This is a genomic window from Acidovorax sp. NCPPB 3576 (assembly GCF_028473605.1).
Classification (GTDB): Bacteria; Pseudomonadota; Gammaproteobacteria; order Burkholderiales; family Burkholderiaceae_C; genus Paracidovorax.
Genome location: NZ_CP097267.1, coordinates 390,859 through 446,310 on the forward strand (window position 1 = coordinate 390,859; position 55,452 = coordinate 446,310).

Consider the following 55,452-nt stretch of genomic DNA (forward strand, 5'->3'; position numbering starts at 1 on the left):
TCACGCATCAACGATGCGGGCGGGCTGAAAGCCGCCAACGAAATGTTCGCTGGGCTGATCATGAAGGTTTCGAACCTGGTGGAGTGGCTGGGAAGGGCGCGGCTGCCGCCTTGGCTGGAGGACCAGTTCAAGGGTGGCCTCAATGGAGCGGTCTACCGGACATTCGCGTCCGCTCCTGCCTCATCTGTGAACACGGGAGGCGCGGAAGGCTCATGGGCACCCAGCACTGGCGGCGCCACGGGATCTTGGGGCGCTCCCGTCAGCACCTTGGATGAAGAGGCGAAGTCTGCTCTGGAGGCCACCAAGAGCTACAAGTCGGTGGCGTCCTCCATGGCGGAAGTGCGGGAGCAGGGCGATCGCCTGCGCACTGTCCTGACCAAGCTGAAAGAAGCGGGGAAGGGCACCAGTTCAGAAGCGCAAGAGCTGCAGTCACGTCTGGATGGCGTGAAGGAGCGGCTTGATGCGCTCAGCAAGAAGGCCAGCGCGGGGCAAATGGTTGGCCAATCCGAACTGGCCGGCATCCGCGCGAAGATCAAGGACGAGGAGTCCTACATTGCTCGCTTGAAGGAGCGAGGCACTGCGGCGGACAAGCTCACAGAGGGAGAGCGCCTTGCCGCCAAGATTCAAGAGGAGTTGAACGGTAAGCTGGATGTCCGCACCCGTGCCGTGAAGCAACTGGAACTGGTAGAGGCCAATAGGCTTGCTGTGGTCCAGAAGGTCCGCATCGAGGCGGAAAAGAGCGTCAAGAGCCAAGCCGATTCTGAGGCCGGCTTCCAAAAGTTCCTGGAGTCGATCTACAAGGGCGCCGAGGCCACCAACAAGCAGGCCGAAGCGCAAGAGGCAGCCAACGCCTCCTTCGGAAAATCGAAAATCGCCATTGCCGAGATGAACCTCGCGCAGATGGAGTTGGCTCGCTCGATGGAGCAGGACGCTGGCCCATGGACTGCGGAGCATTTGGCGGCGATGGACGCAGCGATCGATGCGCAAAAGCGCTGGGTGGCATCGCTCCAACAGGGTGACCTGAAGACGATCAACGCCCACACCGGCGAGATCCTGCGCAACGCCCAAGAACAGGCCAAGCTCTACGAGGATGAGGCGCAGTTGGTCGGCCTCACCGCCCTGGAGCGCGAGAAGATCGTGGCGCTACGGCTGGTTGAACTGAAGTACGCCAAGGAGTTGGACAAGATCAACAAGTCCACCCTGTCCGACGACGAAAAGCAGGCGCAGCGCGCCAAGCTGGAGCAGGCCAAGCGTATTGAGGGCGAGGCCGCGGTCTCGAAGGTGATCCGCGACGACTGGACGAAGACCACCGACGAGATCAACCGCAGCCTGACAGATGCGCTGCTGCGGGGCTTCGAGTCTGGCAAAGGGTTTGCGGAGAACTTGCGCGACACGCTCAAGAACATGTTCAACACCCTCGTGTTGCGCCCCATCATCAGCGCAGTCCTGGCGCCGGTGTCGGGCGTGGTCTCCGGGCTCACCAACGGGTTGACGGGTGGGGGTGGTAGTGCTGTCGGAACCGTGAGCAATGGCTACAGCCTCTACAACACGGGCTCCCAGCTGTACAACATCGGCTCGCAGTACATCGGCGGCACGATGTCTGGAGCCAACGCACTGGGAACCGTGTGGGGCAACGCCACTGGCACCGGCATCGACGGACTGCTGGCGACCAATGGCGCCTACGGCACGGCAGGCGGCGCGGGTGCCGTGCCATGGGGTGCGGGTGGTTCTTTCGTGGCGGTCGCAGCTTTGGTTTTGAACGCACTGGGTGCCTTCAGATCGGATAAGCAGGTCGGGGGCGGTCTGCGCGGCACGCTGGGCGCGGGTGACATCGAGTCCTACCAGCTGTGGCGCGAGGGCGGGACGCTCTTTGGCGGCCCCGACTACCGTCTGCGCAACCCTGCCCAAGAGCGCGATCTGCTTCAGTCGGAGCTCAAGAAGCTGCGGGACCAGGGGCAAGGTGCCACGGGTCAGGCTGTGGAGTACCAACAGCGCATCGATGAAATCGACCGCTTGTATGGAGAGCAGATCACGGCGCAGAAGGCTCAGAGCGACACATTGCAGAAGACCTTCGACGCGATGCGCTCCAGCGTGGGGGACATGGCTGACGCCCTGGGCATCAGCTCGGACGCCGTGCGCAAGTTCACTGTCACGCTGGGCAGTGACGTGCTCCACCCTGACACGGGCGGTGTGGGCCTGAAATTCGACGGGTTGAATGCAGAGCAGATATCCGCAAAGATCCAGACCGCGCTGGAGACTGCCAACAACGAGTTGGCGCAGCAGGTCATTGGCAGTTGGAAAACGGTGACGGAGACAGTCACGCGAACCAACACCGTACGTGCACCGATCACCGGTGATAACGAGATCGCTGGTGAATGGCAGGAGGTGACAGACACCATCACCCGCACGGTTTACGTCGCTAGCGAGTACGCCCGCGAGAACGAGAAGGCGATCGACACGCTGACCCGCCTCGCCGGGAGCATCACGACGGTCAATGGCATCTTCGAAATGCTCGGTGTTTCGCTGTACGACGCAAGTCTCGCCGGCGCCGACATGGCAAGCAAGCTGATCGACTCGTTCGGCGGTGCCGACAAGATGCGCGAAGCCACAGGGACCTACTTTCAGAACTTTTATTCGAAGGAGGAGCAGCGTGCAGCCATGCAGCGGCAACTGCAATCGCAGGCTGACGCTATTGACATCAAGCTGCCGGACATTGATGCCACCGACGCTCGCGCCCAATACCGGGCTCTGATCGATGCACAGGACCTCAACACCGATGCTGGTCGCAAGGCGTACGCCGTGCTGGTCCAACTGGCCGGTGCGTTTGCTGGCGTCACCGCCGCAGCGGACGACGGTGTGCGTGCGGCGCAAGAGGCGGCGCAGCGCCAGCAGAGCATTGCGGACAAGGGCCGGGACCTGGAGCAGCGGCTCTTGATCGCCCAGGGCAAGGACCGCCAGGCGCTGGACCTGCGCCGGCTGCAGGAGTACTACGCGTTGCTGGACCTCAATCCGGCCTTGGCCGCGATGGTGATCGAGATCTACAAGGCGGAGGATGCTGCCCAGGCGCTGGTCAAGGCGCAGGAGGCTCGCGAAACGGCTTACTCGCGGTTGCGCGACGCGGCCACGCTGGAGAGCGAGCGGATCAATGCGCAGATCGAGAACATCGATGCGCAGCGCACCGCCACCAACCTGCAGCGCGATATCGCGAACGAGTCGCTCTCGCTCATCACCGGTGTGTTTGAGCTGGTGCGTGGTCAGGCGCAGGATCTGTATGGCCAGGTGGAGTCCACAGCCAAGCTGCAGGCCGCACAAGGGTTCGCCTTCATCGATCAAGCGCTGGCCAACGCGAAGAGCACAGGTTACCTGCCGGAGCAGGCGCCGCTGCAGGAGGCCATCACTGCGGCCCGCGGTGGCCTGGATTCCCAGAGCTACAGCACCCAGTTTGAGAAGGACCGGGATGCGCTGGTGCTGGCCGGCAAGCTGTCACAGCTGGAGGCGATCAGCGGCAAGCAGAAAACGCTGGCGGAGCAGCAGGTCGAGGCGATGGACAACCAGCTGGCAGCGCTGGATGCCCAAACCAAGACGCTGAACGACCAGCTGCGCGCGCAGGACAAGGTGCTGGAGTACTGGCGCCGGCAGATCGACATCGCCAACGGAACCTTCGATGCCACCCTCACTGTGGCGCAGGCGGTGGACCGCGTGGCGTTGGCACTCGGGGCGAAGACCGCGGGGGTGAACACCAAGGCCCCGACGGAGGTCAACAGCGGCGGAGCGGTGTGGGGAGGCAGTGGAAGCACCGCGCCTGCCGCTACCGCCAAGTACAGCCGGGTGATGTCAGCGGGCACGGCCGGGGTCGGGTATGAGCCGATCATCGACCAGGCGCTGATTGCCCAGCTGGATGTCTTGGCGCCGCTGTACCACTCCTACGACGGATCTGGCGACCTGACCGGGCTGCTGACCGCGTTCAAGGGTGCGGGCGCAACGATGGATGACCTTTCCATCTTGAGCGGGTTTTTCCTGTCCGACTGGATCAAGGCCGGCGCCACGGTGGGTATTCCTGCTTTCGCGGTTGGGACCAACTACGTCCAGAGAGACATGCTGGCCCAGATTCACGAGGGCGAGGCCATCGTGCCCAAGGCGTTCAACCCCTGGGCCAGCGGCACGGCATGGGGGAGCGGTTTCGCTACCGCCGAGTTGGTCGCTGAGGTGCGCGCGCTGCGGGAAGAAAACCGGACCCAAGCGGGCGCGCTCCTGCGTTTGAATGCACGCGTGGCAAAGGTGCTGGACCGCTGGGACGGCGATGGCCTGCCGGCTGAGAGAGAAGAGGCGACTGCATGAGCATCCGAAATCTGAACGTGGTGCGGCCGCTGATCGTCACCGCAGCCATGCTGGTGAGCACCAACGTGGCCGAGGCCGACTATCCCGCGTGGTCCTCGGGCACCACCTACGCCGCCGGCGCCCGGGTGATCCACGTCGGCGCGCACAAGGTGTTCCAGAGCACGCAGGATGGCAACGTCGGCAAGGACCCGACGACCACGGCGGGCTTCTGGGTGGAGGTGGGCGCCACGAACCGCTGGAAGGTCTTCGACCGCTCGGTGAGTTCGCAGACCGCGCAGGCGTCCACCATCCAGTACCGGCTGCGGCCGGGCCAGGCGATCACATCTCTGTCCGCGCTCAATCTCATAGGGGCGACGAGCATGCGCGTGCGCGTGATCGATCCCACCTACGGGACGGTGTATGACAAGACGGTGGATCTCTCCCGCGTGCCTGTCTCGGTGGGATGGTGGGAGTGGTTCTTCGGGGAGCGCCGCGCGGCCACGCAGGCCGTTTTGATGGACATCCCCAGCTTCCCCGGCGCTGACGTGCTGATCGACTTCACTGGCAGTGCGCTGCTGGCGGTGGGCGTGTTGCTGCTGGGCCAGTTGCGCACTTTCGGGCTGGGGGTCAAGTCCGGCGCGCGGGTGGGCATCCAAGACTACAGCCGCAAGGAGCGCACGGAGTTCGGTGACGTGGTGGTGGTCGAGCGCGCGTTCGCAAAGCGCGCCAGCTTCTCGCTCCTGCTGACAGCGGCCGAAGTGGATGCATTCAACGCCTTCCTGGCCGAGGTGCGCGCCAAGCCATGCCTTTGGATCGGCTCCGGCCGCTACGAATCGACCACGGTCTACGGCTTCTACAAGTCCTTTGACATCGTGATTTCCTACTACGACTACGCAGACTCCGAACTGGAGCTGGAAGGGCTGACATGACCGCCATCGTTTCCCCGCCGATCATCGACGTGCTGCCTCCGGCGCCGCTGCCGACCGACACGCCAGCGGATTTCAACGCCAAGGGTTTTGCCACCGTCGCGGCACAGGTGGCCTTTGTGCCGCAGGCAAATGACCTGGGCGCCAACGCATACCAGAACGCCACGGCCGCAAACGAGCGGGCCGTGGCTGCGGATGTTTCGGCAGCCACGGCCACCGCACAGGCCGACCTGGCCATGGGCTACCGCAACACGGCGAACAATGCAGCGGGCACCGCCACCACTCAGGCCGGCCTGGCCAGCACCGCGCGCACGGGCGCAGAGACGGCGCGCACCGGCGCCGAGGCAGCGCGCGACGCGGCCGACTCGCAGGCGGGCCTCGCGGGCACGGCGCGCACCGGTGCCGAGACGGCCCGCACTGGCGCGGAAACAGCGCGAACCGGAGCCGAAGGAGCGCGGGACACTGCCCTGAGCCTGGCCGCTTTCGCCTTCGAGTCCACCAGCACCACCAGCCTGACGATCGGTCTGGGCGCGAAGGTCTTCGCGATCGAGGCGGGCAAGTCCTTTGCGGTCGGCCAGTACGTGTCGGCGGTCAGCACGGCGGACACCTCCATCTGGATGGCCGGGCCGGTGACTGCGCACGACCGCAGCACGGGTCAGATCACCCTGCAGGTCAACGCCACCATGGGCGCGGGCACGCTGGCCAGCTGGCGGCTTGTGCTGGCCGCCAACGGGGCGGCAGCGGGCGTGCAGACCATAGCCGCCGGCACTTACACGGACGCGGACCTCGCGCCGCTCAACAGCGTGACGGTCATCACCGGCGTCAACAGCGCCTATGCAACCACGCACCTGCCCGTGATCACAGCCAACTCTGCCAGCGCGGGCTGGGGCACGTCTTACGACTGGGTGGTAGAGACGCTGGGCTTCGGGGCAGGTGCCGGGCTCGATGCAACGCAGACAGCGGTGTGCAGCGTGGTGGGCAACGTGTTGGGCGCGGGCCTGCGCTTCGCACGCAAAAAGGTGGGGACGACGTGGGGCCGATGGAAGCCCACTGGAGCGTTGCCATCGTCCACGCTGACGGCGTCCGGCGGCGATATGTACGGCAATACGCAACTGGGCAATAACCGCGTTAATCATATTGCCACCTCCTTAAATGCTTCGGCTGGTGTTTGGTATTTTCCAGAGCTTCCCGAAGATGGTGATCGCACTTATTTCTACACAAACTCCCGGACCGATAACGCAATTTTTTATAAAGACAAAAACGTCATTGGAAATGGCGTGGTCTTGTCCACGTCGGCCGATAGCGTGAGGCTGAATAAGCCTTTCTCGAAGTTCGGCTTCGCCTATAACTTGTTTAATGACTCATGGATGATTGAATAATGGCCTCAGTAGATTACACAATGATGAAGGGTGAAGGGCTCATCCGAGTGCAGCGGGGGCTTTTTTACTCTGGCGCTACCACTGCTGCATCTGTGAATATCGGTCTGCCGATTGCAATTGCAGACACGAATCTTGCCTCGGTTCGCCTTCTGGGCGTCAGAGACGTCATGCAAGACAATCAAAATTATCCGTTTGGAAGGCTTTCCCTGGCGAACAGCACCACGTTGACGTTTACGCGGTCCGCGGCCCGCTCTTTTGCGGGGAACTCTAGTTTCTACGTGACATGGGAAGTCACCGAATTTTCTAACGTCAGAATTCAGAGAGGCGTTAGCACTGCTGAGTTCGGTATGGGCAATGCTGTTTGGACTGCAATCGCGTCCGTGGATGTTGCCAAATCAGAAGTGCATTGTTTGGGGGTCACTCCCAACACCGGAAATTTCAATTCAGGCTCGGGCTGCTACTTTCCCGCCCTGAATACCTCTCAGATTGGTTTCAATGCTGAGGGCTCAGGTGCCGGTGCAGCAGAAACCATCGGCTGGGAAGTCGTTACTTTCAATGGGGGTTAAATGTTCAACTATATTCATGTGAATTCCGAGACGAATTTTATTCAGTCCATTGTTCAGGTAAGCGAAGAGCTGAGCAATCCTGAATATATTCAAACCCGGGACTATAACGATTCAATCATCGGGCGGATTTTTATCAGCATCGATGAAAACGGCGTCCCTGTGCTGGCGCCGGTTGTTGTCGTGGACCCACAGGACAAACCAGAATTCTGGTGGATCGACGTGGGGGCATTTTTTGATCGCTTTGGGATTAACAAGTGGGCCATCCTGCAGAGCGATGACGCCGCCGTGAAGGCGCTCATTACCGATACCAGCGTGCGCAGGTACATCGACCTCAAGCGCGCCGATCTGCCCGGGGCGCTTCAAATTCTTGTGGCCAAAGGATTCGAGCTTGATGTGGATGCGATCTTGACCGCGCCGCCCACCGATGAAGAGCGCCATGTGAGGCTCTAGACGTCATGAGCCACTCGCCACCCCACAGCCCGCACCAGCGGGCTTTTTTTTCGCCCGAAGGAAAGCCATGACCACCACGACACCCCGCGGCATCCGCAACAACAACCCCGGCAACATCGACCGGACCGCCGAGCGCTGGCAGGGCATGGCCGCCGACCAGAGCGGCGATCCTCGCTTCGTCGTTTTCAGCGAGCCGAAATGGGGCCTGCGGGCCTTGGCCAAGGTGCTGCTGTCGTACCAGCGCAAGCACGGTCTGCGCACACCGGCCGCGATCATCGGCCGGTGGGCGCCGCCCAGCGAGAACAACACCGGCGCCTATGCGCGCCAGGTGGCCGCCGCCCTGGGCGTGGGCGTGGATGACCAGATCGACCTGCAGAACCCGGACACCCTGGCGCGCATCGTGCCCGCGATCGTGGCCCACGAAAACGGCCAGCAGCCGTACAGCGCCGACCTGATCGCCCAGGCCGTGCGCCTGGCGCTGGAGTGAGCCCATGGGTGACATCGTCGGGCTCATCACCGAACTGAAAGGCCCTCTCGGCGGCTTCATGGCCGTGCTGATGGGAGTGGGCGTGTACCTCTGGCGCGAGCGGGGCCAGCGCGCTGTGGGCGCCGCGAACGACGCGGCCAACATCAGCGCGATCGACCACTGGCGCGAGGTGGCTGGCCGCAGCGACAAAGCGCTCGAGGCGATGACCATCCGCGCCGACAAGTTCGCGGAGGAACGCAACGAGGCGCTGCAGATGGTGGGCGAGATGCGCGGGCAGCTGACCGAGATGACCCGGCAGCTCACGCACCAGGCCACCCTGCTTCAGCAGCAGGCCGAGAAGCTGGACCTGCAGGCGGCGGAAATGCACGCCCTGCGCGGCCAGGTCACATCCCTGAAGGACCAACTCAATGCCAAACACTGACTACTCGGCGCTTGAATGCGCCCCATCGGGGAGCCGGCGCGCGCGCTGGGTCTATGTGATGCACCAGGCCATCGTGATCGGCGGAATGCTGGGCGGCGGTATGAGCGTGGGTTACTTCGCTGGGGTGCAGACCACCCGCGAGGATGCCAACGCAGAGATCGAGCGATTGCAGGGCACGCACAAGCAGGCGTTGGAGGTCATCGCCGGCCGCCAGGCCAGCACCGCCGTCAAGCTGGCCGCCGTGGCGGACACCGCGGCCACGGCGGCAGAGACAGCCAAGGATGCCGCGGACACGGCGGCCACGGCGGCCACCACCGCAGGCAAGGCCGCCAAGGCGGCGGGCGTACCCGCTGCGGCGCTGGAGAACGACCGCAAGGCGATCAACACCACGATCACGCGGGCCAACCAGCGCATCAAGGAAGGAGGCGCACGATGACCCGTGCTGCATTATTGATAGCTGTCTGCGCAATGATTATGGGCTGCGCAGCCTCGCCCGCGCAGGCGCCTGCCGAGGATCGCGTGCTGGCCATCGCCGTGCCAGCTTGGGAGGCAGCCCCAGCGCGCACCGCGGAACCTGAGCCCCGTGCGTGCCCACCGCTGCCGGTGCTGCGCGCGGGGGCGTCACCCCTGGAGCGGCGCGTGCATACCCAGACCATCGTGCGCATGTACGCGGACTGCGCAGAGGCTCCGCCGGCAGAGTCTTCCGCATGCGAGTTGCTGTCGATCGCTTTCGACGAGGCCGAACTGGCGCCGGCCTGGTACGTGCGTGCTGGCTCGTTACTGGAGCGATGCGGGTATGCCAAGGCGGGTGCCAAGGCCGCACACCGCGCATGCTATGCCGAGCGTCGCAACGGCAGTGCCCGTGATTGCGAGGCCCTGCCATGACCCCGGGCCAGTACCTGCTGGCGGCCAGCGTCGCCGCCAATGCCGCCCTGGGCTGGGCCTACCTGGGCCAGCGCGACGAAACCACCGCAGCCCGCGGCGAGACCCAGGCTATGCAGCAGCAGCGCGACGGCATCCGCTCGGCGGCCAGCGCCTGCAGCGCGGGCGTTGAGGATCTGGCCCAGGCCGGAAAGCAGCGCGCCGCCGCCGCCGCCCCGGCTCGCCAGGCCGCTGCCGGCCGCGCCGCCGTGCACAACGCCAAGGCCGACGCGATCCTGTCCGCACCGGCCGCCGTGCCGGGTGATGCTTGCGCCAGCGCGCAGGCCCGGGTCGATGACTGGCTTAAGGGGAGGGCGCGGCCATGATGACCCTGGCTCAGCCGGTGCGGATGATCTCTGGCCGCTACGCCCCATGCGCGATCGAAGATGCCACCCATGTCACGCTCAACATTCCCGGCCCGGCGGGGCGCCTCACGTTGCCAGTGATGCTGAAAGGTCGGCGCGAAGGCACGGGGTGCTGGACATGGAATGGCAGCACTACGGCGCCGACTCTGCGCCCCAGTGTGCTCAACACCGGCCACGCCCACCGGTGCCACACCTGGATCACGGACGGGTGCGCGCAATACCTTGATGACAGCTCGCACGACCTGCGCGGGCGGACCGTGCCGCTTGGCGCGTTGGAGGATATGCCATGAAAACCGCTATTGCTTTGATAGCTTACTGCGCACTTGCTGCGGGGTGCGCAACCCAAAATCATGTGGAAGTTCAGCGGGTGAATGTACCGATCCCGGTGGCCTGCGAAGAGCCTGTGCCCGACCGGCCGTCCATGCCCACCGAGGCCCTGCGCATGGGCGCGACGGTGGACGACTTCGCGCGCGCCGCCATGCCGGAGATCGAGCGGCGAGAAGGGTATGAGGGGGAGTTGCTGACGGCGCTGGGCAACTGCCGGGCGCCCATCAAGCCCGCGTTGCCGAGCGAATAGCCCCGGCCTGGGCCACTCTTTCGTGGCCAGGTGGGGCGACGTAGGGCCTCGCTGCCGGCTATCAGCTGCCTTCCGCCTGCAGGTCGTGGGCAGCCGTGTGAGCTATCTGGCTTCGGGGATACTCATGCTGTTGTTGCCCTGCCGCTCCGTAAACCGTTGACCGCCCATGATCCTGACCCTGCAGATTCATAAAGAAGAGCCCGGCCGCTATGCGGCGCAAGTCCTGAACGGCCACGCAGAGGTGGCCACCTTCGACGCCTCGACGATTGGCGGGGCCATCCGCGAATGCGGCGCCGGCCCGCTGCCCGAGGTGTCCGCCTTCCATATCTGGTATGGACACGTCAGCATCGGGACCACATTAACCGCGACCATGCGGCACGACAGCGAGACGCTGGCCCAGCGTCTGATGACCTTGCACGGGCAACTCAAGAGTTAAATCTCATGGGAAACGCACCTCGCTAAAATCCGATCTGCGCACCCCAGCTTGACCGAAAAATTCCCACGGGCCAAGCGCTACGCCGCGCCACAGGGGCTTTGTGCAAAGGATTGAAAATCCTTGTGTCGGTGGTTCGATTCCGCCCCAGGCCACCAAACATCTCTCAAAGCCCATCCATAGCGATGGGCTTTTTTGTTTCTGCGCCGGCAAATGGCTTTCAGTGGGTGGTAACGCGTTGCTCTGCTCAAATCACTCTATCCAAGACTTATTGGAACGGGTGCCAAATAACGCAGTCCCTCCCGACGTCCGCATCCCACATCACCGCTTCGTATGGCGGCTGCTCTGTCTTGAATGCCCTCGCGCTGTGCTGGGCTCAGCGTGCCCAGCCGCTCTCGCTGAAATTCGAGCCGGGGCGCATTTTCCAGCCGGGCTTGATGACGAAGAAGGAATTCCCAATACAGAGTGGTGAACGGGCACGCCGCATCGCCCTGAAAAGCGGCGGGATCGTATTTGCACCCCGCGCAAGGCCCGCCCATGCGCTGGATGTACTTCCCGGTGGCGATGTAGGGCTTGCTGGCCATCAAACCTCCGTCGGCATATTGGCTCATGCCCAGCGTGTTGGGCAACTCCACCCATTCGACGGCGTCCACATAGACCGCCAGATACCACTCGTGCACGGCCTTGGGCTTGACCCCCAGCAGCATCGCGAAAAGGCCCGTCACCATCAGGCGCTGGATGTGGTGCGCATAGCCATGCGCCAGGGTCTGGCGGATGGTCTGGTGCAGGCATTCGAAGTCCGTGCCGCCGGTCCAGTACCAGGCGGGCAATTCGCCTGAGGCTTCCAGCGCGTTGCGTTCGACGTAGGCCGGCATCTGCGTCCAGTAGATGCCGCGAACATATTCGCGCCAGCCGAGGATCTGCCGGATAAAACCTTCCACGCTCGCCAGCGGTGCCCTGCCGGCCCGATAGGCCGCCTCGGCTGCGGCGACGACCTCGCGCGGGTTCAGCAGTTTGAGGTTGAGCGCAGCGGACAGGTGCGAGTGGTACAGCCAGGGCTCGCCCGGCCACATCGCATCCTGGTAAGGGCCGAACACGGGCAGCCGGTGGTCGATGAAATCTGCCAGCGCCTGCAATGCGTCCTGCCGGGTGACGGGCCACGCGAAGCTCTCCAGATCGCCGGGGTGGTCCGCAAACTGCTCCTGGACCCATCGCAGCGCATGGCGCGTCGTTTCGTCCGGTTCGAAGCGGCTTCGTTCCGGGACCATGCCCGGGCCATTGCGGCCGAAGGTTTGGCGATTGGCTTTGTCGTAATTCCATTGGCCGCCTTCGGGCTCGCCGTCGGCCATGAGCACGTTGTGGCGTTGCCGAAGTGTCCGGTAGAAATATTCGAGCCGCAAAGGCTTGCCTTGCAGATGCCGTGCATAGGCTGCGAATTCTTTGACGGTCGTGTAGAAGTGGCGGTCGGGCCGGACTTCCAACCCCAGCCCAGCCTCGGCTGCGGCGCAGGACAGCGCCGTCCATACCCGCCAGTCCCCGGGCGCCGTCATGACGAGCTGGTCGGGTCGCAGCGTACGAAGCGTGGATTGGAGTTCGCCCGCCAGCGTGTCGCTGCGGCCCGGGCCATACAGGCGCGTGTAGCGCAGCCTCCAGCCTTTGCCGCGGACTGCCTGCGCGAAGTGCCGCATGGCCGCAATGAACATCGCGATGCGCGGCTTGGAGGACCAGACGTGCGTGGACTCTTCCTTCACCTCGGCCATCCACACGCAGTCCTGGTCGGGATCGAAACCATCGAATGCCGAAGCCTCCAGATCGAGCTGATCGCCCAGCACGATGACGAGGGTGCGAACGGGCCTTTGGATCGGGTCTTCTTCGCTGAAGTCGGAGAGCGTCATGCGCGGCATATCCAACGCGGATCAATGGGTGGACGGGCCGTATCCGGGCCTTCGCCAGTCGCGCCAAAGCCAAGGCGCATTCATGCAGGATCGCCGTGGCATTGACGATGATTCGGACGCTTTAAAAGGCGTCCACGATTTCTTTCGGCGTCCAATTGCGAGCCAGCGCCAGCTCGTACCCTTGGCGCAAGCGCTTGCCGCTCGAACTCTTCGAAGGTCGACCGAGTGGGGGCGTGCGGTTCGGCTGTGGCGTCAGCTCTTCAAAAAGCCGATCAGCGCGGCATTGAACTCCTTCGCATGCGACAGATTGAAGCCATGGGGAGCGCCCGCGATGACCTTGAGCACGCTCCCGGGGATCGCCTTGTGCGTGCGCGCACCACTGACTTCCAGTGGCACGATGGAGTCTGCATCGCCGTGCAGGACGAGCGTCGGCACCTTCACGCTTTTCAGGTCTTCGCGGAAGTCGGTTTTGCCAAACGCCTCGATGCAGTCGAGGGTGCCTTTGGGCGATGCCATCGCGGCGATGTCGCGTGCGTATTGGCGCTGTTCCTCGCTGACTTTCAACTCGCCGTCCACGCTGAAGAAGTTGTGCGTGAAGTTCTCCAGGAATGCCATCCGGTCTTTTTTGACGCCTTCCTGGAATCGCGCAATCGTCGCGTCGTCGAGCCCACCCTCCGGGTTGTCGGCGCTTTGGTAGAGGTAGGGCGGAACGGCGCCGGCGAAGACCAGCTTGGCCACGCGCTGGCTGCCGTATTGGGCGATGTACCGCGCCAGTTCACCGCCGCCCATCGAGAAGCCGACCAGGGTGGCATCCGTCAAATCAAGGCCCGTCATCAGCGCATCCAGGTCCTTCGCGAAGGTGTCGTAGTCATAGCCATTCCAGGGTTGCGACGATGCGCCGAAGCCGCGGCGGTCATAGGCAATCACGCGGTAGCCTGCTTCGACCAGGGCGGGGATCTGGGCCTCCCATGAGCGTCCGCTCAGGGGCCAGCCATGGATGAGAACGACGGGGGCGCCCTGACCATAATCTTCATAGTGGATCTCGACAGGATGGCGGGCGCTGGATTCGGTTTGGAGCTTGGGCATTCGGCACAACCTTTGCAGTGAAAGACAGACACCCATTGGGTCCAGAATTTCAAACCAAGTCAATCGGACCCGTCCTACCTCATCCGCGGCTTGGCTGCGACATCACGTTGGCGACGTATCCTCGTAAACCTTGAATCCCGTGGCCTGCTGTTTGGCCGCGTACATGGCCAGGTCTGCGCAGTGCAGTACCTGCGCGGCCACGGTCGAGTTCTCGGGCGAGCGGGCGATGCCGATGCTGGCCCCGACGTTCACCCACTGGTCCGGGCGCACCTGAATCGGTTGCCGGATGGCGTTGACGATGGCCGCCGCGGCCTCCTGCACGCGCTGCAGGTCCTGGGTGCGCATCAGGATGGCGAATTCATCGCCTCCCAGGCGTGCCAGCGTGTCCGACGATCGCACGTGTTTCTTGGTGCGAAGCGCCACCTCTTTCAGAACGGCGTCCCCCGCCTCGTGGCCGTAGTTGTCGTTGATGGCCTTGAACTTGTCGAGATCCATCAGCAGGATGGCGTACCCGGTGTTCAGCGCCTGCTGGTTCTGCTCGGCGTTCTGCAGGTTGATCTCGAACAACCGGCGGTTGGCCAGGTGGGTCAGCGCATCGCGGTGCGCCACGTTCTCGAGCGGAACGACCACGCGGTTGGTGATGAGGTTGGTGGCCAGGATGGAGATGAAGGAGCTGAACAGGATGCTCGCCGCGAACAGGCCCTCCAGCCGCAGGAAGGGCGAGAAGACCGGCGCGAAAGGCTTGGCCACCACCGCGAGGACATTGGAGCCCTGGAGCCCGCCCAGGTTGATGACCTTGGCCCGGTACTGCGCGCCATCCGTGCCTTCCGCCGAAAAGTTATCGGAAGACTGCGCATGTTGGTGAATGCTCTTGTTCAGCACGATGCCAGGCAGGGTCGAGGTGTGGATGACGAAGTCGCCCTCGCTCTCCTGCGACAAAAACGCCATCTTCAACTGGGTCATTTTGGTGAACTGCTCCACCGCCATGGTGTTGACGCGATAGCCCAGGAAGATGTTCATGATGGGCATGGGCGCACTGATCGTGGCCTTGACCCAGTTATAGAGCACCGGGGTGTGCTCCCCCGCAGCCAGCGGGCCGATGCTGCGGCCGGTTTCACTGATCTCGGTCGCCAATGCTTCCAGCGTCGCGTCCAGGTCCATGTCGCGCTCGTTCAACAGCTGGGTTGCCGAGGCCCGCGCCACGATCTTGTGATTGAGGTCGGTGAGCACGATCAGTTCGGCCCCCGTGCGTGCCAGCTGGCTGGCCAGCGCCGACTCGATGGTGGCGCGGTTGCCGTTGGCGATCGTGTGCTGCAGCCCGTAGTCTTTGGTGACCAGCAGCGAGGTCTGCTGCCGGTTGTCTTTGCGGGTGGCGGCCGTGTACAGGAAGGTCTGAGCGCCGCCTTCCAGCGCGGAGTCCACGCTTTCCAGCGCGATGTTGCGGTTGGCGAAGTGCAGGAAGACGAACGCCACCACCTGGACGATGATCAGCGCCGGGACCAGCAGCATCAAGAGCTTTCTGGTGGAAGCGTTCGCCAGCGTCTTCTTCATGGATGAAAGCCCCCTCCTGAAAATGATGGAATGGAAGGCCGGCCGTCGTTGCGGTCACTGACCTTGGATTCTTGTCATGCGCCTGCTCTGCAGAGTCAGGCATGCGCCTTGTTCTTCGCGGTGCCTCTTCAGGACACTTCAACTCATGCCGTTGCGCGCGTGTGCCCAGCAAAGCGCTTCGGCCCCGCCGCCCGCTTGCTCGGGCAACATCCCCGCAATCGCTCCCAGCAAGCGGGTTTGGCTTGTGCGTAGCCAGTATAGGGTGGCGCTTCCCGGCTGGCGCATCGGTGCAGCGCGATCAACGCGATGGGCCACTCCCCTTTCCCGGCGATCCGAGCCGCGCGCCTTTCGCATAAAGTGGCTGCATGAGCGACTCCCACCCTTACACCCGTTCGCTGAATCTGTTGGGCGCCACCAATTTCCGCGACCTGGGGGGCTACCCGGGCGAGCAGGGCCGGCCCGTGCGCTGGCGCCGTTTGTTTCGCTCCGACCACCTGGCTGCGCTGACCCCGGAAGATGCGCAGACGCTGGCGGCGCTGGGCCTGGCGCGGGCCGTGGACTTCCGTGGCGAACACGAGCGCGCCACGCTGGCCTATGTGCTGCCCGACGTGGCTTACTACCCGCTGTCCATCGAGCCCACGGTGGTGCAGCGTGCCAAGGAAATGGCGCTGTCGGGCCACACGCTCACGCCAGAGATCGCGATGGAGTTGATGCGCGACACCTATCGCGCTTTCGTCGCGCACAACACCCGCGAATTCGCCACGCTGTTCGAACACCTGCTGGAAGACCACACGCCGCTGGTCTTCCATTGCACCGCCGGCAAGGACCGCACGGGCTTTGCGGCGGCGCTCATCCTGCTGGCGCTTGGCGTGCCGCGCGAGGTGGTCATGCAGGACTACCTGCTCACCAACGGGCTGTACCGCCGGCCCGCGCAGGTGAACGGGGCTGCGCCCGAAGCGGTGCTGAACGTGCTGTGGCGCGTGCAGCAGGATTTTCTCGAAGCGGCCCTGCAGGCCGTGGATGCGGACCATGGCGGCGTGCTGCAGTACCTGGAGCAGCGGCTGGGGGTGGGTCCCAGCGAACGCAAGCGTCTGGCGCAGTGGTATCTGGAGCCCTGATCGGCGCGTCGCCGGCAACCGCAGGTCCCAAGGGGCCCAGGCATGAAAAAGCCGGCAACGGGTGCCGGCTTTTTCGATGCCGCAGTGCCAGGCACTGCGGCCCATCGGCGGTTTAGGCCGTTGCGTCCTTGAGCTTCTTCAGCGCGCGGGTCTTGATCTTGACCGATGCGGGCTTGGCGGGGAACCAGCGCTCGGCACCCGTGAACGGGTCCTTGCCGAAGCGCTTTTTCTTGGCGGCCACTTGCTGCAGGCCGATCTTCATCAGGCCGGGCAGCGTGAATTCGCCGGAGCCCTTCTTGTGCACCGAAGCCAGGATGGCCGATTCCAGCGCTGCGAGCACGGCCTTGGCGGCCTTGGGCTCGACGCCGGCCTGCTGCGCCAGGTGGGCGATCAGCGAGGTCTTCGTGAACACTTCCTTCAGCGGCTTGAGCGCTGCGGGGGCTGCCTTGGCGGCGACCGGGGCCTTGGCCTTGGGGGCGGCGGCTTTCTTGGCGGGAGCTGCGGCCTTCTTCACGGGAGCGGCTTTCTTGGCCGGTGCTGCGACCTTCTTGGCCACGGGGGCTGCAGCCTTCTTGGCTGCGGGGGCCGCCTTCTTTGCAGGAGCGGTGGTTTTCTTTGCAGTTGCCATGGTGTTGGTATTTCTCGGAAAAAGTGGTGAACATTCCAGCATGCTGGTCGCCGGATTCTAGGGGGTTTGCATCCACGGGCGCGGGCCGCACGCGGATTGCGCGCTGCAAGCGGCATGGATGCTGGGTTTTCATGCCCCAAGGCGCGCGCAGAAAGCGGCGCCGGCCAGGTCGCTTTGCCGCGCGTGGCCATGCCCGCGGCGTTGGCCCCGCGGAGCAATCGCGTTAAGCTGTCCCATCCCCCACCGGCGCCATGCAGCGCATCGCAAAGGAATGGCCATGAGCGACACATCTCCCTTCGGCTTCGGCAAGTTCGTGCCGGGCTTCGATTTCCTCCAGAACCTCGCCAAAGGCGCATCGGGCGGCGTGCCGCAGATGCCCAGCCTCTCCAGTTGGGTGGCGCCCACGATCAGCGTGGAAGAGCTGGAAAAACGCATCGACGAGTTGAAGGCCGTGCAGTTCTGGCTGGAGCAGAACTCGCGCGCTTTAAGCGCCACGGTGCAGGCGCTGGAGGTGCAGAAGATGACCCTTGCCACGCTGAAAGGCATGAACGTGGCGATGGGCGATCTGGCCGGGGCCTTCGCGCCCAAGCCATCGCCCGCGGCGCCCGCCCCCGAGCCGGCCCGTGCCGCTCCCGCGCCACATCGTGAGTCCTATCGCGAGGCCCGTCGCGAGGCACCACCGGCCGAGCCACCCGCTCCCGAGGCCGCGGCCGAAGACGACGTGACCAGCGACAACGCGGCCACATCCACCGCCATTCCCGGCGTAGTGGACCCGATGCAATGGTGGGGCGCCCTGACCAGCCAGTTCCAGCAGATCGCGGCCAATGCGTTGGGCGATGCGTCCCACCAAGCTGCGGTGGAGGCCACGCGCGGCGCGGCGACCGAAGCCTTCAAGACGGCTACCGACATGGCCACGCAGTTGGCGGCGCAGGGTTTGCAGGGCGTGCAGGAGGCCACGCGCATGGCCGCGGCATCGCAAGGCGCGGATGCGCCGCCTGCCCGCGGCCGCAAGTCCGCCGCAGCCCCTGCCGCTTCGAAGCCCAAACGCACCCGTGCCGCCGCTGCGCCGCAAGAGGCACCCACCAAAAAACCGGCGCCCCGGCGCGCAGCCGCCCCTGCGGCAGCCAAGACCGCCGCGCCCCGAAAGCGCACAGGGAAGTGACCGCCTTTTTTTCTGACATGGCCGCCCGCGCAGCGGGCCGCCGCGACCTTTGCCATCGACCATGAAACTCTTTCCCAACGGCCACGCCACCCATCCCCAGTGGCGCATGGCAGCCGCGCTGGTGCTGGCGCAACTGCGCGCGCAGATGGCGCTGCCGCAGTACGCCAGCGCGCCCACCCTGGGGGTGCTCTACATCACCGACCACTACGCCAACGAGGCGCAGGCCCTGCTGGACTTCGTGTCGGCCGAGCTGCCCGAGGTGACCGACTGGAGCGGCACCGTGGGCGTGGGCGTGGCCGCCAACAATGCCGAGTACTTCGATGAACCGGCGCTGTCCGTCATGCTGCTGGACCTGCCACCCGACCAGTACCGCGTGTTCTCCGGCGTGGCGCCGCTGGCGCGCAATGCGGCCAGCGGGTTCGTCGCGCACACGGCGCTCGTGCACATGGACGGACGCACGCCCGACCTGGCCGAGCTGATCGATGAAATGGCCGACCGCACGGCCACCGGCTACCTGTTCGGCGGCCTGTCGGCCAGCCGCAGCGCGAGCGTGCAGTTCGCCGTGGGCGGCAACGGCAACATCGCGGGGCAGGGCGGCGCGCGGGGCGTGTTCGATGGCGGGCTGTCGGGCGTGGCCTTCGGCGAGGGCGTGAGCCTGCTGTCGCGCGTCACGCAGGGCTGCCAGCCGGTGGGGCCGCTTTGCACCATCACCGAGGCGCAGGACAACGTGGTGCTGGCGCTCGATGGCCAGCCGGCGCTGGATGCGCTGCTGGACACGCTGCACATTTCGCTCGACGGCGACCCGCAGCCCGCGCTGCGCGAGGTGCGGGCCACGCTCGCGGGCCTGGTGGATGCCGGCGTGCAGCCGCTCGGCCGGGCCGGGCATTTCGGCACGGACACCCGGGTGCGCCACATCGTGGGGCTCGATGCCACGCGCCGCGGCGTGGCCCTGGCCGACCAGGTGGAAGAGGGCATGCGCCTGGCGTTCTGCCAGCGCAACGTGGCGGCGGCACGCGCCGACCTGATGCGCATCTGCGCCGAGATCCGCGAGGAACTCACGCCCGAGGAAACCGAAACCCTGCCCGCGCCGGCACCTTCGGCCGACAGCGAGCGCCGCGCGCTCGCGCAGGCCCTGGGCGGCAGCGCCGACCGGCCGGCGCGCGCGCCGGTGCAGCGGCACATGGTGGGGGCGATCTACGTGAGCTGCTCCGGCCGCGGCGGCCCGCATTTCGGCGGGCCGAGCGCGGAGCTGCAGATCGTGCGCCATGCGTTGGGCGACGTGCCGCTGGTGGGGTTCTTCGCCGGCGGCGAGATCGCCCATCACCGGCTGTATGGCTACACCGGCGTGCTGACGGTCTTCACCAGCGAGCACGCGCCGGCCTGAGCCCGGGGCAGCGAAAGGCGCCGCGCGGCGTGCTCGCAGGCCGTGCGCCCCCTTCCCGGCCGGTCCAACGGGGTTTTGAGCCTTTTCGGCCTCACGCCCTAGAAAATCATGCGGTGGCAGCTATAAAAATAATAGCAAAAGCCGTCAAATTGCCGGCATGAGCGCGGGCGCGGCCGTGCGCGGCATGCCGGTGAAGGCGAAGTCCACTTCCGGCGCCAGCCCGCTCACGATGCGGGCGATGGAGCGGCCCGAGCCGCAGGCGTGCGTCCAGCCCAGCGTGCCGTGGCCCGTGTTGAGGAACAGGTTGCCGATCTTCGTCTTGCCGATCAGCGGCACGTTGCTGGGCGTGGCGGGGCGCAGCCCGGTCCAGAACTGGGCCTGGCGCGTGTCGCCCGCGCCGGGAAAGAGTTCTTCCACGCGGCGCACGATGGCCTCGCAGCGCACGGGGTTCAAGTCGCGCTGGTAGCCGTTGAGTTCTGCCGTGCCGGCGATTCGCAGGCGGTCGCCGCGCTCGCTGGTGTAGCGCGAGAAGACGAGCTTGTATTCATCGTCCGTCAGGCTCACCTCGTAGGCCGCCGAGGCATCGCGCACCGGCAGGGTGACCGAATAGCCCTTGGCCGGGTAGATGGGCAGGCGCAGGCCCAGTGGCTCGGCCAGCAGCGGGCTGAACGAGCCCATGGCCAGCACGTAGGCATCGCCCCGCACGCGTTCGAAGCGGCCTTCCGCGTTGGTGATCTCGGCATGGTCGATGGCGCCGCCTGCCGTGCGCAGCGCCGTGATGTGGCAGCCGGTACGGAACTGCACGCCCGCCGCCTGCGCCAGCCGGGCCAGCTCGCGCGTGAAGGTGTTGGCGTCGCCCGATTCGTCCTCGGCCGTGTAGGTGGCGCCGGCCAGTTGCGGGCGGATGTGGGCGAGTGCGGGCTCCAGCCGCACGGCCTCGTCGGCGCTGACCACGCGGCGCTCGCAGCCCAGGGCGCGCATCTGCTCGGCGGGGGCGAGCGCGGCATCGAACTCCCGGGCGCTCGTGTAGAAATGCAGGATGCCCTGCGTGCGCTGGTCGTACTGGATGCCCGTATCGCGGCGCAATTGCTGCAGCGTGTCGCGGCTGTAGGTGCCCAGGCGCACGATCTGCTCGATGTTGTGCCGCGTGCGCGCCGGCGTGCATTCGCGCAGGAACTGCAGGCCCCACAGCCACTGGCGCATGTCGGCGCGCAGGCGAAAGAGCAGGGGGGCGTCTTCGCGGCCCAGCCATTTCAGCACCTTGAACGGCGCGCCGGGATTGGCCCAGGGCTCGGCATGGCTCACCGAGATCTGCCCGCCGTTGGCGAAGCTGGTTTCCGCGCCGGGAACGCCCTGGCGGTCGGTGACGGTCACTTCGTGGCCGAGCTGCTGCAGGAAGTAGGCGGAGGTGGTGCCGAGCAGGCCGGCACCGAGAACGATCACGCGCATGATTCACAAGCCTTTTGGAAGGTTTGCACCAAGCAAATCGCCGGCGTGGCGCTATTGAATCGATAGCATGCAGCCGACGGCGATCTGCCGTGCTGCCGCTCCCCCTGTCCTTGGTACCTGAGAGATTCACCCTGCGCCAACACGGCGAGGGGCTTGCTCCTTCGGTGCGCCATGGCATGCATGGCGGCTCTCCAGACGGCTTTGATGGTGGTGCAGTACGGGACCTGAGCGTGTATGGGAGTTTGCGCCTTCGGTGGAGCGGCCCGGGGGCCGTTCGCTCTCCTGCGGGGTGCATCGTAGCAGCGAAGCCGCGCCGCGCAAACCCGGTGCGCGGTGAAGGGGGCCGTGCCGCAGCGGTCAGTCGATGCGGATCCGGGCGTCCTTCACCACCTGGGCCCACTTGGCGCGGTCGGCGTGGACGGTCTGGCGGAACTGCGCGGGCGTCTCGATGCGCACGGCGTTGCCCTGCGATTCGAAGCGCTCGCGCACGTCGGGCTGCTCCAGCACCTGGCGCAGGGCGGTGTTGAGTTGTTGCACCACGGCGGCGTCCGTTCCCTTGGGCGCGAAGAGGCCGAACCAGATCGAGCTGTCGAAGCCCTGCGTGCCCGGCAGGCCGCTGGAGGCAATGGTGGGCACCTCCTTGACGGCGGCCACGGGCTTGGCAGTGGTCACGCCCAGCAGGCGCACCTTGCCGGCCTTGTAGTGCGGCAGCACGGTCTGCACCTGGTTCATGATGCAGCAGGTCTCGCCGCGCACCACCGACGTGATGGCTTCGGGGCCGCCCTTGTAGGGCACGTGGACCATGTCCAGGCCCAGGCGCGCATTGAATTCGGCGAACGCCATGTGCGTGCCGGCGCCGTTGCCGGTGGAGGCGTAGTTGTATCGGCCCGGGTGGGCCTTCACCGCCGCGACGAACTCCTGGAGCGTCTTCACGTCGATGACGTTCGGGTTGATGGTGAGCACGTTCGACACGTCGATCAGCGGGCCCACGGGCACGAAGTCGTCCTCCACGTCGAAGGGCAGCTTGGGGTAGAGCGCGGCGTTGCTGCCGTGCGTGGCGGCGGTGCCGAAGGCCAGCGTGTAGCCGTCGGGCCTGGCGCGGGCCACGAACTCGCTGGCGATGTTGCCGGCGGCGCCCGATTTGTAGTCGATGACGATGGGCTGCCCGAGCTTCTGGCTCAGGGGCTCCTGCACCGCGCGGGCCACGACGTCGATGCCCGAGCCCGCCGGAAAGCCCAGGATCAGGGTGATCGGTTGCCGGGGCCAGCCGGCCGCTTCGGCGTGGGCGCCGAAGCTGAAGGTGGCGGCCGCGGCGCAGGCCAGGGCGGCGGCGATGCGGTGGATGGCTCGGTGAGTGATGGAAAAGAGGGGCGGCATGGCAGAGGGGCGCTGAACGCGGGGTGGGAACCGATGCGCCATTGTGGGCAGGCGTTCATGCGCCGCACGCCATATGCATATGGGCCGGGGGCGCGCCGCCGCCATAGGGTGAACGCGGTGGGCGCGGGGCCGCGCGGGCCCCGCGTGGCTCAGTACCGGTTCGGGTTGTCCGGGCGGCGGTCCTGGCGGTTGGGCACGCCGTCGCCGTCGCGGTCCCAGCCGCCGCGGCGCATTTCCCAGCGGCCGTCGTGTTGCACCCAGGCCGGCTGGCGATAGACATAGCCGGGGCGGGCACGGACCCAGTGGCCGGCCACCCAGACATGGCGGTGGCCACGCCATTCCCAATGGCCCGTCTCCCACACCATGCCGCGGCGCGGGGGCGGCACGGCTTCACGGCGGGGTGGGGGTGGTGCCTGGTACTGCACCATCACGGGCCCGGGCTGCTGGTACACCGGTCCGCCGGCCTGCACGATCACGGTGGCACTGGTGGCCGCGCGCGCCACGGTGGTGACGGAGCCCAGCGATGCGAGGGCCAGCGTGGCGGCGGTGAGGGCAATGGTCTTGCGGGTCATGAGTTGTGACCGGGTGTTTCCGGCCGGGCGGGGGCCAGGGCCTGCGCCTCACCGGGCGGCGTAGCGCGCCAGCAGGGTGCGCACGATGCGCCGGTGGAACGGAACGACCAGCGCCATGTACACCCGGCCCAGCGTGTTGTGCACATGCACCACGGTGCTCAGGGCGACCCGGGGCGGTCCCTCCGGCGGTTGCCGCTTGGTCAGCGACACCTGCACGTCGAGGTGGCGGTCGTCCTGGCCCATGACCACTTCGTCGTCAGCCAGGTGCCGGATCCGGAAGATGCCCACGCGGTCGCCCACCCGGTAGCTGGCGGCGTCGCGCAGCGGGTGGGCGGCATCGCCACCGAGCGCTCCCAGGTCCTTCAGGCCTGCCAGCCGCACCAGCCGGTTGCGCAGCGCCATGAGCCGGTTCGTCCAGCCGGGCACTTGGGCCACGGTGGACAGCCAGGCCTGCAGCGCACTCGTCGCGGGATCGGGGTCGGTGGTTTCGTAGCTGTCGGCAAAGTAGGCGCCGGGCAGTGCCGATGCAATCGCGCTGCCGGGTGGCACCGCGACGGTGGTGATCGTTGGAGGGTGGGGCGTGGTGTGCATGAGGTGGTGGGGCGTTGTGCCGAAAACAAAGGGTGGCGCGGCTCAGCGCCGCATGCTGGTGAACACGTCGAACTCCCAGCTGCGCAGCGCCAGCAGCACGGTGTAGCCCTCGCGTTCGCGCTCGGATACGCGCTGGTCGGCCAGGTGCTGCTGCGCGAAATCGTTCGCCACGCGCTGCATGCGTTCCCAGAAGGCCGGCGCCAAGCTGCGGCTGATGGCGCCGTGCACCAGCAGAACGCCTTCGCCGGGGCCGTCGAAGCTGCCGGCGAAGTAGTCGAGCAGCGCATGGTCGCGAAAGTAGTGCATCACCGGGCCGTGCGGGCGCCAGCGGAAGGTCTTGGCGAGCTTGAGGCGGTAGCGGTTCAGCGGGCGCAGCTCGATGATGCCGATGCGGTCGAGCTGCACGAGGTATTTGACGCCCTCGGCCTCGCTCAGCCGGTAGGTGGTCACGATCTGCTCCAGCGTCCACTGGCTCAGCACGCAGATCGCCATGAGCATCAGCTTCTTGTCGGCCACCACGGCCGTTTCCTGCGCCTGGCTCAGTTCCTTGAGCAGCGGCTGGCTGTCGGCCACGCGCCGGGCCAGGTCGGCGAAGTCGAGCGCCAGTGCCCGGCAGATCGCATCGATGCGCGACAGCGGCATGTCGCCCTTGGCCAGCATGCGCTTGACGCTGGATTCGGCCATGCCCAGGGCCTGGGCCAGGTCCGCGTACGTCATCTGTGCGGATTTGAGTTCTTTCTTGAGGGCGGCAACGAGGTCGGCGGTGGTGCTCATGGGTATCGATTATGGATACCCGGCGTGGCAGGCGATGGGCCTGGGCGCGTTTCATGCGCCTTGGGGGCGGTGTGGGGGGCGAGACTGCGTGCCATTCCCCGCTGTCTCCCGGAGCTTCCTCTCATGCCCTCGTCCATCCGTTCCTTTGCCCGCCCCCTCCTCTCGCGCCCGGCCTTCGCCGAATGGGCCTTGTACGGCGCCCTGATCGCCTTGGCTGCCTTGAGCGCCTGGGGCCCGCACGTGGCGCCCAATCCGCACCAGCATGCCTTTGCCGACCAGCGCACGCTGTGGGGCATCGCCCATGCGATGGACGTGCTCACCAATCTGCCGTTCGCCCTGATGGGGCTGTTGGGTGTGCGGCGCCTGGCGCAGGGGGGATGCAGCGCCCCTGCCGGTGAAAAGGGGGTGAGTGCCGGGCGCACCACCACGACGGTGATGGCCGCGGTTTTCTTCTCGGGCTTGCTGCTCACGGCCGGTACCTCATCGCTGTACCACTGGATGCCGCACGACATCACGCTGCTGTGGGACCGCATGGGCATGCTGGTGGCGTTCACCGGCCTGTTGGGCCTGGCCGTCGAAGGGCGCATGGGAACGCGGCCCGCCTGGGTGGTGGCCTTGGTGCTGCCGCTGGCGGGTTGGCTGTCGCTGCGGGCCTGGGGCATGGCGGGGCAGATGCTGCCCTGGGGCGTGCTGCAGGGCGGGGGCATGTTGCTGGTCGCGGCGCTGGCTTTTGCTCCGGTGCGGCCCGGTTGCCCGCCTCTGTCGCTGGTGGCCGTGATCGGCTGGTATGCCCTGGCCAAGCTGCTGGAGTTGGGCGACCAGGCGGTGTTCGGCTGGACGGGCGGCGGGGTGTCGGGCCACAGCCTCAAACACGTGGCGGCGGCCCTGGCTGCGTGGCCGGTGATCGCCGCGTTGGCTCCGCGCCCCTCGGGAACTCCCGGAGCCTATTGGGCGCAGTGCGTGCGGGCGGTGCCCTGGCACCGCCCGGCGGATGCCGCAGCGGGCACGGGCCGGGGCACAATCGCCGCCAGCGCGGACGAGGGGGCCCAGCGTGGGGCCGCGGCGCGACGCATCTGAAGAACCATTCCACACAGGAGCACGGCATGAGCCAAGAGCAGGCCCGCATGGCCGACCACCCCCGCGCGGCCGAGCCGTCGCACCCCAACCAGTTCGCCTTGCTGCGCCAGCGCCGCTTTGCGCCATTCTTCTGGACGCAGTTCGCCGGCGCGGCGAACGACAACCTGTTCAAGTTCGCCTTCACGGTGATGGTGACCTACCAGCTCAGCGTGTCGTGGATGCCGCCGTCCATGGCGGGGCTGGTGATCGGCGCGCTGTTCATCCTGCCGTTCCTGCTGTTCTCGGCCACGTCGGGGCAGCTGACGGACAAGTTCGACAAGACCCGCATGATCCGCTTCGTGAAGAACCTGGAGATCGCCATCATGCTGGTGGCGGCCTGGGGCTTCCTCGCCTCCAGCGCCGCGGTGCTGCTGGCGTGCACCTTCCTCATGGGGCTGCATTCCACGCTGTTCGGGCCGGTCAAGTTCGCGTACATGCCCCAGGTGCTGAACGAGCGCGAGCTGACGGGCGGCAACGGCATGGTCGAGATGGGCACCTTCGTCGCCATCCTGCTGGGCCAGGTGGCGGGCGGGCTGCTGGTGGCGGTGCCGGACATCGGCCATGCCTGGGTGGCGGCGACCTGCGTGCTGCTGGCGCTGGCCGGGCGCGCGGTGGCGCAGTTCATTCCGAGCGTGCCGGCCACCGACCCGGGCCTGTCGATCAACTGGAACCCGGTGACCGAGACCTGGCGCAACCTCCGGCTCGCGCATGCGAGCCCCGTGGTGTTCCGCTCGCTGCTGGGCATCAGCTGGATGTGGTTCTTCGGCGCGGTGTTCCTCTCGCAGTTTCCGAGCTTCGCCAAGGAAGTGCTGCACGGCGATGCGCACGTGGCCTCGCTGCTGCTCGTGGTGTTCTCGGTGGGCATCGGCGTGGGCTCGCTGCTGTGCGAGGTGCTGAGCCGCCGGCACGTGGAGATCGGCCTGGTGCCGCTGGGCGCCATCGGCATGAGCGTGTTCGCCATCGATCTGTACTTCGCCTCCCGCTCCCTGCCGCCCGCACCCGAGATGGGGCTGGGCGCCTTCGTGGCGCAGGCCGCGCACTGGCGCGTGATGGCCGACCTGGCGCTGCTGAGCCTGTTCGCCGGCCTGTACAGCGTGCCCATGTATGCCCTGATCCAGATGCGCAGCCAGCCCACGCACCGGGCGCGCATCATCGCGGCCAACAACATCCTGAACGCGCTGTTCATGATCGGCAGCTCGCTGATCGCCGGCGCGCTGCTGGGGGCGGGCTTCTCGGTGCCGCAGATCTTTCTGTTCACGGGCATCGCCAACGCCATCGTGGCGTTCTACATCTTCCTGCTGGTGCCCGAGTACCTGCTGCGCTTCGTGGCGTGGGTGGCGTCGCGCTTCGTCTACCGCTTCAAGATCCGGGGCGACGAGCACCTGCCCACCCAGGGCGCGGCCATCCTGGTGTGCAACCACGTGAGCTTCGTGGACGCGGTGCTGCTCATGGCGGCGAGCCCCCGTCCGATCTACTTCGTGATGGACCACCGTATCTTCCGCGTGCCGGTGCTCGGCTGGCTGTTCCGCCTGGCCAAGGCCATTCCCATCGCGCCGCAAAAGGACGATCCGGCGGTCTATGCCGCGGCGTTCGAGCGCGCCGCGCAGGTGCTGCGGGAAGGGGATTTGCTGGCGATCTTTCCCGAGGGCGGCATCACGCGCGACGGGCAGCTGCAGCTGTTCAAGGGCGGCATCATGAAGATCCTCGACCGTGCCCGCGAGGAAGGCGTGGCGCCCCCGGTGATCCCGATGGCGCTGACCAACCTGTGGGGCTCGTATTTCAGCCGCATCGAGCGGGGCACGGCGATGGCGCGGCCCTTCCGGCGCGGGCTGTTCAACCGCGTGGGCCTGAATGTCGGGCCGGCCGTGCCCGCAGCGCTGGTGCAGCCCGAGCTGCTGCACGCGCGCGTGGCGGGCCTGTTGGCCGACTGAGCGAGCGGGTTTGCGCTGCGGCCCCGCCGTGCCCCGCTGCGAAAGGAGCGGGGCGCGCTGACTCAGGTGGCGGCCAGCGAGGCCAGACCGCGCGGTTGCGGCTGCCCGGCGGACGCCTCGATCGGGCCGTCCTCTTCGCAGGCGCGCAGGCTGGCCTGCACGATGGCATCGGCATCCACCGCGAAGTGCGCCCGCAGGGCGGCCCGCGAGTCGCTGCGGCCGAAGCCGTCGGTGCCCAGCGTCACGTAGCGCCGGCCCGGCGGCACGAAGGCGCGCACCATCTCGGGCAATGCCACCACGTAGTCGCTCGCGGCGACGATGGGCCCGGACGTGGGCGCCAGTTGCTGCTCGAACCAGCTGCCCACCGCATCGCGCTCGCCCTGGCGCCAGCCGCGCTCGCAGGCCTGTCCTTCGCGCGCCAGTTCCACGTAGCTCGTCACGCTCCACACATCGGCCGCCACGCCGTGCTGCTGCTCCAGCCGGTCGGCGGCCTTGAGCACCTCGCCCAGGATGGCGCCGCTGCCGAAGAGCTGCACGCGGTGCGCCAGTGCCGGCGCGCCCTGCCGCAGCCGGTACATGCCGCGCACCACGCCGTCGTGCGCGTCGGCCGGCAGGCTGGGGTTGGCCACGTTCTCGTTGGTGACGGTGATGTAGAAGAATTCGTCGATCTGCGCCTCGACCATGCGACGCATGCCGTGGTCCACGATCACGGCCAGCTCGCCCGCGAAGGCCGGGTCGTAGGCGCGGCAGTTCGGAATGGTGGAGGCCATCAGGTGGCTGCTGCCGTCCTGGTGCTGCAGTCCTTCGCCGCCCAGCGTGGTGCGGCCCGACGTGGCGCCGATGAGAAAGCCGCGCGCCCGCTGGTCCGCAGCCGCCCAGATCAGGTCGCCCACGCGCTGAAAGCCGAACATGCTGTAGAAAATGTAGAACGGCAGCATCGACAGCCCGTGCGTCGAATAGCTCGTGGCCGCCGCCGTCCACGAGGCCAGCGCGCCGGCCTCGGTGATGCCTTCTTCCAGGATCTGGCCGGATTTTTCTTCCCGGTACACCAGCATCGAGGCGTTGTCCTCGGGCTGGTAGAGCTGCCCGAACGGCGCATAGATGCCGACCTGGCGGAACAGCCCCGCCATGCCGAAGGTGCGGGCCTCGTCGGCCACGATGGGCACCACGCGCGGTCCCAGCGCCTCGTCTTTCAGCAGGTTGCCCATCAGGCGCACGAAGGCCATGGTGGTGCTCATGGCCTTGCCGTCCGCGTCCAGCGCAAAGCCCCCGGTGGCCGGCAGCGGCGGCACCGCCACCTCGGGCGCCCGGGCGCGGCGTGCGGGCAGGTAGCCGCCCAGCGCCTGGCGGCGGTCGTGCAGGTAGCGCATCTCGGCGCTGTCGTCGGCGGGCTTGCAGAAGGCGGCGGTGCGGGCCTCTTCGTCGGTCAGCGGCAGGTGGAAGCGGTCGCGGTAGGCCAGCAGTTCGTCGGCGCCCAGCTTCTTGTGCTGGTGCGAGGTCATGCGGCCCTGGCCCACGCTGCCCATGCCGTAGCCCTTCATGGTCTTGGCCAGCACCACGGTGGGCTGGCCGGTGTGGCCGGCTGCGCGCGCGAAGGCGGCATGCACCTTGGCCGGGTCGTGCCCGCCGCGGCGCAGGCGGTCGATGTCGTCGTCCGACAGGTGGGCCACCAGGGCCTGCAGTTCGGGGCTCTTGCCGAAGAAGTGGCGGCGGTTGAAGGCGCCGTCGTTCGCGCTCAGGGTCTGGAACTCGCCGTCCACCGTCTGTGCGAAGGCCCGGGCCAGCGCGTGGCCGTGGTCGCGCGCCAGCAGCGCGTCCCATTCGGAACCCCACAGGCATTTCACGACGTTCCAGCCGGCGCCGGTGAACAGCGATTCCAGCTCGTCCACGATGCGGCCGTTGCCGCGCACCGGGCCGTCCAGGCGCTGCAGGTTGCAGTTGATGACGAAGATGCAGTTGTCCAGCCCCTCGCGCGCGGCGAGGGTGAGCGCGGCGATGGATTCGGGCTCGTCCATCTCGCCGTCGCCGAAGAAGCCCCAGACCTTGCGGCCCGCCGTGTCGCACAGGCCCCGGTCGGCCAGGTAGCGCATGAAGCGCGCCTGGTAGATCGCCTTGATCGGGCCGATGCCCATCGAGCCCGTGGGAAACTGCCAGAAATCCGGCATCAGGTAGGGGTGGGGGTAGGAGGTCAGGCCCTGGATGCCCTTGGCCTCGGCGGCCAGCTCCTGCCGGTAGTGGCGCAGGGAGTCTTCGCTCAGCCGGCCTTCCAGGTAGGCGCGTGCATACACGCCGGGCGCGGAGTGCGGCTGGAAGTACACCAGGTCGCCGCCGTGCTGCTCGGTGCGCGCATGGAAGAAATGGTGGAAGCCCACCTCGAACAGGTCCGCCGCCGAGGCGTAGCTGGCGATGTGGCCGCCCAGCTCGCCCTGCGCGGCATTGGCCCGCACCACCATGGCCAGCGCGTTCCACCGCACGATGGCCGACAGCCGCTGCTCGATCTGCGGGTCGCCCGGGTAGGGCGGCTGCTCTTCCACCCGCACGGTGTTGAGGTATGAGGTGATGCCGGCCGGGCTCCATTGCAGCCCGCGCTGGCGCGCATGGGCCAGCAGCGCGTCGAGCAGGGCCGCGGCACGCTCGCGGCCCTGGCGGGGCTCCCAGGCGGCCAGCAGGCCGTCGAGCGCATCGCACCATTCCTGGACTTCACCCGGGTCGAGCGTATCGGGCAAGGGGGTGGCGCCGGGCCAGCCGAGTCGTGTCATGGTGCTGCGTTCTCCTGGATGGGTCGATCAACCGTTGCGGAAAAGGAAACTGTAGGCGTTCAGGGCGGGCACGCCGCCCAGGTGCGCATACAGCACCTTGGAGCCTGCCGGAAATTCGCCGTTGCGCACCATCTCGATCATGCCGTGCATCGACTTGCCTTCATAGACCGGGTCGGTCAGCATGGCCTCCTGGCGCGCACACAGGCGGATCGCCTCCAGCGTGCCTTCGCTGGGCAGGCCGTATTCCGGGCCGCCGTAGCGCGTGTCCAGCACGATGTCGGCTTCGGTGATGTCGCGGCCCAGCTCCACCAGCTGGGCGGTGTTCTGCGCGATGCGCAGGATCTGCGCGCGGGTCTGCTCCGGCTTGGCCGATGCGTCGATGCCGATCACCTTGTCGGCCCGGCCGTCGGCGGCGAAGCCCACCACCATGCCGGCCTGCGTGCTGCCCGTGACCGAGCACACGACGATGTAATCGAACTGAAAGCCCAGTTCCTTTTCCTGCTGGCGCACTTCTTCGGCGAAGCCGACGAAGCCCAGGCCGCCCTTGGGGTGCTCGGAGCAGCCCGCCGGAATGGGAAACGGTTTGCCGCCGGCCTGGCGCACGTCTTCCATGGCCTGCTCCCAGCTCGGGCGGATGCCGATGTCGAAGCCCGCCGCGTCCAGCCGCACGTCGGCGCCCATGATGCGGCTCATCTCGATGTTGCCCACGCGGTCGTACACCGCGTCGGAGTAGTTCACCCAGTTCTCCTGCACCAGCACGCACTTCATGCCCAGGTGCGCGGCCACGGCGGCCACCTGGCGCGTCTGGTTGGACTGGATGCCGCCGATGGAGACCAGCGTGTCGTAGCCGCCTTCGATCGCCTCGGGAATGAGGTATTCGAGCTTGCGCGTCTTGTTGCCGCCGAAAGCCAGGCCCGAGTTGCAGTCCTCGCGCTTGGCATACAGCTCGACCTTGCCCCCCAGGTGGGCGGACAGGCGCGGCAGCGGCTGGATGGGCGTGGGGCCGAAGGTCAGCGAATGGCGGGGGAATTTCTGCAAGTTCATGGGAAGCATCCTGGCAAAGGGAGGGGCATGGGGGCGGGGTTCCGGCGCCGCGGTGGATTGCTGCTGCCGCGCAGTGGCAGGGCAACCGCCAAAGGCAGTCCGTTGCCTGGAATGGTAGGAAAATGCGGGCGCAATAGGGTTGCAAAAATGGATTGAAAATCGGTCTTGAAAAGAACAGTAAGCCTGTTTATTTCGATTTCATTGCAGGAAAACATTCATGTGCGCAACAAAATTAAGAAAGCCTGCGGTGCCGGCACCCGCTGTCGATCTCACCGGCGAACTGGATCGCACCGACAAGGCCATCCTGCGGGCGCTGCAGCGCGATGCCTCGGTCTCCAACGTGGCGCTGGCGGCCAAGGTCCACCTGAGCGCACCGGCCTGCCTGCGGCGAGTCGAGCGTCTCAAGCGCCTGGGGCTGATCGACGGGGTGGTGGCACTGCTCAATCCGCGCGCCGTGGGCGCTGGCATGCTGGTGATGATCGGCGTGGTGCTGGACCGCTCCACGCCCGAGTCGTTCGCCGAGTTCGAGAAGGCCGCTGCCAAGATCTCGGGCTGCATGGAATGCCACGTGGTGACGGGCGAGTTCGACTATTTTCTACTGGTGCGCACCAAGGACAGCGAAAGCTTCAACCGCCTCCATGCGGAGCAGCTGCTCTACCTGCCGGGCGTGCGGCAGGTGCGCTCGTTCATGGTGATCCGCAACGTGCTATCGACGACCGAGCTGCCCATGGCGATCTGACGCCGTCACGAGCTGCGCCCAGCCCGTGACGGCGCTGCCGGTGTGTCTCGGCCGCTCAGCCACTGAATTGCAGGCGGTCTCCGGCGAGGCGCCGGCCACCGTCTGCCTGTGCGTACCCGACTTTCTGCAACGCTGCCCCGTGACCGCTGGCGCGACGGCGGTCACGGGTTCCTGCTCGGCTCGCTTCAGGGCGCCTTCACGACATGCGGAAAGGTCAGCCCGTAGTTGGCCGCTACGCCGGGCGTGGCGCTGGGGTTGCTCAGCTTGGTGAACGCTGCGCCGATCAGGGGAATTCCTCTCGCGTCGGGTACCCGCATGACCGCCCAGCCGTTGAGGGCCGTGCCTGGCAGCGTCTTGCGGGCGATGGAGGAGGACACGGCCGACCGGCTCTCGGAGAACGAAAGCACGGACAGGGCGCCGCAGCTTTCTGGCTGCAATGCGGCGTCCGCCACCACGCTGTCGGGCGTGAGGGTGCCGTCGCGCGAGCCCATCCGGAAGCTCCAGCTGCCGCCCTGGCTGCAGACGCCGTCGCGGACCTGGGTGTTGAGCGCGTGGAAGTACTGCTCGCCGGCCCCGCTGGGGGGCACGACGGAGTAGACGCGCTGGTTCGATGGGTCGGACTGGCTGTAGTCCTTGGCCACGCTGTACCGCTTGGTGGGTGTTGCGACCACCCAGTCGGTGCGGGCGGCGATGGAGTCGTCGAGAACGTACTGGTTCTTGAATTCTCGGACCGCCAGCAGCCGGGACAGGTCGCCTGCCGTCGCGCGGGCGCTGGCTGCGGTGGCGGGCAGATAGACGGGCGTCGAAAGATCGGGCAGGTCGTTATAGCGGGCCAGCAGGACAGCGGATGCCGTCGGGAACGAGGTATTGCCCTGAAGGTCCTTGTTCCGGGTGGCCAGGCCTGCGGACACCAGCAGCGGGTCGGCGGTGTAGCGCTCTGGCTGCAACACTGCCGTGTCCGTGGGGGGGAACAGCATGTAGTTGCCGCGCGCCGGAAGGCCCGTGTTGTTGATGGCCTGGATTGCCGTGGCAGCGCCGGAGAACGTGGTGGAGCCGGGTACGTCGATGATGTACCAAGTTGCACTGAGCTGCCCGCTGGGGGCCGCAAGGCCGCGGCTGGCGGCGACGGCCTCGCTGCTCGTGTCCTGCAGCAGCGCTGCGTTGAGCACGGATTCGGAGCAGGGCGCGACTTCCTTGACTTGCTGGATGGCGACGGACAGCGCCGACTTGCTTGCGCCGTCGGTACCGTAGATCGATGCCTGTGGCACGTCGGCCATCACGATGGCTTCGATGGCGCCTTCGCGGGTGTTGGCCGCCATGACCTCTGGCGTCCATGCGGGGTCCAGCCGACTGGTGGAAAAAGGTTGCGCAACCCCTTGGGCCAGCCGCGGCAGCGTACAGGTGTTGTCACTTGTGGTCAGCTGAGCCAGGCCGTCGGCCCCGGCCGTCACGGCGCCCGTCCACACGTCGCCGGGCGACAGCAGCACATGCACGCTCAGCAGGCTGTCGCCGTTGTTGGCCCCGCGAAAGCGCACCTTCACGACCTTGCCGTTGTCGAGGTCGGTGTTCACGAGGTGCAGCACCGTCATCTGGCCGTTCTGTGCCGTGAAGTAGGGCACCAGCAATGCATGGCCGGCCTGGCCTTCGGCCACCTTGATGCTGACGGCATCGGTCCCGCCCAGCTGCGTGCTGGAAGGCGTGGCGCCGGTGCCGGCGATCACGCCTGCGTGTGCTGCGCCGGCCATGGCCAGCGTGCCGAGCAGGGCGCTGACCGCCCCGGAAATGGTCTTGACTTTCACGGTTTCTCCTGTGATTGGGATGGCAGGTGGGAACGTCTCCGCCATCGCCCGCGGGCCGCGCAAAGGCAGCCCGTCACGCGATGGGGTCGGCACGGTGGTGGGGGGCCAAAGGCCGCCCTGGGCGGCCGCTGCATGCAGCAGGCCACCCGCAAATCGAAACACCGCGCTGAGGATGGGAGCCATGCCGGGCGATGGTGCCCGGCGGCCCCTGCAAGGATCGTGAACCCGTTCCGAGCGCCAGGTCCATGGCGGCTTGGACAGCCGCCGCCCTGCGTGCGCTCAGGGCGCTTTATACATGTGCGGCATGGTCAGGCCGTAATTGCCCGCGACGCCAGGTGTGGCATTGGGGTTGGTGAGCTTGAGCAGTGCCGCGCCGATGATGGGCCGGCCATCCGACGCATTCGTGGCGATGCTGGCCCAGCCGGACACGAAGGCGTCCGAGCGGGGCTGCGTGGTGATCGACGCCGAGACGCTGGAGCGGCCCGCGTCCTGGAAACCCACCGTGGCCACCGTGCCGCAGGCCACCACGGGGCTGAGGGCGAGCCGGGTGGTGGTCTGGCGGTCGAAATAGGTCAGGTTCCACTGGCTGCACACGCTCTCGGGGTTGGTCTTGACCTGGGTGTCGTCGCCCGAGAAATACTGGCTGCCGAGGTCCGAGGGCGGCACCACCGAATACACGCGGGCCACTGCGGGGGGCTGGCTGTAGTCGTAGGCCACGCTGTAGCGCTTGGTGGGCATCGACAGCACCCAGTCCGTCCGGGCGGAAATGGAGGGGTCGGTGGCGTACTGGTTCATCACCTCGGTGGCGGCGAATTGCGCCGACAGGTCCCCGGCCGTCCTGCGCGCGTTGCGCTCGCCGGCCGGCAGGTAGTAGGGCGTGGACAGGTCGGGCAGGTCGTAGTAGCGCGCCTGGATGACGGCCGCATTGGTGGGCTCGCTGGTTTCGCCGTCGATGTTCTTCACGCGGGTGGCGACGCCGGCCGAGACCAGCAGCGGGTCGGCGGTGTAGCGCTCGGGCGAGGCGACGGTCAGCCCGGTGGGCGGAAACAGCACGTAGTTGCCCCGTGCATTGCGGCCCGCGTTGTTGACAGCGCGGATCGCGGTGGCGGCCCCCGAGAAGGTGGTGGAGTTGGGCACGTCGATGATGTACCAGGTGCCCGCCACGCCGCCCGTGGGCGTGGCCAGGCCGCGGGCTGCGGCGGTGGCCTCGGTGCTGGTGTCTTCCAGCAGCGCGGCGCTCAGCGCCGCATCGGTGCAGGGGGCCGTTCCGTTCACCGGGCGGATGGCCGTGAAGAGGGCGGAGCGTTCCTGCTGGCCCGTGCCATAAACGGCGGCGGCGGGAATGTCGGCCGCCACGATGGCCTCGATGGCGCCCTCGCGGGTGTGGTTGGCCTGCACGTCGGCGGCCCACAGGGGGTTGAGCCGCTCGGTGATGAAGGCCTGTGCCACGCCAGGCGCGAGCCGGGGCGAGGTGCAGGTCGCATCGGCGGTGGTGAGTTGCGCGATGCCGTTGGCGCCGGCCGTCACCGCGCCGGTCCAGACGTCGCCAGGAGCCAGCAGCACGGTCATGTGCAGCAGGCCATCGCCGTTGTTGGCGCCGCGAAAGCGCAGCTTCACGGCCTTGCCGTTGTTCACGTCGGTGTTGACCAGGTGCAGCACGGTCATCTGCCCGTTCTGCGCCGTGTAGTAAGGCACCACGAGGCTGTGGCCGGGGCCGCTTTCGGCGATGGCGTAGGTGGTGGCATCGGTGGTGCCCATCACGCTGCTGGAGGGCGTGCCCCCCGTGCCGGCGATGACGCCGGCCAGGGCGCTGGAGGCGAAGCCGGCGCTGCACAGCAGGGCGCACGCGGCCGCGATCTTCTGGATAGGCATGCGGAGTCCTTCGGAGGGAGAGCCAATGATGGCGGCAGATTACCGCAATCCGCCCGGCTGCGGCACTCGCCGAGGGGCTGGGGAAGCAGGGAAAGTATCGCCATGCGATACCAGGCAGCCGAAAGTCCGCCACCTGTGCATTCCAGCGCGTGCCGGGGCGGGCGGCTTGCGCATGATCCGCCCCATGTTCCACCACGGGCCGCAAGCCCTTCTCTCCATGTCACACCCCTTTGCTCCTTCGCCCCTGATCCAGCGCGATACGCCCGCCTGGCGCCTGCAGGTCTGGGTTTCGTTCGGCATCGCCGTGTTCTGCTGCGCAGTGGGGCTGGCCTGGCTGCCAGGGGAGGCCATGGAGCGGGCCTTCATGGTGATGGGATACGTCTTTTGCCTGTCGGCCGCGTTCATGCTGGCGAAGTTCGTGCGCGACAACCAGGCGCGCCGCGGCGCGGACACGCCGATGTTCAAGCTGGTCGTCTGGGGCGCGTTCGCGGTGGCCGTGGGCCTCACGGGCTGGGGCCTGTGGAGCATGGACATCAACCCGACCTACCAGGCCTTCCTGGGCGTGAGCTGGCTCTACCTGATCACCACCGCCTTCACGCTGGCCAAGATGCTGCGCGACCGCCACGAGGCGGACCTGGCCGACGCCCGCTGGCAAGGCCGCCGCGAGGCCTCCATGCAAGCCGGCGGCCCCCCTTCCGCACCAGCCGCTGCCCCGGACAAGGCCGGCAAGGCGACGGTGGAGTAACCCGAGGGCCGGAGCGGGCGGGGTGCCCGCTTTCCCGGCTGTCCAGCGCGCGCACGGGTCCCCCGCTGGCGCCCCTTTTTTCTGGAGAAAGACCATGCGCATCGAGACTCTGATCCCCCGTTTTTCCTGGACCCGCCAGGCCGCGGGCTTCGGCCTGGCCTGGGCGCTGGCGGCAGGTGCCGTGCATGCGCAGAGCGAGGTGTCCGTCGGCCTGTCGCTGCTGCCCGTGGCGTCGGTGGTGGGCACCGCCTCGGTGGCGTCCACGGCCGCCGGGGCCGTGGCGGCCGTTCCCGTCGCGTTGTCGGTGGGCGGTGCGATCCTCACGGTGAAGGTGGTGGAGGCATCGGCCAACGGCACGGTGTATGTGCTGGAGCGGGCGTCCGACGGTGCACAGGTCAGCGTCGAGGTGGCAGGCCGTGCGGCCTCCGGCGCCGTCCACGCCGTGGGAACGGTGGTGGCCTGCAGCGTGATCGGCACCGGTGTCGTCCTCTCGGTGGCGGGCGAGGCGCTGGCCTTTGTGCCCAATGCCCTGGGCCGTGCGCTGCTCTACAACGAGCGGCTGTGAGAGGGCGGCCCATGCGAAGACTGCTGCTGGCCGCCATGGTGGCCGTCGCTCTGGCCGGTACGGGCGCCGCGCACGCGGGCCGCTCGTGCGAGGCGCGCAAGCCGACCCCGCAGCTCATCGAGCGCGGCATGGATCTGGCCGCCCGCACGGCCCGCGCCCTGGACGCGGAGCACGCCCGCTCGGGCACCCAGGTGGTGGTGCTGGCGCGCGCGGGGCAGGACCTGTCCCGGTACGGGCTGCGCTACTCGCACCTGGGCTGGGTCTACCGCACGCCGCAGGGGTCGTGGCGCGTGGTGCACAAGCTCAACGAGTGCGGCACCGCGGTGGGTGTGGTGTACCGGCAGGGGCTGGGCGAGTTCTTTCTCGACGACCTGTGGCGCTACGAGGCCGTGTGGGCCGTGCCAACGCCCGAGGTGCAGCAGCGGATGCTGGTGGTGCTTGCCGACCGCACGCGCGCCACGGCCATGCACCAGCGGCCCTACAGCATGGTGAGCTACGCCTGGGGCACCAAATACCAGCAATCGAACCAGTGGGCGATGGAGACGCTGGCCGCGGCCATGGAGCCCGACACCGTGCTCCGGCGCGACCAGGCGCAGGCCTGGCTGCGCTACAAGGGGTACGAGCCGACCGTGCTGAAGGTCGGCGCGCTCACGCGGCTGGGTGGGCGTGTCACGGCGGCGAATGTGGCGTTCGACGACCACCCGGACAGCGAGCGTTTTGCCAACCGCATCGCCACGGTGACGGTGGACTCCGTCCTGGCATGGCTGCAACGCGCGCAACTGGCGTCGGCCCCGGTGGCGCTGCCGCCGCCGTGACTTCCACGCGGGTTTATAGTCAAAAGCCGCTGATGCCGGGATATTGATTGCCTGTGTTGCTATCAAATGAATAGTATTTCAATGCTGAGGAGCTGATCATGAGCAAATCCCTTCGCCTGTCGGAAAAATGGTTCCGCCGGGGCCTGTGGCTGGTGTCGCTGGTGTTCGCCAGTTTCCTGATCGGGCTGGGCGGCACCGTGGTGGACGACCTGCCCAAGGTCGAGGCCACGCTGCAGCTCGATGACTTTCTGGACCGCCCCGCCGCGGACGCGCTGCGCGCCCAGGTGCGCAACGCGCAGCAGGCCGAGGAAAGCGCGGACACGGCGCTCGACCAGGCCCGCTTGCAGCTGGCCAAGTCGCGCAGCGAAACCGCGGCCGAGCGCGAGACCTTCAACAACTGGCTGGCCACGCGCAGCGCCACGCAGCAGTCCGAGCACAACCCCGAAGTGGTGCAGCGCACGCAGGCGCTGGACCGCCTCAAGCTGCGCGAGCGCCAGACCCAGCAGGCCGTCGAGGCGCAGCAGCAGGCCGCGCTCGATGCGCGCCAGGCGGCGGCTGCCGCGCAGCAGCGGCTGTCCGCGCTGGAGCAGGGCGGCTACGAGCGCATGGCCGTGCAGCAGCGCAAGGTGCAGTTGCGCGTGTTCCTGTACCGGCTGGCGCTCACCCTGCCGCTGCTGGTGATTGCCGGCTGGCTGTTCGTCAAAAAGCGCAAGGGCACTTACTGGCCGTTCGTGTGGGGCTTCATCTTCTTCGCGCTGTTCGCTTTCTTCGTCGAACTGGTGCCCTACCTGCCCAGCTACGGCGGCTATGTGCGCTACGTGGTCGGCATCGTCGTGACCGCGCTGGTCGGGCGCTATGCCATCGTGGCGCTCAACCGGTACCTGGAGCGCCAAAAGCGTGCCGAGGCGCTGCCCGACCAGGAGCGCCGCAAGGAGCTGAGCTACGACGTCGCCCTGGCGCGCCTGGCCAAGAGCGTGTGCCCGGGGTGCGAGCGGCCGGTGGACCTGAAGGACCCTGCCATCGACTTCTGCCCCCACTGCGGCATCGGGCTGTTCGACCACTGCGGCGCGTGCAGCACCCGCAAGAGCGCATTCGCCCGGTTCTGCCATGCCTGCGGAGCGGGTGCGAGTGCCGGCCGGGGGCTGCCGGGCGGCGAATCGGAAGCCTCCGTCACGGCGTCGCCGCACAGCGCCGGACCATCGGCTGGCGGCCTCGCTCCCGCGGGATCAGCCTGAACGGAGTCCTGGAGGCGGTGAGGTCTGTGGCGTGGCGCCTCAGCCGCCCATCACCACCGGGCCGCCCTTGGCCAGCGCCCGCTGGTAGGCCGGGCGGGCCCGCATGCGGGCCTGGTAGGCCTGCAGGTGCGAGTGCTGGCCGGCGTTCTGCACGCGGCTCATGGCCGCCTCGACCGGAAAGCTCATCTGGAAATCGGCCATGGTGAGGTCGGCTCCGGCAAACCAGGCGTTGCGCGACAGGTGGTCGTCGATGAAGGCCATGGCCGTGGCCAGGTTGGGGTCCACCAGCTTTTGCTCCGCCTTGCCGCACACGGCCCGCGCGATGGGGCGCACGAAGAACGGCATGGGCTGTTTGGGCAGCGTCTGGAAGACCAGCTTCATCACCAGCCAGTTCATCAGCGAGCCCTCGGCGTAGTGCATCCAGAAGCGGCACTGGCGGCGTTCGGGCGTGCCGCGCGCCGGCTCCAGGTGCGCGAGGTCGCCCTGTGCCTTCGCGCCGTAGCGGTCCACCAGGTATTCGATGATGGCGCCCGATTCGGCGATGACGTCGTCGCCTTCGGTGATGACCGGCGACTTGCCGAGCGGATGGATCTTGCGCAGCTCCGGCGGCGCCAGGCGGGTGCGCGGGTCGCGCTGGTAGGTCCGGAGTTCGTAGGGCACGCCCAGTTCTTCCAGGAGCCACAGGACGCGCTGCGAGCGCGAGGTTTCGAGGTGGTGGACGGTCAGCATGGCGCCATCGTAGCGGGCGCACGCCGGGCCGGATACCGCCGCGGTCCCGCAGCGGACATCGCCGGGCCCCGTGCTGCGCGTCCAGTGCCGGGGGGGCCGGGGTTCTCGGGCTACACGCCGCGGGCGCGGTCGGCCGCGAACTGCCGGCGGAATTCGCCGAAGCGCCCCGCGTCCAGCGATTCGCGCACCTCGCGCATCAGGTTCAGGTAGTAGTGAAGGTTGTGGATGGTGGTGAGCATCGGTCCCAGCATCTCGCCGCAGCGGTCCAGGTGGTGCAGGTAGGCGCGGCTGAAGCCGCCGCGGCCGCCCTGGTCCCAGGCCACGCCCTCGGCGCCCGCGCAGGCATGGCAGGTGCAGGTGGTGTCGAGCGGCTGGTGGTCGGCCTTGTGGCGCGCATTGCGCAGCTTCAAGTCGCCATAACGCGTGAAGATCGTGCCGTTGCGCGCATTGCGCGTGGGCATCACGCAGTCGAACATGTCCACGCCCTGGGCCACGCCTTCCACCAGGTCCTCGGGCGTGCCCACGCCCATGAGGTAGCGCGGCTTGTGCGCCGGCAGGCGGTGCGGGGTGTGCGCCATGATGCGCAGCATCTCGTCCTTGGGCTCGCCCACCGAAACGCCGCCCACCGCGTAGCCGGGAAAGTCCATCTCCACCAGCCGGTCCAGCGATTCGGCGCGCAGGTTCTCGAACATGCCGCCCTGCACGATGCCGAACAGCGCGTTGGGGTTGTTCAGGCGGTGGAATTCGTCCTGGCTGCGCCGGGCCCAGCGCAGGCTCATCTCCATCGACGTGCGCGCCTCGCGCTCGGTGGTCAGCTGGCCCTTGGTTTCATACGGGGTGCACTCGTCCAGCTGCATCACGATGTCGCTGTTGAGCGTCGTCTGGATCTGCATGCTCACCTCGGGCGACATGAAGAGCTTGTCGCCGTTCACGGGCGAGGCGAAGTGCACGCCTTCCTCGGTGATCTTGCGCATGGCGCCCAGGCTCCATACCTGGAAGCCGCCGGAGTCGGTGAGGATGGGCTTGTCCCATTGCTCGAACCGGTGCAGGCCGCCGAAGCCCTGCATCACGTCCAGCCCCGGGCGCATCCACAGGTGGAAGGTGTTGCCCAGGATGATCTGCGCGCCCATGTCGTGCAGGCTCTGCGGCATCACGCCCTTGACGGTGCCGTAGGTGCCCACGGGCATGAAGATGGGGGTCTGCACCACGCCGTGGTTCAGGGTGAGGGTGCCGCGGCGCGCGTGGCTGGAAGGGTCGGTGGTCAGGAGGTCGAACTGCAGCATGGCGCGCATTGTCCCAGACGCCCGCAGGGTCGGGCGCGCGGCGGGGCGCCGCTACACTGGACCGCACCGTCTGCCGGGCGCGCGAAGCGCATCGCCGGCAGCGACCTCAGACTCCCGGAAAAGGACACGAACATGCTCAAGATCCTCATCGCCGTCGATGGCTCGGACCTCTCCCTGGACGCCGTGCATCACACCCTGGCCCTGCTGCGCCAGGGCCTGCGCGCCAGCGTCGTGCTGGCCCATGTGCAGGAACCCGCCACGCTCTATGAAATGGTGGTGTCGCGCGATCCGGACCTCATCGCCGCAGCCAGCCTGGAAGCCGGCCTGCACCTGATGGCCCCGGCCCGCGCGATCTTCGAGGCCGCGGACGTGGAGCATGAAACCGATGTGGGCGTGGGCGATGTGGCCAATACGCTGGTGGAGATCGCCGAGCGCCACGGCTGCGGCATGCTGGTCATCGGAGCCCGCGGGCAGGGCGCCATCCGCAGCGCGTTGCTGGGATCGGTGTCGCAGGCGCTCGTGCATGCGAGCCATGTGCCGGTGACCATCGTCAAGCACGCCGACGCGCTGGAAACCGTGGATATGAATGCCGAGGGCGGGCAGGAAGCCCTGGCCTGATCAATCTCGGCAAGTTCTCAGGCGGCCTTGCGGAAGGGCTCGCTCGGGCGCTGCAGCTTGCCGTGCGGCAGGCTGGCCAGGCGCTTGAACATGCGCCGGCAGTAGCCGTTGATCCACAGGCATTTGTTGAGCTCGTCCACCGGCAGCGGGCCGGAAACGACGACGATGTCGTTGGCCACTTCCAGCGCACCGGCGGCGCGCAGGCGGCGGCGCGTGTTGCTGGCCCAGGACTGGATGCGCGATGGGGTTCCGTGCTGATGGACCTCGCCCGTGTGCGCATCGAAAGCGATGGCAACGGTGTCGGTCTTCAGCTTGAAACGGCGCTCGCCTGTGACGGCACTGGGCGCCTCGCGCATGTCGTACAGGTAATAACTTCCGGCCTTGAGCTGATATTGCATGTCCATGGTTTCGTCCTCCGAGGGGCATTGTCCTGGGGGCTTGGACCGGCAATGGTGGAGAAAGCGGCATGAAAACGCCTCTTATTCCAGAGAGTGGTGCTCGGGGCCTGCCGGACTTCGGTGTGCGTGCCATTGTGTCGGCGCGCGTGCGCCGATTCAAGGCAGCAACCCCGTCAAAGGGTAACCGGATGTGATACGGCCGGCCCCGCGCAGCACCTGCGCGGGGCCGGCCGAGCGCTCAGAGAATCAGAAGTCCACCAGGCTTAGGCCGACGCTGAACACCGTGCGCTTGCGGTTGTAGTCGATCATGCTGTCGCCGTAGCCGCTGAACAGGGCGGTGTGCAGGCGCAGGTTGCTCTTGCTGCCGCCCAGGCCCTTGCCCAGATTCTGCAGCCATTCGATGCGTGCCGAGCCCCGCGGCGTCGAAGCCAGCGAGTGCCGCACGGTCACACCCACGGTGTTGTCGCGGTCGTAGTTCCAGTTCACCTGCAGCTCGCCGCGGCCGATGTAGTCGCTGATGCCCGGGTTGTCGTCGCTGTCGGCGCTTTCGCTCAGGCGCTTCCACAGGCGCGCGTTCACGCTCCAGCGGTTGTCCAGCTCCATGCCGGTCATCAGGTACACGCGGTTCCAGCTGCGAGACAGCGGCAGGCTCTGGCCGTTCGACTGGTGCACCAGCCCGATGCCGCTGTAGCGCCAGCGCCAGCCGAAGGGCAGCTTGGCGTCGGTGGGGTACACGTACATCACTTCCGGCTCGTGGTCGGTCGCGCGGAAGGGGCGCGAGATGTCGGGGCTGAACAGCTGCCAGTACGACTGCTGCGTGTAGCCCACCCACACCGAGTCCTTGAGCGTGGGATGGCCCTGCGTGAGCAGGCCCTGGGCGATCTTGGTGCGCACCGACAGCTGGATGCGGTTCTCGGTGGTCCGGTAGTCCACGGCCGACGTGGCGTTGTGGTCCGGCACGGGCGAGGTGGGCTGGCGGTTCACGTTGCTGCCCTTGACCACCGAGACGCTGATCGGCCGGTAGCCACGGAAGCGGAAGGTGCCGCAGTCGCTGCCCGACTCCAGCTCCCAAAAGCGCGACAGCGTGCTGTACTGCTCATCGCGGCAGCCTTCCACCTGGGCGACGTCGATGAGGCGGGTGGCCGGCAGCGTCGTGTCCACGGGGGTGGGTGGTGCGGAACTGGCCGTGGTGTTGCCGGTGGGTGCGCCGGCCGATGCGGCGGGCGCTTTCCAGGCCTGCTGGCCCGCCCACTGGTCGAAGCAGGCCAGGCGCGCGGTGCTGTCGCCGGCCATGGCGGTGCAGCGGCGCCAGGCGTCGCCGGCCGCTTCCGCCTGGGCGGGCGTTTGCGCCAGCGCGGCGCCCGCGGGGGCGCACAGGGCCAGGGCCAAAGTGCCCAGGCGCCGGGGTGTCATGGCCTGCCGGACTGCTTGCGCAGCACGGGCGGGGCGGTGGTGTTTTATGCGTTGTTCCATGTTCCTCGTATCTCCTTGCCGCAACTGCCTTGTTCCACCTGGCCGATCCAGGTGGCGCTGATGATGTTCCTGCCCTTGGCCGATGCCCCGGGCGCCAGATCGCTTGGGCCCACGTCACCCCCGACCTGGGCCGGAGTGCCGTCGCGCTGCACGGGGCCACGCATGCTCTGTGCCAGCGCCGGTTGCGCTGGACGCGGCAACACGGGGCGGCGGATCATGGCATGGCCGGTCATGGCGGGGCGTTCTGCGCCTTGCGCGCAGCGAATTCGGCGCGCAGCGCCTTGAGTTTTTCGCGTGGGTCTTCGCGGGCGGTGTTCTTGTCCAGCGCCATCTCGGCGATGAAGCGGCTGGGCTGCGCGTTCACCATCTCACGGCCCTTCTTGCGCTTTTTCGTCCAGCTGACGGCTAGGCTGCGCTGGGCGCGGGTGATGCCCACGTACATCAGGCGGCGCTCTTCCTGCAGGCGCTGCAGCGTGTCGTCGCTCACCTTGAGCTGCCGGCCCTCGTCGTCGTCGAGCTTGAAGGGCAGCATGCCCTCGGTCACGCCCACCAGCACCACATGCGGCCACTCCAGGCCCTTGGAGGCATGCAGCGTGGACAGCGTGACCATGTCCTGGTCCTTCTCGCGCTCGCTGATGGTGGACAGCAGCGCGATGGTCTGAGAGACCTCCAGCAGGCTCTTGGTCTCCTTGGTGACGACGCTGCCCGAGGTGTCGTCGATCTGGCCGCCGGCGCGCTGCGACATCCAGTCGCAGAACTCCAGCACGTTGCTCCAGCGCGCGGCCGCGACCTTCTCGCTGTCCTCGCCGTCGTACAGGTGCTTTTCGTAGTCGATTTCCTTGAGCCAGTCGGCCAGGAAGGCGCGCGAATCCTCGGCGCCGTGCGTGTGCCGGGCGCGGTATTCGAGGTCGTTGACGTAGCGCCCGAACTCCATCAGCCCGTCGAGCGCGCGCTTGGGGATGGCCGCCGGCAGCATGCCGTTGAACAGCGCGCCGAACATGCTCAGCTTGTGCTTGGTCGCGAATTCGCCCAAAGCGCCCAGCGTGGTGTGGCCGATGCCGCGCTTGGGGCTCGTGATGGAGCGCAGGAAGGCCGGGTCGTCGTTGTTGTTGATCCACAGGCGGAACCAGGCGCACAGGTCCTTGATCTCCGCGCGGTCGAAGAAGCTCGTGCCGCCCGAGACCTTGTAGGGGATGTTGGCCTTGCGCAGCGCCTTCTCGAACGGCTTGGCCTGGTGGTTGGCGCGGTACAGGAGGGCGAAGCTCTTCCAGGCCGGCGGCGGGTTGGCCGCGGCACGCAGGCTCTGGATGCGGGCCACGGCGCGCTCGGCCTCGTGCTCTTCGCTGTCGGCATCAACCACGCGCACCGGCTCGCCTTCGCCCAGTTCGGAAAACAGCGTCTTGGGAAACAGCTTGGGGTTGGGCTGGATCACGTTGTTGGCCGCGCGCAGGATGGCGCTGGTGGAGCGGTAGTTCTGCTCCAGCTTGATCACCTTGAGCTGCGGAAAGTCGATCGGCAGCTTTTTCAGGTTGTCCAGCGTGGCGCCGCGCCAGCCGTAGATGGACTGGTCGTCGTCGCCCACGGCGGTGAAGCGAGCGCGTTCGCCCACGAGCAGCTTGAGCAGCTCGTACTGCGTGGCATTGGTGTCCTGGTATTCGTCCACGAGCACGTGGCCCAGCACCTTTTGCCACTTGCTTCGCACCTCGGGGTGGTCGCGCAGCAGGCGCAGCGGCATGCCGATGAGGTCGTCGAAATCGACGCTCTGGTAGGCGGCCAGGCGTTCTTCATAGCGCCCCATCAGGACGGCGATGCTGCGTTCGTTGTCGTCGGCGGCCTGGGCCAGCGACTCCTGGGCGTTCAGGCCCATGTTCTTCCACTTGCTGATGGTCCACTGCCATTGGCGGGCGGTGGCCATGTCGGTCGTGCCGCCGGCCGCGTCCTTGAGGATGCCGGTCACGTCGTCCGCATCGAGGATGCTGAACTGGGGCTTGAGCCCGAGCACGCGCCCGTCCTCTCGCACCATGCGCACGCCCAGCGCGTGGAAGGTGCACACCAGCACGTCCTTGGCCGCCCGTCCGATGAGGCCCTGCGCGCGCTCGCGCATTTCTGCGGCGGCTTTGTTGGTGAAGGTGATGGCGGCGATGCGGCGCGGCTCCAGCCCCATTTCGATCAGCCGCCCGATCTTGTGGGTGATCACCCGCGTCTTGCCCGAACCCGCGCCCGCCAGCACGAGGCACGGCCCCTCGGTGTAGTGGACAGCCTGGAGCTGGGCGAGATTGAGACCGGCGGACATGCGCAGAAAAAGAAGGCGTTGGCAGGCGCCGGCAAGGCACGGGGTGGCACCCGCCTGCCGGTGGAAGGGGGTGCAGAAGCGCGCAATGATACTGGCACGCGGCCAGCGCGGGCGGCCCCTTTTTTACTAGGTTTCTCCGGCGCTGGCGCCGCGGTTTTTGGAATTTGTCAATAGGTAATCATTTTCCGCATTTTTAGCAAATTTATTGACAATGTATCAAGGTGCATCTTTATACTGACCCATCCATTTGCTTTCCATCGGGGTCACCGCCATGCGCGATGCTTCAGCGGGGGTGGCCGCAGAGATGCTCACCCCCCACTTCTACGAGCGTTTCCACAAGCTGTTCAGTGTCGCGTCGCGCAAATCCCTGCTCCGCTGGCATGAGGTGCCGGCCGCCGAGGCGCAGGTGCTGCTGCTGGACGATGCCAGCGCCCCCCAGCCCGGCTCCACGGCCCCCTGCCTGGTGTGCGTCGGCGGCTCGTTTCCCGACAAGGCGCCTCAGGCGCAATGGACGGCGCGCCTGCAGTCCGGCTACACGCTGGCGGACCTGATCGACGTGCTGGACCGTGCCGCCGTTTTCCTGATGGATTGGCGGGCCCGCCAGAAGATGACCGCCGCCTCCGCCGACACGGCGTGGGAATCCCCCGCCGCGGCACGCATCGCGTTCGGCGCTTCGCACCAGCGGTTCCAACTGAGTTCCTGGGTGTCGCTGGGCGCGCCGTTCCGCTCGGGCGGCAACGTGCGGGCGCTGGCGTTGCTCACCCGCGCGCCGGTCAGCCTGGCGCAGTTGTGCGAGCACAGCGGCCTCGCGCCTGCCGCCGCGCAGGCGCTGCTGGCCGAGTTGTCCCGGCGCAGCGTGCTGCGCACCGAAACGGCGGCGGCTGCGCCCGACGTGCGCGCGGACCGCCACAGGCCGGCCGGGCACGGCGGGCTGGTGCAGCGCCTCGCGCGCTGGGTGCGCGGCGGGGGCCAGGCATGAACGGGGCGTTGCCGCGCATCGCGCTGGTGGGCCCCATGGGCATCGGCAAGACCACTGCGCTGCGCTCGCTGTGCGGCGACGTGATGGCGTCCTCCGACGTGCCCAACCTGGACCGGGCGGCCCATTCCAAGGAATTCACCACCGTGGGCGCCGAGTTCGGCGAGATCGACCTGGGCGATGGCGAACACGTGCAGGTGTGCGGCTGCCCCGGGCAGGACCGATTCGACTTCGTGCGGCAGTGGATTCTCTCGGTGTCGATGGGCGTGTTCATCATGGCCGACGTGTCTCAGCCCTCGGCGGTGGGCGACACGCTCGATCTGCTCGCCGAAATGGCCGAGCAGCCCGATCCGCCGCTGGCGCTGGTGCTCAGCGCCCGCCCGGCCACGCCCGCGCAGATCGAGGCGTTCGGCCGCGCGCTGTCGGCCTCGCCCCACGGCGTGGTCCCCATCCTGGAAGCCGACCCGCGCGACCGCGGCCAGCTGCTGGAGGCGCTGGGCGCACTGGCTTCCATGCTGTCCCTGCAGAACGAACTGGACTGAACCCATGATGAACAAGGCGAACATCGTCGTCCCACCGGAGCGCGCGCAGGCCGCCCGGGAGGTGCTGGACCGCGTGGTGGCCCCTGCGGGCGACGTGCGCATGGCGCTGGTGACCACGCTCGACGGCTTCGAGGTGGCTTCCCTGTCGGTGGGCGGCGGCCTGGAGGTGCGCCGGCTGGCAGCCATGGCCGGCTCGCTCATGGCCATGGCCCGCGCCGTGGGCCGCGAAATCGACTACCCCGGCTGCCGCCGCCTCACCTTCGAGACCGAGGCAGGCCTGGCGATCTTCCAGGCCATCGGCGGCGCCTTCCCCTGCATCCTGTGCCTCGTGCTGGAAAAGCAGGCCGTGCTCGGGCGGGCCCTTTGGACCGCCGGCGAGGTCGCCCAGCAACTGGGCCGCCCCGAATGATCCCCCGCGCGCTGCCGGACCTGCCGGCGGCGCGCATTTGTGCATGCCTTCCCCTTTCCGTGTCTTTGTTTAAGGAATCGAACCCATGGCCTCCCTCCAAGAATCTCTGAATCAACTCCATGCCATCGACGGCGCCCTGTGCGCAGCCGTGGTGGACAGCGGCAGCGGCATGCTGCTGGGCAGCGTCGGCACCGGCTTGGACATGGAGCTGGCGGCTGCCGGCAACACCGAAGTGGTCCGTGCCAAGAACAAGACCATGCGTTCGCTGGGCCTGGCCGACAAGATCGACGACATCCTCATCACGCTGGGCAAGCAGTACCACGTGATCCGCCCGCTGGCTGCGCACGAAGGCCTGTTCATCTACCTGGTGCTGGACAAGGAACGCTCCAACCTCGCCCTGGCACGCCGCAAGGTCCAGGAAGTCGAGCAAGGCGTCCAGATCTGACAAGGCTCACCGGGCCGCCACGCCCTCAGGGGCTTTGAACGGCCTCTGCTGCCCGCCCCGAGCGGGCTTTTTTTCGCGGGGACGCGTGGCGCCCTGCACGCTGCCTTGCGCCGACAATGGGCCGTGCTGTCCGTTCTGTCCATCACTTTTCCCTTCTTCGCGCTCGTGCTCTGCGGCTACCTGGCCGCGCGTGCAGGCGCGCTGCCGCAGGTGGCCATTCCCGGGCTGAATGCGTTCGTGCTGTTCTTCGCGCTGCCGTGCATGCTGTTCCGCCTGGGCGCGAACACGCCCATCGGCCAGTTGCTGGACCCGGCGGTGGCGGGCGTGTACATCCTGTGCGGCCTGGCCCTGGTCGGTGCCACCGTGGCGCTCACGCGGGCGCGGCAGGGCTGGAACGATGCGGCCTTCGGTGCGCTGGTGACCGCCTTTCCCAACACCGGGTTCATGGGCGTGCCGCTGCTGGTGGCGCTGCTGGGCGCGTCGGCGGCGGGGCCCGCCATCCTGACGATGCTGGTGGACATGGTGCTGACCACCTCGCTGTGCATCGCCTTGTCGCGGCTGGACGGCGTGGGCACGCACGGCGTGGCGGTGGCGGTGCGCCGGGCCTTGCGCGGCATGGCGACCAACCCCATGCCCTGGGCCATCGCGCTCGGGGCCGTGGCGTCCGCGCTGCAGTGGACATTGCCCGGCCCGCTCGACCAGACGGTGGCCATGCTGGCCGGCGCGGCATCGCCCGTGGCGCTGTTCACGATCGGCGCCGTTCTGGCGCGCTCGCAGATGAACCAGCACGACCGCGTGCCCCCGCGCGACTACGTGCCGGTGGCGCTCGCCAAGCTGTTCGTGCACCCGCTGCTCGTCTGGGGGGCGGGGCATGGCGCGATCGCGGCGGGCGTGCCGCTCACGCCGTTCGCGCACACGGTGCTGGTGCTGGTGGCGGCGCTGCCCAGTGCCAGCAACGTGTCGCTGCTGGCCGAGCGCTTCGGCGCCCACAACGGGCGCATCGCGCGGATCATCCTGGTGTCCACCGCGCTGGCGTTTTTGAGCTTTTCGGCCGCCACCGCAATATTGATCTAGGCGTTGCGCTATTTATTTGATAGCAATCGATGGCGCATGACGCCAACCTGCCAGGCACGACCCCGCCGGGGGATCAGATCGTCAGCGGGTCCACATCCACCAGCCAGCGGATCAACCCCTTGTGCTGCGGCGCCGCGCGCGTGGCGTGCAGCACGGGCTGCCAGGCCGAAAGAAAGCGCTGCAGCGCCGCGCGGCTGCCGCTCTCCAGCAGCATCTGCGCGCGCTCCACGTTGGCCACCCGCTGGATCGCCAGGGGCACGGGGGGAAACAGCGTGACATGCTCCAGCCCCGGCAGCGCCTCGGCTTGCGCGGCGGCGCTGGCCGCGGCCAGGAACGCCTGGGCCACCTCCTGCGTGCGCGCGTCGGCGCGCACCAGCGCCTGGTAGGCGAAGGGCGGCATGGCGGCCTCGGCCCGCTCGGCCAACTGGCTGTCGGCGAACGCGGGGTAGTCGTGCCGGCGCAGCGCGGCGTACACCGCGTGGTCGGGGTGGTAGGTCTGCACCCACATCTCGCACTGGCTGCCCTGCTCGGCCACGTAGCGCGCATCGCGCCCCGCGCGGCCGGCCGCCTGCAGCAGCAGGGCGAACAGGCGCTCGGGCGCCCGGAAGTCGCTGGAAAACAGCGCACCGTCGGGCTGCACCGCCGCCACGAGCGTGATGCGCCGAAAGTCGTGGCCCTTGGCCACCATCTGCGTGCCCACCAGCACATCCACCTCGCCCGCATGCACCTGGGCCAGCTGGGATTCGAGCGCGCCCTTGGCCTTGGTGGTGTCGGCGTCGATGCGGGCGACGCGCGCGGCCCGCCGCTCGGGCGTGATCACGTTGCGCAGCAGGGCGGCCAGTTGCTCTTCCAGCTGCTCGGTGCCCCGGCCGATGGGGGCGATGTCGGGGTTGCCGCAGCCCGGGCAGGCATGGGGCACGCGCTGGGCGTAGCCGCAGTGGTGGCAGCGAAGGGTGCGGTCGATCTTGTGGAAGACCTGGTGCGCGCTGCAGTGCGGGCAGTCGCTCTTCCAGCCGCAGTCGCTGCAGTGCAGCACGGGCGCGAAGCCGCGGCGGTTGAGCAACACCAGGCACTGCTCGCCGCGCTCCACGCGCTGGGTGATGGCCGCCAGCAGCGGGGCGGAGAACACGGCGCCGCGCGGCTGCTGGCCCATGTCCACCAGCCGCACGCGCGGCAGTTCGCCGGCGCCGATGCGGCTGGGCATGTGCAGGCGACGGTAGCGGCCGGCCGGGCTGCCGGCTTCGGCGGGCCGGCTGGCATGCCAGCTTTCCAGCGACGGCGTGGCCGAGCCCAGCACCACCTTGGCGCCCTGGTCGCGGCCGCGCCAGATGGCCAGGTCCCGCGCCGAGTAGCGGGCGCCTTCCTGCTGCTTGTAGCTGGCGTCGTGTTCCTCGTCCACCACGATGAGCGCCAGGCCCGGCATGCTGGCGAAGACCGACATGCGCGTGCCCAGCACGATGCGCGCCGTGCCCGAATGCGCCGCCAGCCAGCTTTTCAGGCGCTGGGGGTTGGTCATGCCGCTGTGCAGCGAGACCACGCTGCCCGCGCCGTAGCGGGGCGCGAAGCGGGCGGTGAAGCGCTCCTCCAGCTGGGGCGTGAGGTTGATCTCGGGCACCATCACCAGCGCCTGGGCGGCGGGGTCGGCCTCCAGCGCCTCCTGCACGCAGCGCAGATAGACCTCGGTCTTGCCGCTGCCGGTGCTGCCGTAGAGCAGGAAGGGCCCGGGTTCGGCGGCGATGGCGGTGCGGGCGCTTTCCTGCTCGGCGCTCAGGGCGATCTCGGGCAGCGCCTCGCCACCCTGCAACGACGCCGTCGGGCGGCGCAGGCGCCGCGCGAGCTGCGCGGGGCCCAGGTCGCGCAACTGGGGGGGCAGGGCGGCCAGTGCCACCTCGCCCAGCCCGCGCTGGTAGTAGCGCGCGGTGAAGGCCACGAGCCGGCGCCAGGGTGTGCCCAGCGGTTCCACGCCCTCCAGCACCGCTGCCACGGAACGGGCGGTCAGGCCGGCAGGCAGCGGCGGCAGCCCGCCCTCGGGCGCATCCCAGACCACCCCCAGCACCTCGCGGGTGCCCAGAGGCACGCGCACCAGGGCGCCGGGCGGCAGAGGCCGGTCGAAGGCATAGCTCAGCAGGTCCCCCACATTGCTGTGGCCGGGGGTTTGCACGGCGACCTGGACGATGGCCGGGGCCGGAAGGAGTGGGGCGTCGTTTACGGGCACTTGTTCAGGTGGGATGGCGATGCGTGCGGTAAGTGGTTGATTTGCCGAAGTTTTGGAGCCGCAAGATTTTTTCTGTGGATAACTTTGTTGACATCCCTGGGCGGGACCCATGGGGCGCGATCCCGCATCGCTTCGATCTCCGTCCAGACACCCTCAGAACGATATGAAAAAACGGTTATGAATCAATGATCTATTAAAACCAGCATGAGAACCTTGCGCATCCTGCCGGGCCTGCCTTCATGCTGCATCGCATCAAGCCACTTGTGCATAAGTGGGCCCGCGTTGACCTTGTCAAGGGGCCATTCTGTGCTAAGCGATGGCGCGAAGATCGGGCAACTTCTTCAATGGGCGACGCAAGTGCTTGATTTACCGAGGATTTTGGGAAATTGCCGATTTTCTGTGGATAACTTTGTTGATATCCCCGCCCGACCAGCCCGCAAGCCTTGTCAAACCGTGGTTTTGTTACCTTGCCCGGAAATTCGGCAAATCCTGCAAGGCGTTATGAATCAACGACTTGCAGATCCCAACTCATTATTTTGATGCCCATCAAAAAGATTCCTGGGAATGCAGGCTGTGCGCCAAGGTGGTGCGCGCGGTGTGAATAACTTCACCCTAGCGCAGCCCCTTCATCTCCGTTCTGTCAAGCCTTTCGCTGTGCGCGGGAATGGCTGTGCACCGTTTCCACCAGGGCCGCCACATGCTCCGGGGGCGTGAACTGGCTGATGCCGTGGCCCAGGTTGAAGATGTGCGTGGGCCCGGTGGTGGTGGGGTCGGTGTGCGGCGCGCCGAAGCTGTCCAGCACGGCGCGGGCCTGCAGCGCGATCTGCTCGGTCGGGGCGAACAGCACGTTGGGGTCGATGTTGCCCTGCAGCGCCTTGCCGGGTCCGCCCGCCGCACCGCCCACCAGCGCACGGGCACGGGCCAGGTTGGCCGTCCAGTCCAGGCCGAGCACCTCGCAGTCCAGGTCCTTCATGGCGTCCAGCCAGAGCGCGCCGCCCTTGGTGAACACGATGCGCGGCACGTCGGTGCCGTCCACGCCGGTGCGCTTGAGCTGGGCCAGCACGCGGGTGGTGTAGGCCAGGCTGAAGGTCTGGAAGGCGCCATCGGCCAGCACCCCGCCCCAGCTGTCGAACACCATCACGGCCTGGGCGCCCGCGTCGATCTGCGCGTTCAGGTAGGCGGCCACGGCATCGGCGTTGATGGCCAGGATGCGGTGCATCAGGTCGGGGCGGCTGTACATCAGCGTCTTCACCAGGCGGTAGTCGTCGCTGCCCTTGCCCTCCACCATGTAGCAGGCCAGCGTCCAGGGGCTACCGGAAAAGCCGATCAGCGGCACGCGGCCGTCGAGCGCGCGCCGGATGCTGGTGACCGCATCGAACACGTAGCGCAGCTTGTCCATGTCGGGCACGGCCAGGGCTGCCACGGCCGCTTCGTCGCGCACCACGTGGGCGAAGCGCGGGCCTTCGCCCTCGGCGAACGACAGGCCCAGGCCCATGGCGTCGGGCACGGTGAGGATGTCGCTGAACAAAATGGCGGCATCGAGCGGGAAGCGCTCCAGGGGCTGCAGCGTGACCTCGGTGGCGTAGTCCACATGGGTGGCCAGCCCCATGAAGCTGCCCGCCCGGGCCCGCGTGGCCTTGTATTCCGGCAGGTAGCGGCCGGCCTGGCGCATGAGCCACAGGGGGGTGTAGTCGGTGGCCTGGCGCCGGCAGGCGCGCAGGAAGGTGTCGTTCTGGAGGGGGGCGAAGCTCATGCCCCTGATTGTCGCGTAGCCGCAAGGCCGGGCGTTTGCGCCAGGTCCATGCCCGGCCCCGGCGGCCGGGCCATCCCGTTCAATCCGCTGCCGCATCCCCCAGAAGCCCCGCTGCGCCAGCCTCGGCCAGCCGGGTGACCAAGGGGTGGATCACCTTGCGCGCGCTGTAGATCAGGTGAAAGTGCTCGTGCACGTCCGCCGTGGTGCCCACCGGCTCCAGCCCGTAGGTGCGCTGCAGGTGTTCGCCCAGCAGCAGCGGCGCCGGCATCACGCCCATGCCGGCGGCGGCGAAGGTGCTGAGCAGGGCGCTGTCCTCGAACTCCCCCGCCAGCCGGGGGCGGATGCGCTCGCGCTCCAGCCAGTGGTCGATGCGAGCGCGCAGCGCGGCGTGGGCGGTGGGCAGGATCACCGGCACCACGGCCAGGCTGTGCGGGAAGTTCTGCGAGGCCGCGCGGGCCCACAACGGCGGCGCATACCAGCCGATGGCGCTGGTGCCCAGCAACTGGCTGGTGGTGCGCAGGGCGGGATTGGGCGGGGCGGAGCGGTCGGCCAGCACCGCATCGAGCTTGTGCAGCGCCAGCTCGGCCAGCAGGGGCTGGAACTCGCCGTCGTGGCACAGCAGGCGCAGGTGGGGCTCGTCCAGCACAGGGGTGAGCAGCCGGTGCACGGCCAGCTTGGCGATGCCGTCGGAGATGCCCAGGTTCAGCCGCACCGCCTGCCCGCTGGTCGCTTCGCGCACGCGCTGGGGCAATTGCTCGCCCAGCGCGAAGATGTGGTCGGCCTCGTGCAGGGCCGCCACGCCTGCGTCGGTCAGCACCAGGTTGCGCCCTTCGCTGCGCAGCAGGGCCACGCCCAGGTCCTTTTCCAGCGACCGGACCTGGGCGCTGATGGTTTGCACCGCCATGTCCAGCCGCTCGGCCGCGCGTGCCACGCCGCCCTCCTTGGCGACCACCCAGAAGTAATACAGGTGGCGGTAGTTGAAGCTCTGGCTCATGGCGGGCGGGGGGGTGAAAATGGAATGGTTCGGAAAAACCGAAGTAATGGTACTGGGAAGGCGTCTTCTTTTCTGGCTGCGGCGGCCCCACAGTCCGGTTCGTTCTCATCCATTACTTTTCTAACAAGCCATGAACCACCTGCAGCCCGTTTCCCTTGCGCCGCCTTCGGCGTTCACCCAACCGCCGTCGCCGCGCGGCTTTCAACCGATCGGAGGCTAAAGCCATGGAAACCATTGGAACCTGGTGGATGTGGGCGGGTTTTGCCGTCTTCGTCGTCGTCGCGATCGGGATCGACCTGCTGGTCATGGAGCGCCAGGGGGCGCACAAGGTGACCACCAAGGAGGCCGTGGGCTGGAGCTTGCTCTGGTTTTCGCTGGCTTTCGTGTTCGTCGGCATTCTGTGGTGGTATCTGAACGGCTCGCAGGGCCGGGAGGTGGCCAACACGGTGTCGATGCAGTTCATCACCGGCTACCTCGTTGAAAAGAGCCTGTCGGTGGACAACATCTTCGTGTTCCTGATGCTGTTCAGTTACTTCGCCGTGCCGGCGGAATACCAAAAGCGCGCGCTGATCGTCGGCATCATCGGCGCGATCGTGCTGCGCACGGTGCTGATCCTGGCCGGCGCCTGGCTGCTGGCCACGTTCCACTGGCTGCTGTATGTGTTCGGCGCGTTCCTCGTCATCACCGGCGTGAAGATGTGGCTGGCCGCAGGCAAGGAGCCCGACATCGCCACCAACCCGGTGCTGAAGTTCCTGCGGGGACGCATGCGCATCGCCGACACCTTCGACGGCGAGAAGCTCACGACGATGATCGGCGGCGTCAAGCACTACACGCCGCTCTTCGTGGTGCTGGTGCTGATCGGCACGACCGACATCATCTTCGCGGTGGACAGCATTCCGGCGATCTTCGCCATCACGAACGACCCGTTCATCGTGCTGACCGCCAACATCTTCGCCATCCTGGGCCTCCGTGCGCTGTACTTCCTGCTGGCCGACCTGGCGAGCCGCTTCCACCTGCTGGCGTATGGCCTGGCGCTGGTGCTGGTGTTCATCGGCGCGAAGATGCTGCTGATCGACCTGTACAAGATCCCGATCGGCTACGCGCTGCTGGTCACCGCGGGCCTGATCGCCGGCTCGGTCGCCGCCTCGCTGTGGACCTCGCGCGGCCAGCCCCGCGAAACGCCCGCCTTGCCCCACGACCC

Annotated in this window: 52 protein-coding genes and 1 riboswitch (2 of these 53 cut by a window edge); of the genes, 30 read left to right on the forward strand and 22 right to left on the reverse strand. The window is 67.5% G+C overall.

What is annotated here, in order from left to right:
• From M5C98_RS02000 to M5C98_RS02060, 13 genes are all read left to right on the forward strand, one after another.
• Positions 1–4,338, forward strand: partial view of a phage tail length tape measure family protein gene (locus M5C98_RS02000; protein ID WP_272548201.1) — the 3' portion only. Its footprint begins 1,143 nt before the window's first position; the window shows 4,338 of its 5,481 coding nt (coding positions 1,144–5,481); its start codon lies off the left edge, out of view; it ends in the stop codon at positions 4,336–4,338.
• Complete coding sequence (locus M5C98_RS02005; RefSeq protein ID WP_272548200.1) at positions 4,335–5,246, forward strand: carbohydrate-binding protein; 912 nt, start codon at positions 4,335–4,337, stop codon at positions 5,244–5,246. Before M5C98_RS02000 ends, M5C98_RS02005 begins: the two co-directional genes overlap by 4 nt.
• Positions 5,243–6,622: a hypothetical protein gene (locus M5C98_RS02010; protein ID WP_272550656.1), complete on the forward strand. Its 1,380-nt coding sequence runs from the start codon at positions 5,243–5,245 to the stop codon at positions 6,620–6,622. Before M5C98_RS02005 ends, M5C98_RS02010 begins: the two co-directional genes overlap by 4 nt.
• The gene (locus M5C98_RS02015; RefSeq protein ID WP_272550657.1) at positions 6,622–7,188 is read left to right on the forward strand and encodes a hypothetical protein; all 567 of its coding nucleotides are present in this window, start codon (positions 6,622–6,624) and stop codon (positions 7,186–7,188) included. Before M5C98_RS02010 ends, M5C98_RS02015 begins: the two co-directional genes overlap by 1 nt.
• Positions 7,189–7,638 carry a hypothetical protein gene (locus tag M5C98_RS02020; RefSeq protein WP_272550658.1) on the forward strand — a complete coding sequence of 150 codons (450 nt, stop codon included), beginning with the start codon at positions 7,189–7,191 and terminating at the stop codon, positions 7,636–7,638.
• Positions 7,639–7,705: 67 nt separating this feature from the next.
• Positions 7,706–8,125, forward strand: coding sequence for a structural protein P5 (locus tag M5C98_RS02025; protein WP_272550660.1), 420 nt, complete (start codon positions 7,706–7,708; stop codon positions 8,123–8,125).
• Between the two features lie 4 nt (positions 8,126–8,129).
• Positions 8,130–8,546, forward strand: a complete 417-nt coding sequence (locus M5C98_RS02030; protein ID WP_272550661.1) for a hypothetical protein — start codon at positions 8,130–8,132, stop codon at positions 8,544–8,546.
• Entirely contained in the window at positions 8,533–8,982 is a 450-nt protein-coding gene (locus M5C98_RS02035; RefSeq protein WP_272550662.1) for a hypothetical protein, read from the forward strand. The genes M5C98_RS02030 and M5C98_RS02035 overlap by 14 nt, the downstream gene beginning before the upstream one ends.
• A complete protein-coding gene (locus M5C98_RS02040; protein ID WP_272550663.1) occupies positions 8,979–9,431 on the forward strand; it encodes a hypothetical protein in 453 nt (150 codons plus the stop codon). The genes M5C98_RS02035 and M5C98_RS02040 overlap by 4 nt, the downstream gene beginning before the upstream one ends.
• Positions 9,428–9,793, forward strand: a complete 366-nt coding sequence (locus M5C98_RS02045; protein ID WP_272550664.1) for a hypothetical protein — start codon at positions 9,428–9,430, stop codon at positions 9,791–9,793. The genes M5C98_RS02040 and M5C98_RS02045 overlap by 4 nt, the downstream gene beginning before the upstream one ends.
• The gene (locus tag M5C98_RS02050) at positions 9,790–10,122 is read left to right on the forward strand and encodes a DUF6527 family protein (RefSeq protein WP_272550665.1); all 333 of its coding nucleotides are present in this window, start codon (positions 9,790–9,792) and stop codon (positions 10,120–10,122) included. The genes M5C98_RS02045 and M5C98_RS02050 overlap by 4 nt, the downstream gene beginning before the upstream one ends.
• A 77-nt stretch (positions 10,123–10,199) precedes the next feature.
• On the forward strand, positions 10,200–10,409 hold the full coding sequence (locus M5C98_RS02055; protein WP_336298492.1) for a hypothetical protein: 210 nt from the start codon (positions 10,200–10,202) through the stop codon (positions 10,407–10,409).
• 166 nt (positions 10,410–10,575) lie between these two features.
• Complete coding sequence (locus tag M5C98_RS02060) at positions 10,576–10,845, forward strand: hypothetical protein (protein ID WP_272550668.1); 270 nt, start codon at positions 10,576–10,578, stop codon at positions 10,843–10,845.
• A gap of 254 nt (positions 10,846–11,099) precedes the next feature.
• Here the strand turns inward: M5C98_RS02060 and M5C98_RS02065 are convergent, their stop codons facing one another.
• The 3 genes from M5C98_RS02065 to M5C98_RS02075 all read right to left on the reverse strand — a co-directional run bounded on the left by M5C98_RS02065 (position 11,100) and on the right by M5C98_RS02075 (position 15,374).
• A complete protein-coding gene (locus M5C98_RS02065) occupies positions 11,100–12,737 on the reverse strand; it encodes a cryptochrome/photolyase family protein (protein ID WP_272550669.1) in 1,638 nt (545 codons plus the stop codon).
• Between the two features lie 252 nt (positions 12,738–12,989).
• Positions 12,990–13,886 carry an alpha/beta fold hydrolase gene (locus tag M5C98_RS02070; protein ID WP_272550670.1) on the reverse strand — a complete coding sequence of 299 codons (897 nt, stop codon included), beginning with the start codon at positions 13,884–13,886 and terminating at the stop codon, positions 12,990–12,992.
• A gap of 39 nt (positions 13,887–13,925) precedes the next feature.
• Positions 13,926–15,374: a diguanylate cyclase domain-containing protein gene (locus tag M5C98_RS02075; RefSeq protein ID WP_272550672.1), complete on the reverse strand. Its 1,449-nt coding sequence runs from the start codon at positions 15,372–15,374 to the stop codon at positions 13,926–13,928.
• A gap of 365 nt (positions 15,375–15,739) precedes the next feature.
• Here M5C98_RS02075 and M5C98_RS02080 point away from each other — a divergent pair, with 365 nt between their 5' ends.
• Entirely contained in the window at positions 15,740–16,492 is a 753-nt protein-coding gene (locus M5C98_RS02080; RefSeq protein ID WP_272550673.1) for a tyrosine-protein phosphatase, read from the forward strand.
• A gap of 112 nt (positions 16,493–16,604) precedes the next feature.
• On the opposite strand, the gene M5C98_RS02085 is transcribed toward M5C98_RS02080, so the two are convergent.
• Entirely contained in the window at positions 16,605–17,120 is a 516-nt protein-coding gene (locus M5C98_RS02085; protein WP_272550674.1) for an HU family DNA-binding protein, read from the reverse strand.
• A gap of 277 nt (positions 17,121–17,397) precedes the next feature.
• Here M5C98_RS02085 and M5C98_RS02090 point away from each other — a divergent pair, with 277 nt between their 5' ends.
• A complete protein-coding gene (locus M5C98_RS02090; RefSeq protein ID WP_272550675.1) occupies positions 17,398–18,282 on the forward strand; it encodes a PhaM family polyhydroxyalkanoate granule multifunctional regulatory protein in 885 nt (294 codons plus the stop codon).
• Between the two features lie 61 nt (positions 18,283–18,343).
• Positions 18,344–19,666 carry an FIST signal transduction protein gene (locus M5C98_RS02095; protein ID WP_272550677.1) on the forward strand — a complete coding sequence of 441 codons (1,323 nt, stop codon included), beginning with the start codon at positions 18,344–18,346 and terminating at the stop codon, positions 19,664–19,666.
• A gap of 144 nt (positions 19,667–19,810) precedes the next feature.
• Here M5C98_RS02095 and M5C98_RS02100 read toward each other — a convergent pair whose 3' ends face one another.
• The 5 genes from M5C98_RS02100 to M5C98_RS02120 all read right to left on the reverse strand — a co-directional run bounded on the left by M5C98_RS02100 (position 19,811) and on the right by M5C98_RS02120 (position 24,429).
• On the reverse strand, positions 19,811–21,115 hold the full coding sequence (locus M5C98_RS02100) for a D-amino acid dehydrogenase (protein WP_272550678.1): 1,305 nt from the start codon (positions 21,113–21,115) through the stop codon (positions 19,811–19,813).
• Positions 21,116–21,209: 94 nt separating this feature from the next.
• Positions 21,210–21,320, reverse strand: a riboswitch (glycine riboswitch).
• 152 nt (positions 21,321–21,472) lie between these two features.
• Entirely contained in the window at positions 21,473–22,492 is a 1,020-nt protein-coding gene (locus M5C98_RS02105) for a Bug family tripartite tricarboxylate transporter substrate binding protein (protein ID WP_272550680.1), read from the reverse strand.
• A gap of 149 nt (positions 22,493–22,641) precedes the next feature.
• Positions 22,642–23,064: a YXWGXW repeat-containing protein gene (locus M5C98_RS02110; RefSeq protein WP_272550681.1), complete on the reverse strand. Its 423-nt coding sequence runs from the start codon at positions 23,062–23,064 to the stop codon at positions 22,642–22,644.
• A gap of 48 nt (positions 23,065–23,112) precedes the next feature.
• Entirely contained in the window at positions 23,113–23,655 is a 543-nt protein-coding gene (locus tag M5C98_RS02115; protein WP_272550683.1) for a DUF2867 domain-containing protein, read from the reverse strand.
• 42 nt (positions 23,656–23,697) lie between these two features.
• On the reverse strand, positions 23,698–24,429 hold the full coding sequence (locus M5C98_RS02120) for a helix-turn-helix domain-containing protein (protein ID WP_272550684.1): 732 nt from the start codon (positions 24,427–24,429) through the stop codon (positions 23,698–23,700).
• A gap of 123 nt (positions 24,430–24,552) precedes the next feature.
• Here M5C98_RS02120 and M5C98_RS02125 point away from each other — a divergent pair, with 123 nt between their 5' ends.
• Positions 24,553–25,506 (forward strand): hypothetical protein, encoded by a 954-nt coding sequence (locus M5C98_RS02125; RefSeq protein WP_272550686.1) that lies wholly within the window; start codon positions 24,553–24,555, stop codon positions 25,504–25,506.
• A 26-nt stretch (positions 25,507–25,532) separates the two neighbouring features.
• A complete protein-coding gene (locus M5C98_RS02130) occupies positions 25,533–27,476 on the forward strand; it encodes an MFS transporter (RefSeq protein ID WP_272550687.1) in 1,944 nt (647 codons plus the stop codon).
• A gap of 62 nt (positions 27,477–27,538) precedes the next feature.
• On the opposite strand, the gene mdeB is transcribed toward M5C98_RS02130, so the two are convergent.
• A complete protein-coding gene (mdeB, locus tag M5C98_RS02135) occupies positions 27,539–30,235 on the reverse strand; it encodes an alpha-ketoglutarate dehydrogenase (RefSeq protein WP_272550689.1) in 2,697 nt (898 codons plus the stop codon).
• Between the two features lie 27 nt (positions 30,236–30,262).
• Complete coding sequence (locus M5C98_RS02140) at positions 30,263–31,279, reverse strand: 1-aminocyclopropane-1-carboxylate deaminase (protein WP_272550690.1); 1,017 nt, start codon at positions 31,277–31,279, stop codon at positions 30,263–30,265.
• A gap of 217 nt (positions 31,280–31,496) precedes the next feature.
• On the opposite strand from M5C98_RS02140, the gene M5C98_RS02145 reads away from it, so the two are divergent.
• A complete protein-coding gene (locus M5C98_RS02145) occupies positions 31,497–32,018 on the forward strand; it encodes an Lrp/AsnC family transcriptional regulator (RefSeq protein ID WP_272550691.1) in 522 nt (173 codons plus the stop codon).
• Between the two features lie 185 nt (positions 32,019–32,203).
• Here the strand turns inward: M5C98_RS02145 and M5C98_RS02150 are convergent, their stop codons facing one another.
• A complete protein-coding gene (locus tag M5C98_RS02150; protein WP_272550692.1) occupies positions 32,204–33,817 on the reverse strand; it encodes a surface layer protein NpdA in 1,614 nt (537 codons plus the stop codon).
• A 279-nt stretch (positions 33,818–34,096) separates the two neighbouring features.
• Complete coding sequence (locus M5C98_RS02155; protein WP_272550693.1) at positions 34,097–35,689, reverse strand: surface layer protein NpdA; 1,593 nt, start codon at positions 35,687–35,689, stop codon at positions 34,097–34,099.
• Positions 35,690–35,906: 217 nt separating this feature from the next.
• Here M5C98_RS02155 and M5C98_RS02160 point away from each other — a divergent pair, with 217 nt between their 5' ends.
• The 4 genes from M5C98_RS02160 to M5C98_RS02175 all read left to right on the forward strand — a co-directional run bounded on the left by M5C98_RS02160 (position 35,907) and on the right by M5C98_RS02175 (position 39,049).
• Entirely contained in the window at positions 35,907–36,434 is a 528-nt protein-coding gene (locus tag M5C98_RS02160) for a YiaA/YiaB family inner membrane protein (protein ID WP_272550694.1), read from the forward strand.
• A gap of 94 nt (positions 36,435–36,528) precedes the next feature.
• Positions 36,529–36,999, forward strand: a complete 471-nt coding sequence (locus M5C98_RS02165; RefSeq protein WP_272550695.1) for a hypothetical protein — start codon at positions 36,529–36,531, stop codon at positions 36,997–36,999.
• Positions 37,000–37,010: 11 nt separating this feature from the next.
• Positions 37,011–37,814, forward strand: coding sequence for a DUF2145 domain-containing protein (locus M5C98_RS02170; RefSeq protein WP_272550696.1), 804 nt, complete (start codon positions 37,011–37,013; stop codon positions 37,812–37,814).
• 98 nt (positions 37,815–37,912) lie between these two features.
• Positions 37,913–39,049 (forward strand): zinc ribbon domain-containing protein, encoded by a 1,137-nt coding sequence (locus M5C98_RS02175; RefSeq protein WP_272550697.1) that lies wholly within the window; start codon positions 37,913–37,915, stop codon positions 39,047–39,049.
• A 39-nt stretch (positions 39,050–39,088) separates the two neighbouring features.
• Here M5C98_RS02175 and M5C98_RS02180 read toward each other — a convergent pair whose 3' ends face one another.
• Complete coding sequence (locus M5C98_RS02180; protein ID WP_272550699.1) at positions 39,089–39,778, reverse strand: glutathione S-transferase family protein; 690 nt, start codon at positions 39,776–39,778, stop codon at positions 39,089–39,091.
• 110 nt (positions 39,779–39,888) lie between these two features.
• The gene (gene tgt / locus M5C98_RS02185; protein WP_272550700.1) at positions 39,889–41,061 is read right to left on the reverse strand and encodes a tRNA guanosine(34) transglycosylase Tgt; all 1,173 of its coding nucleotides are present in this window, start codon (positions 41,059–41,061) and stop codon (positions 39,889–39,891) included.
• A gap of 132 nt (positions 41,062–41,193) precedes the next feature.
• Between tgt and M5C98_RS02190 the strand changes: the two genes are divergently transcribed.
• Positions 41,194–41,679 carry a universal stress protein gene (locus M5C98_RS02190; RefSeq protein WP_272550701.1) on the forward strand — a complete coding sequence of 162 codons (486 nt, stop codon included), beginning with the start codon at positions 41,194–41,196 and terminating at the stop codon, positions 41,677–41,679.
• Positions 41,680–41,696: 17 nt separating this feature from the next.
• Here M5C98_RS02190 and M5C98_RS02195 read toward each other — a convergent pair whose 3' ends face one another.
• The 4 genes from M5C98_RS02195 to M5C98_RS02210 all read right to left on the reverse strand — a co-directional run bounded on the left by M5C98_RS02195 (position 41,697) and on the right by M5C98_RS02210 (position 45,843).
• On the reverse strand, positions 41,697–42,083 hold the full coding sequence (locus tag M5C98_RS02195) for a hypothetical protein (RefSeq protein ID WP_272550702.1): 387 nt from the start codon (positions 42,081–42,083) through the stop codon (positions 41,697–41,699).
• A gap of 240 nt (positions 42,084–42,323) precedes the next feature.
• Entirely contained in the window at positions 42,324–43,550 is a 1,227-nt protein-coding gene (locus M5C98_RS02200) for a phospholipase A (RefSeq protein WP_272550703.1), read from the reverse strand.
• Positions 43,535–43,768, reverse strand: coding sequence for a hypothetical protein (locus M5C98_RS02205; RefSeq protein ID WP_272550704.1), 234 nt, complete (start codon positions 43,766–43,768; stop codon positions 43,535–43,537). Before M5C98_RS02205 ends, M5C98_RS02200 begins: the two co-directional genes overlap by 16 nt.
• Before the next feature lie 11 nt (positions 43,769–43,779).
• The gene (locus M5C98_RS02210; protein ID WP_272550706.1) at positions 43,780–45,843 is read right to left on the reverse strand and encodes an ATP-dependent helicase; all 2,064 of its coding nucleotides are present in this window, start codon (positions 45,841–45,843) and stop codon (positions 43,780–43,782) included.
• Between the two features lie 271 nt (positions 45,844–46,114).
• Between M5C98_RS02210 and M5C98_RS02215 the strand changes: the two genes are divergently transcribed.
• The 5 genes from M5C98_RS02215 (at position 46,115) to M5C98_RS02235 (ending at position 49,289) form a co-directional block, all read left to right on the forward strand.
• Positions 46,115–46,822 carry a hypothetical protein gene (locus M5C98_RS02215; protein ID WP_272550707.1) on the forward strand — a complete coding sequence of 236 codons (708 nt, stop codon included), beginning with the start codon at positions 46,115–46,117 and terminating at the stop codon, positions 46,820–46,822.
• On the forward strand, positions 46,819–47,361 hold the full coding sequence (locus M5C98_RS02220) for a GTP-binding protein (RefSeq protein WP_272550708.1): 543 nt from the start codon (positions 46,819–46,821) through the stop codon (positions 47,359–47,361). The genes M5C98_RS02215 and M5C98_RS02220 overlap by 4 nt, the downstream gene beginning before the upstream one ends.
• A gap of 4 nt (positions 47,362–47,365) precedes the next feature.
• On the forward strand, positions 47,366–47,770 hold the full coding sequence (locus M5C98_RS02225) for a roadblock/LC7 domain-containing protein (RefSeq protein WP_272550709.1): 405 nt from the start codon (positions 47,366–47,368) through the stop codon (positions 47,768–47,770).
• Positions 47,771–47,855: 85 nt separating this feature from the next.
• Positions 47,856–48,215 carry a hypothetical protein gene (locus tag M5C98_RS02230; RefSeq protein WP_272550710.1) on the forward strand — a complete coding sequence of 120 codons (360 nt, stop codon included), beginning with the start codon at positions 47,856–47,858 and terminating at the stop codon, positions 48,213–48,215.
• A 123-nt stretch (positions 48,216–48,338) separates the two neighbouring features.
• On the forward strand, positions 48,339–49,289 hold the full coding sequence (locus M5C98_RS02235) for an AEC family transporter (protein WP_272553112.1): 951 nt from the start codon (positions 48,339–48,341) through the stop codon (positions 49,287–49,289).
• A 73-nt stretch (positions 49,290–49,362) separates the two neighbouring features.
• Here M5C98_RS02235 and priA read toward each other — a convergent pair whose 3' ends face one another.
• The 3 genes from priA to M5C98_RS02250 form a co-directional block, all read right to left on the reverse strand.
• Positions 49,363–51,504 (reverse strand): replication restart helicase PriA, encoded by a 2,142-nt coding sequence (priA, locus tag M5C98_RS02240; RefSeq protein ID WP_272550711.1) that lies wholly within the window; start codon positions 51,502–51,504, stop codon positions 49,363–49,365.
• A gap of 640 nt (positions 51,505–52,144) precedes the next feature.
• Positions 52,145–53,257: a uroporphyrinogen decarboxylase gene (hemE, locus tag M5C98_RS02245; RefSeq protein ID WP_272550712.1), complete on the reverse strand. Its 1,113-nt coding sequence runs from the start codon at positions 53,255–53,257 to the stop codon at positions 52,145–52,147.
• A gap of 79 nt (positions 53,258–53,336) precedes the next feature.
• Positions 53,337–54,251 carry a LysR family transcriptional regulator gene (locus tag M5C98_RS02250; protein WP_272550713.1) on the reverse strand — a complete coding sequence of 305 codons (915 nt, stop codon included), beginning with the start codon at positions 54,249–54,251 and terminating at the stop codon, positions 53,337–53,339.
• Between the two features lie 224 nt (positions 54,252–54,475).
• On the opposite strand from M5C98_RS02250, the gene M5C98_RS02255 reads away from it, so the two are divergent.
• Positions 54,476–55,452: the 5' portion of a TerC family protein gene (locus M5C98_RS02255; protein WP_272550714.1), read on the forward strand. The gene runs 7 nt beyond the window's last position; only the first 977 of its 984 coding nucleotides appear in the window; the start codon lies at positions 54,476–54,478; its stop codon lies off the right edge, out of view.

What these genes read in the sequence shown, in the direction of transcription:
- M5C98_RS02005 (WP_272548200.1), top strand. Translation starts at nt 4,335, where the DNA reads ATGAGCATCCGAAATCTGAACGTGGTGCGGCCGCTGATCGTCACCGCA.
- M5C98_RS02010 (WP_272550656.1), top strand. Translation starts at nt 5,243, where the DNA reads ATGACCGCCATCGTTTCCCCGCCGATCATCGACGTGCTGCCTCCGGCG.
- M5C98_RS02015 (WP_272550657.1), top strand. Translation starts at nt 6,622, where the DNA reads ATGGCCTCAGTAGATTACACAATGATGAAGGGTGAAGGGCTCATCCGA.
- M5C98_RS02020 (WP_272550658.1), top strand. Translation starts at nt 7,189, where the DNA reads ATGTTCAACTATATTCATGTGAATTCCGAGACGAATTTTATTCAGTCC.
- M5C98_RS02025 (WP_272550660.1), top strand. Translation starts at nt 7,706, where the DNA reads ATGACCACCACGACACCCCGCGGCATCCGCAACAACAACCCCGGCAAC.
- M5C98_RS02030 (WP_272550661.1), top strand. Translation starts at nt 8,130, where the DNA reads ATGGGTGACATCGTCGGGCTCATCACCGAACTGAAAGGCCCTCTCGGC.
- M5C98_RS02035 (WP_272550662.1), top strand. Translation starts at nt 8,533, where the DNA reads ATGCCAAACACTGACTACTCGGCGCTTGAATGCGCCCCATCGGGGAGC.
- M5C98_RS02040 (WP_272550663.1), top strand. Translation starts at nt 8,979, where the DNA reads ATGACCCGTGCTGCATTATTGATAGCTGTCTGCGCAATGATTATGGGC.
- M5C98_RS02045 (WP_272550664.1), top strand. Translation starts at nt 9,428, where the DNA reads ATGACCCCGGGCCAGTACCTGCTGGCGGCCAGCGTCGCCGCCAATGCC.
- M5C98_RS02050 (WP_272550665.1), top strand. Translation starts at nt 9,790, where the DNA reads ATGATGACCCTGGCTCAGCCGGTGCGGATGATCTCTGGCCGCTACGCC.
- M5C98_RS02060 (WP_272550668.1), top strand. Translation starts at nt 10,576, where the DNA reads ATGATCCTGACCCTGCAGATTCATAAAGAAGAGCCCGGCCGCTATGCG.
- M5C98_RS02065 (WP_272550669.1), bottom strand. Translation starts at nt 12,737, where the DNA reads ATGACGCTCTCCGACTTCAGCGAAGAAGACCCGATCCAAAGGCCCGTT.
- M5C98_RS02075 (WP_272550672.1), bottom strand. Translation starts at nt 15,374, where the DNA reads ATGAAGAAGACGCTGGCGAACGCTTCCACCAGAAAGCTCTTGATGCTG.
- M5C98_RS02080 (WP_272550673.1), top strand. Translation starts at nt 15,740, where the DNA reads ATGAGCGACTCCCACCCTTACACCCGTTCGCTGAATCTGTTGGGCGCC.
- M5C98_RS02085 (WP_272550674.1), bottom strand. Translation starts at nt 17,120, where the DNA reads ATGGCAACTGCAAAGAAAACCACCGCTCCTGCAAAGAAGGCGGCCCCC.
- M5C98_RS02090 (WP_272550675.1), top strand. Translation starts at nt 17,398, where the DNA reads ATGAGCGACACATCTCCCTTCGGCTTCGGCAAGTTCGTGCCGGGCTTC.
- M5C98_RS02095 (WP_272550677.1), top strand. Translation starts at nt 18,344, where the DNA reads ATGAAACTCTTTCCCAACGGCCACGCCACCCATCCCCAGTGGCGCATG.
- M5C98_RS02100 (WP_272550678.1), bottom strand. Translation starts at nt 21,115, where the DNA reads ATGCGCGTGATCGTTCTCGGTGCCGGCCTGCTCGGCACCACCTCCGCC.
- M5C98_RS02105 (WP_272550680.1), bottom strand. Translation starts at nt 22,492, where the DNA reads ATGCCGCCCCTCTTTTCCATCACTCACCGAGCCATCCACCGCATCGCC.
- M5C98_RS02110 (WP_272550681.1), bottom strand. Translation starts at nt 23,064, where the DNA reads ATGACCCGCAAGACCATTGCCCTCACCGCCGCCACGCTGGCCCTCGCA.
- M5C98_RS02115 (WP_272550683.1), bottom strand. Translation starts at nt 23,655, where the DNA reads ATGCACACCACGCCCCACCCTCCAACGATCACCACCGTCGCGGTGCCA.
- M5C98_RS02120 (WP_272550684.1), bottom strand. Translation starts at nt 24,429, where the DNA reads ATGAGCACCACCGCCGACCTCGTTGCCGCCCTCAAGAAAGAACTCAAA.
- M5C98_RS02125 (WP_272550686.1), top strand. Translation starts at nt 24,553, where the DNA reads ATGCCCTCGTCCATCCGTTCCTTTGCCCGCCCCCTCCTCTCGCGCCCG.
- M5C98_RS02130 (WP_272550687.1), top strand. Translation starts at nt 25,533, where the DNA reads ATGAGCCAAGAGCAGGCCCGCATGGCCGACCACCCCCGCGCGGCCGAG.
- mdeB (WP_272550689.1), bottom strand. Translation starts at nt 30,235, where the DNA reads ATGACACGACTCGGCTGGCCCGGCGCCACCCCCTTGCCCGATACGCTC.
- M5C98_RS02140 (WP_272550690.1), bottom strand. Translation starts at nt 31,279, where the DNA reads ATGAACTTGCAGAAATTCCCCCGCCATTCGCTGACCTTCGGCCCCACG.
- M5C98_RS02145 (WP_272550691.1), top strand. Translation starts at nt 31,497, where the DNA reads ATGTGCGCAACAAAATTAAGAAAGCCTGCGGTGCCGGCACCCGCTGTC.
- M5C98_RS02155 (WP_272550693.1), bottom strand. Translation starts at nt 35,689, where the DNA reads ATGCCTATCCAGAAGATCGCGGCCGCGTGCGCCCTGCTGTGCAGCGCC.
- M5C98_RS02160 (WP_272550694.1), top strand. Translation starts at nt 35,907, where the DNA reads ATGTCACACCCCTTTGCTCCTTCGCCCCTGATCCAGCGCGATACGCCC.
- M5C98_RS02165 (WP_272550695.1), top strand. Translation starts at nt 36,529, where the DNA reads ATGCGCATCGAGACTCTGATCCCCCGTTTTTCCTGGACCCGCCAGGCC.
- M5C98_RS02170 (WP_272550696.1), top strand. Translation starts at nt 37,011, where the DNA reads ATGCGAAGACTGCTGCTGGCCGCCATGGTGGCCGTCGCTCTGGCCGGT.
- M5C98_RS02175 (WP_272550697.1), top strand. Translation starts at nt 37,913, where the DNA reads ATGAGCAAATCCCTTCGCCTGTCGGAAAAATGGTTCCGCCGGGGCCTG.
- M5C98_RS02180 (WP_272550699.1), bottom strand. Translation starts at nt 39,778, where the DNA reads ATGCTGACCGTCCACCACCTCGAAACCTCGCGCTCGCAGCGCGTCCTG.
- tgt (WP_272550700.1), bottom strand. Translation starts at nt 41,061, where the DNA reads ATGCTGCAGTTCGACCTCCTGACCACCGACCCTTCCAGCCACGCGCGC.
- M5C98_RS02190 (WP_272550701.1), top strand. Translation starts at nt 41,194, where the DNA reads ATGCTCAAGATCCTCATCGCCGTCGATGGCTCGGACCTCTCCCTGGAC.
- M5C98_RS02195 (WP_272550702.1), bottom strand. Translation starts at nt 42,083, where the DNA reads ATGGACATGCAATATCAGCTCAAGGCCGGAAGTTATTACCTGTACGAC.
- M5C98_RS02200 (WP_272550703.1), bottom strand. Translation starts at nt 43,550, where the DNA reads ATGGAACAACGCATAAAACACCACCGCCCCGCCCGTGCTGCGCAAGCA.
- M5C98_RS02205 (WP_272550704.1), bottom strand. Translation starts at nt 43,768, where the DNA reads ATGATCCGCCGCCCCGTGTTGCCGCGTCCAGCGCAACCGGCGCTGGCA.
- M5C98_RS02210 (WP_272550706.1), bottom strand. Translation starts at nt 45,843, where the DNA reads ATGTCCGCCGGTCTCAATCTCGCCCAGCTCCAGGCTGTCCACTACACC.
- M5C98_RS02215 (WP_272550707.1), top strand. Translation starts at nt 46,115, where the DNA reads ATGCGCGATGCTTCAGCGGGGGTGGCCGCAGAGATGCTCACCCCCCAC.
- M5C98_RS02220 (WP_272550708.1), top strand. Translation starts at nt 46,819, where the DNA reads ATGAACGGGGCGTTGCCGCGCATCGCGCTGGTGGGCCCCATGGGCATC.
- M5C98_RS02225 (WP_272550709.1), top strand. Translation starts at nt 47,366, where the DNA reads ATGATGAACAAGGCGAACATCGTCGTCCCACCGGAGCGCGCGCAGGCC.
- M5C98_RS02230 (WP_272550710.1), top strand. Translation starts at nt 47,856, where the DNA reads ATGGCCTCCCTCCAAGAATCTCTGAATCAACTCCATGCCATCGACGGC.
- hemE (WP_272550712.1), bottom strand. Translation starts at nt 53,257, where the DNA reads ATGAGCTTCGCCCCCCTCCAGAACGACACCTTCCTGCGCGCCTGCCGG.
- M5C98_RS02250 (WP_272550713.1), bottom strand. Translation starts at nt 54,251, where the DNA reads ATGAGCCAGAGCTTCAACTACCGCCACCTGTATTACTTCTGGGTGGTC.